The sequence below is a fragment of the Nocardioides sp. Root140 genome, assembly GCF_001426745.1.
GTDB lineage: Bacteria > Actinomycetota > Actinomycetes > Propionibacteriales > Nocardioidaceae > Nocardioides.
This window is the reverse complement of the sequence record NZ_LMFI01000012.1, coordinates 57672-112992: the sequence shown is the minus strand read 5'-3', so window position 1 is coordinate 112992 and position 55321 is coordinate 57672. Positions and strand designations below refer to the sequence as shown.

General features: G+C 69.7%; 60 protein-coding genes and 1 tRNA gene (2 of these 61 only partly in view). 25 read left to right on the top strand and 36 right to left on the bottom strand.

The features are described 5' to 3' along the window. The 9 genes from ASD30_RS20615 to argS form a co-directional block, all read right to left on the bottom strand. On the bottom strand, positions 1–648 hold the 5' portion of the coding sequence (locus tag ASD30_RS20615; protein WP_056686403.1) for a glycosyltransferase family 2 protein. The gene continues 819 nt to the left of window position 1, outside the view; 648 of the gene's 1467 nt are visible here — the first part of the coding sequence; its start codon is at positions 646–648; the stop codon falls past the left edge of the window. Continuing rightward, entirely contained in the window at positions 645–1688 is a 1044-nt protein-coding gene (locus ASD30_RS20610) for a HEAT repeat domain-containing protein (RefSeq protein WP_056686400.1), read from the bottom strand. The genes ASD30_RS20615 and ASD30_RS20610 overlap by 4 nt, the downstream gene beginning before the upstream one ends. Next, on the bottom strand, positions 1685–2059 hold the full coding sequence (locus tag ASD30_RS20605) for a response regulator transcription factor (protein ID WP_056686397.1): 375 nt from the start codon (positions 2057–2059) through the stop codon (positions 1685–1687). The genes ASD30_RS20610 and ASD30_RS20605 overlap by 4 nt, the downstream gene beginning before the upstream one ends. Positions 2060–2094: 35 nt before the next feature. Continuing rightward, positions 2095–4224: a transcription termination factor Rho gene (gene rho, locus ASD30_RS20600; protein ID WP_056686395.1), complete on the bottom strand. Its 2130-nt coding sequence runs from the start codon at positions 4222–4224 to the stop codon at positions 2095–2097. Between the two features lie 250 nt (positions 4225–4474). Next, positions 4475–5404 (bottom strand): homoserine kinase, encoded by a 930-nt coding sequence (gene thrB / locus ASD30_RS20595; protein ID WP_056686393.1) that lies wholly within the window; start codon positions 5402–5404, stop codon positions 4475–4477. Between the two features lies 1 nt (position 5405). Then, positions 5406–6473 carry a threonine synthase gene (gene thrC, locus ASD30_RS20590; protein WP_056686392.1) on the bottom strand — a complete coding sequence of 356 codons (1068 nt, stop codon included), beginning with the start codon at positions 6471–6473 and terminating at the stop codon, positions 5406–5408. After that, positions 6470–7768 (bottom strand): homoserine dehydrogenase, encoded by a 1299-nt coding sequence (locus ASD30_RS20585; protein ID WP_056686389.1) that lies wholly within the window; start codon positions 7766–7768, stop codon positions 6470–6472. The genes thrC and ASD30_RS20585 overlap by 4 nt, the downstream gene beginning before the upstream one ends. Then, a complete protein-coding gene (gene lysA / locus ASD30_RS20580; RefSeq protein WP_056686386.1) occupies positions 7765–9213 on the bottom strand; it encodes a diaminopimelate decarboxylase in 1449 nt (482 codons plus the stop codon). Before lysA ends, ASD30_RS20585 begins: the two co-directional genes overlap by 4 nt. 6 nt (positions 9214–9219) lie before the next feature. Next, positions 9220–10875 (bottom strand): arginine--tRNA ligase, encoded by a 1656-nt coding sequence (gene argS, locus ASD30_RS20575; protein ID WP_056686375.1) that lies wholly within the window; start codon positions 10873–10875, stop codon positions 9220–9222. An 81-nt stretch (positions 10876–10956) separates the two neighbouring features. Here argS and ASD30_RS20570 point away from each other — a divergent pair. Next, positions 10957–11029: transfer RNA gene (locus ASD30_RS20570), tRNA-Arg, on the top strand. A 247-nt stretch (positions 11030–11276) separates the two neighbouring features. After that, positions 11277–12632 carry a choice-of-anchor P family protein gene (locus ASD30_RS20565; protein WP_156388877.1) on the top strand — a complete coding sequence of 452 codons (1356 nt, stop codon included), beginning with the start codon at positions 11277–11279 and terminating at the stop codon, positions 12630–12632. Positions 12633–12718: 86 nt separating this feature from the next. On the opposite strand, the gene ASD30_RS20560 is transcribed toward ASD30_RS20565, so the two are convergent. Both ASD30_RS20560 and ASD30_RS20555 read right to left on the bottom strand, forming a co-directional pair. Beyond that, positions 12719–13615, bottom strand: a complete 897-nt coding sequence (locus ASD30_RS20560) for an LCP family protein (protein ID WP_056686369.1) — start codon at positions 13613–13615, stop codon at positions 12719–12721. Next, complete coding sequence (locus ASD30_RS20555) at positions 13615–14238, bottom strand: hypothetical protein (protein ID WP_156388876.1); 624 nt, start codon at positions 14236–14238, stop codon at positions 13615–13617. The genes ASD30_RS20560 and ASD30_RS20555 overlap by 1 nt, the downstream gene beginning before the upstream one ends. A 145-nt stretch (positions 14239–14383) precedes the next feature. On the opposite strand from ASD30_RS20555, the gene ASD30_RS20550 reads away from it, so the two are divergent. Next, positions 14384–18151 (top strand): multifunctional oxoglutarate decarboxylase/oxoglutarate dehydrogenase thiamine pyrophosphate-binding subunit/dihydrolipoyllysine-residue succinyltransferase subunit, encoded by a 3768-nt coding sequence (locus ASD30_RS20550; RefSeq protein ID WP_056686361.1) that lies wholly within the window; start codon positions 14384–14386, stop codon positions 18149–18151. Between the two features lie 10 nt (positions 18152–18161). Beyond that, a complete protein-coding gene (locus tag ASD30_RS20545) occupies positions 18162–18338 on the top strand; it encodes a DUF6104 family protein (RefSeq protein ID WP_235530257.1) in 177 nt (58 codons plus the stop codon). A 93-nt stretch (positions 18339–18431) separates the two neighbouring features. Here ASD30_RS20545 and ASD30_RS20540 read toward each other — a convergent pair whose 3' ends face one another. The 4 genes from ASD30_RS20540 to ASD30_RS20525 form a co-directional block, all read right to left on the bottom strand. Next, complete coding sequence (locus tag ASD30_RS20540) at positions 18432–19133, bottom strand: SDR family oxidoreductase (protein WP_056686357.1); 702 nt, start codon at positions 19131–19133, stop codon at positions 18432–18434. Then, entirely contained in the window at positions 19130–20098 is a 969-nt protein-coding gene (locus ASD30_RS20535; protein ID WP_056686353.1) for a zinc-binding dehydrogenase, read from the bottom strand. The genes ASD30_RS20540 and ASD30_RS20535 overlap by 4 nt, the downstream gene beginning before the upstream one ends. A 67-nt stretch (positions 20099–20165) precedes the next feature. Further along, positions 20166–21368 carry an NAD(P)-dependent malic enzyme gene (locus ASD30_RS20530; RefSeq protein ID WP_056686349.1) on the bottom strand — a complete coding sequence of 401 codons (1203 nt, stop codon included), beginning with the start codon at positions 21366–21368 and terminating at the stop codon, positions 20166–20168. A 165-nt stretch (positions 21369–21533) separates the two neighbouring features. After that, positions 21534–21872 (bottom strand): S24 family peptidase, encoded by a 339-nt coding sequence (locus tag ASD30_RS20525; protein ID WP_056686347.1) that lies wholly within the window; start codon positions 21870–21872, stop codon positions 21534–21536. A 64-nt stretch (positions 21873–21936) separates the two neighbouring features. Between ASD30_RS20525 and sodN the strand changes: the two genes are divergently transcribed. The 3 genes from sodN to ASD30_RS20510 all read left to right on the top strand — a co-directional run bounded on the left by sodN (position 21937) and on the right by ASD30_RS20510 (position 23936). Further along, positions 21937–22338 (top strand): superoxide dismutase, Ni, encoded by a 402-nt coding sequence (gene sodN, locus ASD30_RS20520; protein ID WP_056686344.1) that lies wholly within the window; start codon positions 21937–21939, stop codon positions 22336–22338. Positions 22339–22756: 418 nt separating this feature from the next. Continuing rightward, a complete protein-coding gene (locus ASD30_RS20515) occupies positions 22757–23131 on the top strand; it encodes an anti-sigma factor (protein WP_056686341.1) in 375 nt (124 codons plus the stop codon). A 1-nt stretch (position 23132) separates the two neighbouring features. After that, entirely contained in the window at positions 23133–23936 is an 804-nt protein-coding gene (locus tag ASD30_RS20510; RefSeq protein WP_056686339.1) for an RNA polymerase sigma factor SigF, read from the top strand. A 19-nt stretch (positions 23937–23955) separates the two neighbouring features. Here ASD30_RS20510 and ASD30_RS20505 read toward each other — a convergent pair whose 3' ends face one another. After that, the gene (locus ASD30_RS20505) at positions 23956–24357 is read right to left on the bottom strand and encodes a hypothetical protein (RefSeq protein WP_056686336.1); all 402 of its coding nucleotides are present in this window, start codon (positions 24355–24357) and stop codon (positions 23956–23958) included. Between the two features lie 178 nt (positions 24358–24535). Here ASD30_RS20505 and ASD30_RS20500 point away from each other — a divergent pair, with 178 nt between their 5' ends. Continuing rightward, positions 24536–24787 carry a WhiB family transcriptional regulator gene (locus ASD30_RS20500; protein ID WP_056686333.1) on the top strand — a complete coding sequence of 84 codons (252 nt, stop codon included), beginning with the start codon at positions 24536–24538 and terminating at the stop codon, positions 24785–24787. Between the two features lie 78 nt (positions 24788–24865). Here the strand turns inward: ASD30_RS20500 and ASD30_RS20495 are convergent, their stop codons facing one another. Continuing rightward, positions 24866–26338, bottom strand: coding sequence for a sensor histidine kinase (locus ASD30_RS20495; RefSeq protein WP_056686785.1), 1473 nt, complete (start codon positions 26336–26338; stop codon positions 24866–24868). A gap of 109 nt (positions 26339–26447) precedes the next feature. Here ASD30_RS20495 and ASD30_RS20490 point away from each other — a divergent pair, with 109 nt between their 5' ends. From ASD30_RS20490 to ASD30_RS20480, 3 genes are read left to right on the top strand one after another with little or no spacing between them, the layout of a single operon-like run. Then, positions 26448–27284 (top strand): DUF2785 domain-containing protein, encoded by an 837-nt coding sequence (locus ASD30_RS20490; protein WP_056686331.1) that lies wholly within the window; start codon positions 26448–26450, stop codon positions 27282–27284. A gap of 9 nt (positions 27285–27293) precedes the next feature. Beyond that, positions 27294–28958 (top strand): acetolactate synthase, encoded by a 1665-nt coding sequence (locus ASD30_RS20485; RefSeq protein ID WP_056686328.1) that lies wholly within the window; start codon positions 27294–27296, stop codon positions 28956–28958. A gap of 2 nt (positions 28959–28960) precedes the next feature. Next, complete coding sequence (locus ASD30_RS20480; protein WP_056686325.1) at positions 28961–29446, top strand: GNAT family N-acetyltransferase; 486 nt, start codon at positions 28961–28963, stop codon at positions 29444–29446. A gap of 2 nt (positions 29447–29448) precedes the next feature. Here ASD30_RS20480 and ASD30_RS20475 read toward each other — a convergent pair whose 3' ends face one another. From ASD30_RS20475 to ASD30_RS20450, 7 genes are all read right to left on the bottom strand, one after another. Next, on the bottom strand, positions 29449–29820 hold the full coding sequence (locus ASD30_RS20475) for a thioesterase family protein (protein WP_056686783.1): 372 nt from the start codon (positions 29818–29820) through the stop codon (positions 29449–29451). A 169-nt stretch (positions 29821–29989) separates the two neighbouring features. Continuing rightward, complete coding sequence (locus ASD30_RS28015; RefSeq protein ID WP_396378553.1) at positions 29990–30064, bottom strand: 50S ribosomal protein bL37; 75 nt, start codon at positions 30062–30064, stop codon at positions 29990–29992. A gap of 87 nt (positions 30065–30151) precedes the next feature. Then, positions 30152–30415: a mycothiol system anti-sigma-R factor gene (gene rsrA, locus ASD30_RS20470; RefSeq protein ID WP_056686322.1), complete on the bottom strand. Its 264-nt coding sequence runs from the start codon at positions 30413–30415 to the stop codon at positions 30152–30154. Next, on the bottom strand, positions 30415–31053 hold the full coding sequence (locus tag ASD30_RS20465) for a sigma-70 family RNA polymerase sigma factor (protein ID WP_056686780.1): 639 nt from the start codon (positions 31051–31053) through the stop codon (positions 30415–30417). Before ASD30_RS20465 ends, rsrA begins: the two co-directional genes overlap by 1 nt. Before the next feature lie 95 nt (positions 31054–31148). Then, on the bottom strand, positions 31149–31787 hold the full coding sequence (locus ASD30_RS20460; RefSeq protein WP_056686320.1) for an alpha/beta hydrolase family protein: 639 nt from the start codon (positions 31785–31787) through the stop codon (positions 31149–31151). After that, the gene (locus ASD30_RS20455; protein ID WP_056686317.1) at positions 31787–32533 is read right to left on the bottom strand and encodes an SOS response-associated peptidase; all 747 of its coding nucleotides are present in this window, start codon (positions 32531–32533) and stop codon (positions 31787–31789) included. Before ASD30_RS20455 ends, ASD30_RS20460 begins: the two co-directional genes overlap by 1 nt. Before the next feature lie 226 nt (positions 32534–32759). Then, positions 32760–33347, bottom strand: coding sequence for a hypothetical protein (locus tag ASD30_RS20450; RefSeq protein ID WP_056686314.1), 588 nt, complete (start codon positions 33345–33347; stop codon positions 32760–32762). A 352-nt stretch (positions 33348–33699) separates the two neighbouring features. On the opposite strand from ASD30_RS20450, the gene ASD30_RS20445 reads away from it, so the two are divergent. From ASD30_RS20445 to rsgA, 3 genes are read left to right on the top strand one after another with little or no spacing between them, the layout of a single operon-like run. Then, positions 33700–35286 carry a sigma-70 family RNA polymerase sigma factor gene (locus ASD30_RS20445; protein WP_056686310.1) on the top strand — a complete coding sequence of 529 codons (1587 nt, stop codon included), beginning with the start codon at positions 33700–33702 and terminating at the stop codon, positions 35284–35286. A gap of 29 nt (positions 35287–35315) precedes the next feature. Continuing rightward, the gene (aroA, locus tag ASD30_RS20440) at positions 35316–36599 is read left to right on the top strand and encodes a 3-phosphoshikimate 1-carboxyvinyltransferase (RefSeq protein WP_056686307.1); all 1284 of its coding nucleotides are present in this window, start codon (positions 35316–35318) and stop codon (positions 36597–36599) included. Continuing rightward, positions 36596–37594, top strand: coding sequence for a ribosome small subunit-dependent GTPase A (gene rsgA / locus ASD30_RS20435; RefSeq protein WP_056686304.1), 999 nt, complete (start codon positions 36596–36598; stop codon positions 37592–37594). The genes aroA and rsgA overlap by 4 nt, the downstream gene beginning before the upstream one ends. Here the strand turns inward: rsgA and ASD30_RS20430 are convergent. Then, positions 37591–38073, bottom strand: a complete 483-nt coding sequence (locus ASD30_RS20430; protein ID WP_056686301.1) for a hypothetical protein — start codon at positions 38071–38073, stop codon at positions 37591–37593. The two genes, rsgA and ASD30_RS20430, sit on opposite strands and share 4 nt — an antisense overlap. Positions 38074–38128: 55 nt before the next feature. Here ASD30_RS20430 and hisN point away from each other — a divergent pair, with 55 nt between their 5' ends. Then, entirely contained in the window at positions 38129–39031 is a 903-nt protein-coding gene (hisN, locus tag ASD30_RS20425) for a histidinol-phosphatase (protein WP_082564041.1), read from the top strand. Here the strand turns inward: hisN and ASD30_RS20420 are convergent. Continuing rightward, a complete protein-coding gene (locus ASD30_RS20420; RefSeq protein ID WP_056686298.1) occupies positions 38964–39725 on the bottom strand; it encodes a hypothetical protein in 762 nt (253 codons plus the stop codon). The two genes, hisN and ASD30_RS20420, sit on opposite strands and share 68 nt — an antisense overlap. 68 nt (positions 39726–39793) lie before the next feature. Here ASD30_RS20420 and ASD30_RS20415 point away from each other — a divergent pair, with 68 nt between their 5' ends. Continuing rightward, entirely contained in the window at positions 39794–40225 is a 432-nt protein-coding gene (locus tag ASD30_RS20415) for a CBS domain-containing protein (protein WP_056686296.1), read from the top strand. Positions 40226–40238: 13 nt separating this feature from the next. Then, positions 40239–40613 (top strand): FKBP-type peptidyl-prolyl cis-trans isomerase, encoded by a 375-nt coding sequence (locus ASD30_RS20410; RefSeq protein WP_056686294.1) that lies wholly within the window; start codon positions 40239–40241, stop codon positions 40611–40613. Positions 40614–40697: 84 nt separating this feature from the next. On the opposite strand, the gene ASD30_RS20405 is transcribed toward ASD30_RS20410, so the two are convergent. Both ASD30_RS20405 and ASD30_RS20400 read right to left on the bottom strand, forming a co-directional pair. Then, positions 40698–40943: an RNA-binding S4 domain-containing protein gene (locus ASD30_RS20405; protein WP_056686291.1), complete on the bottom strand. Its 246-nt coding sequence runs from the start codon at positions 40941–40943 to the stop codon at positions 40698–40700. Between the two features lie 86 nt (positions 40944–41029). Then, positions 41030–42289, bottom strand: a complete 1260-nt coding sequence (locus ASD30_RS20400; protein ID WP_056686286.1) for a DUF445 domain-containing protein — start codon at positions 42287–42289, stop codon at positions 41030–41032. A 44-nt stretch (positions 42290–42333) separates the two neighbouring features. Here ASD30_RS20400 and ASD30_RS20395 point away from each other — a divergent pair, with 44 nt between their 5' ends. The 3 genes from ASD30_RS20395 to ASD30_RS20385 are packed head-to-tail and all read left to right on the top strand — an operon-like array spanning position 42334 to position 45143. After that, complete coding sequence (locus tag ASD30_RS20395) at positions 42334–42732, top strand: adenylyltransferase/cytidyltransferase family protein (RefSeq protein ID WP_056686284.1); 399 nt, start codon at positions 42334–42336, stop codon at positions 42730–42732. Positions 42733–42770: 38 nt separating this feature from the next. Beyond that, positions 42771–44324 carry an MXAN_6640 family putative metalloprotease gene (locus ASD30_RS20390; protein WP_156393734.1) on the top strand — a complete coding sequence of 518 codons (1554 nt, stop codon included), beginning with the start codon at positions 42771–42773 and terminating at the stop codon, positions 44322–44324. A 9-nt stretch (positions 44325–44333) separates the two neighbouring features. After that, positions 44334–45143: an adenylate/guanylate cyclase domain-containing protein gene (locus ASD30_RS20385; RefSeq protein ID WP_056686276.1), complete on the top strand. Its 810-nt coding sequence runs from the start codon at positions 44334–44336 to the stop codon at positions 45141–45143. Positions 45144–45336: 193 nt separating this feature from the next. On the opposite strand, the gene ASD30_RS20380 is transcribed toward ASD30_RS20385, so the two are convergent. The 4 genes from ASD30_RS20380 to ASD30_RS20365 form a co-directional block, all read right to left on the bottom strand. Next, entirely contained in the window at positions 45337–45993 is a 657-nt protein-coding gene (locus ASD30_RS20380) for a hypothetical protein (RefSeq protein ID WP_056686274.1), read from the bottom strand. A 103-nt stretch (positions 45994–46096) separates the two neighbouring features. After that, on the bottom strand, positions 46097–46813 hold the full coding sequence (locus tag ASD30_RS20375; RefSeq protein WP_056686271.1) for a TetR/AcrR family transcriptional regulator: 717 nt from the start codon (positions 46811–46813) through the stop codon (positions 46097–46099). Beyond that, entirely contained in the window at positions 46810–48498 is a 1689-nt protein-coding gene (locus ASD30_RS20370) for an FAD-dependent oxidoreductase (protein WP_056686269.1), read from the bottom strand. The genes ASD30_RS20375 and ASD30_RS20370 overlap by 4 nt, the downstream gene beginning before the upstream one ends. Positions 48499–48532: 34 nt before the next feature. Then, entirely contained in the window at positions 48533–49483 is a 951-nt protein-coding gene (locus tag ASD30_RS20365) for an AurF N-oxygenase family protein (RefSeq protein WP_082564040.1), read from the bottom strand. Between the two features lie 173 nt (positions 49484–49656). On the opposite strand from ASD30_RS20365, the gene ASD30_RS20360 reads away from it, so the two are divergent. Then, positions 49657–50466: an SDR family NAD(P)-dependent oxidoreductase gene (locus tag ASD30_RS20360; RefSeq protein ID WP_056686264.1), complete on the top strand. Its 810-nt coding sequence runs from the start codon at positions 49657–49659 to the stop codon at positions 50464–50466. Positions 50467–50501: 35 nt separating this feature from the next. Here the strand turns inward: ASD30_RS20360 and ASD30_RS27280 are convergent, their stop codons facing one another. After that, positions 50502–50693: a hypothetical protein gene (locus tag ASD30_RS27280; protein WP_200951202.1), complete on the bottom strand. Its 192-nt coding sequence runs from the start codon at positions 50691–50693 to the stop codon at positions 50502–50504. Continuing rightward, the gene (locus tag ASD30_RS27660; RefSeq protein WP_235532644.1) at positions 50693–50827 is read right to left on the bottom strand and encodes a TfoX/Sxy family protein; all 135 of its coding nucleotides are present in this window, start codon (positions 50825–50827) and stop codon (positions 50693–50695) included. The genes ASD30_RS27280 and ASD30_RS27660 overlap by 1 nt, the downstream gene beginning before the upstream one ends. Before the next feature lie 94 nt (positions 50828–50921). Here ASD30_RS27660 and ASD30_RS27860 point away from each other — a divergent pair, with 94 nt between their 5' ends. Continuing rightward, on the top strand, positions 50922–51617 hold the full coding sequence (locus ASD30_RS27860) for an acyltransferase (protein WP_056686777.1): 696 nt from the start codon (positions 50922–50924) through the stop codon (positions 51615–51617). A gap of 3 nt (positions 51618–51620) precedes the next feature. On the opposite strand, the gene ASD30_RS20345 is transcribed toward ASD30_RS27860, so the two are convergent. Next, a complete protein-coding gene (locus ASD30_RS20345; RefSeq protein WP_056686262.1) occupies positions 51621–52220 on the bottom strand; it encodes a response regulator transcription factor in 600 nt (199 codons plus the stop codon). 132 nt (positions 52221–52352) lie between these two features. Here ASD30_RS20345 and ASD30_RS20340 point away from each other — a divergent pair, with 132 nt between their 5' ends. The 3 genes from ASD30_RS20340 (at position 52353) to ASD30_RS20330 (ending at position 55119) form a co-directional block, all read left to right on the top strand. Beyond that, positions 52353–53963, top strand: a complete 1611-nt coding sequence (locus tag ASD30_RS20340; protein WP_056686260.1) for a GAF domain-containing sensor histidine kinase — start codon at positions 52353–52355, stop codon at positions 53961–53963. Further along, on the top strand, positions 53960–54631 hold the full coding sequence (locus tag ASD30_RS20335) for a response regulator (RefSeq protein WP_056686257.1): 672 nt from the start codon (positions 53960–53962) through the stop codon (positions 54629–54631). Before ASD30_RS20340 ends, ASD30_RS20335 begins: the two co-directional genes overlap by 4 nt. Positions 54632–54741: 110 nt before the next feature. Then, the gene (locus ASD30_RS20330; protein ID WP_056686254.1) at positions 54742–55119 is read left to right on the top strand and encodes a response regulator; all 378 of its coding nucleotides are present in this window, start codon (positions 54742–54744) and stop codon (positions 55117–55119) included. A gap of 21 nt (positions 55120–55140) precedes the next feature. On the opposite strand, the gene cofC is transcribed toward ASD30_RS20330, so the two are convergent. Next, on the bottom strand, positions 55141–55321 hold the end of the coding sequence (gene cofC, locus ASD30_RS20325) for a 2-phospho-L-lactate guanylyltransferase (protein ID WP_056686251.1). 512 nt of this gene lie beyond the right edge of the window; 181 of the gene's 693 nt are visible here — the last part of the coding sequence; its start codon lies off the right edge, out of view — the gene reads right to left on this strand; the stop codon is at positions 55141–55143.

Genomic DNA, 55321 nt, shown 5'->3' with positions numbered 1-55321 from the left:
CTTGCTGACCGTCGAGCCGTTGGCGATGCGGATCACTCCCCCGGCGGCCACGACCTGCTCGGGATTGTCGGCGAACGGGCGCGAGACGTGGAGCAGGGAGTCGGGGTCGAGCAAGGAGTCCGCGTCAACCATGCAGACCAGTTCCTTGCGGGCCATGTTGATGCCCACGTTGAGCGCGTCGGCCTTGCCCCCGTTGGTCTTCGTGACGAGGACCAGGTTGTTGCTGCCCTGCCTGGAGAGATAGGTGCCCAGCACCTCGCTCCCACTCGCCACCACGTCGCCGACGACCAGGGGCATCTCGATGAGGTCGAAGGCCTCGACGAGGCGTGCCACCGTGTCGTCCTTCGAACCGTCGTCGACGACGACGATCTCGAAGTCCGGGTAGCGCATCGCCTGCATGGCGCGCACCGACTCGACGATCGTGGCCTCCTCGTTGTACGCCGGCATCAGCACGGACACGCCACGCGCCAACGGCTCGCCGAACGTCTCGTCGTACGCCGCGAACTCGATGCGTCGCCGATAACCGACGAAGTCGGTCACCGCGAGGAAGGTGAGCACCAGGAAGCTGGTGTTGATCAGGAGCGAGTAGGCGATGAAGAACCAGCCCACGGCCTCGATGATCGTGGTGAAGCCGTCGACCCAGGTCATCGGGCGGCCTTCCGCAGTGCGTCGACCGCGAGGGCCTCGCGGGCGTACGGCGACGCGTGCTCCTGCAGCACCCGGCGGCCGGCCTCGCCCAGTCGCAGCAGGGCGCCGGCCAATGCTCGCGCGGTCAGCCGGGGCGACGAGGAGAGCGCGGAGCCGAGTCCGTCGGCGGCCTTGGGATCACCGATCTCACCGAGCGCACGGGCAGCCGCCCTGCGCACCCGGTCGCTGTCGGTGTCGAGCCGCGCGATCAGTGAGCTGATCGCCCGGGGCGCACCGATCAGCCCGAGCGCGATGGCGGCCTCGGCCTGCACGCCCTCGTCCACGCAGTCGAGTGCCCGGGTGAGGACGGGAACGGCGGCAGCATCACCGATCAGCCCGAGCGCGATGACCGCGAGCTCGGTTGCCCGGCCGGGTGCACTGCGCAGGCCCTCCTCGACGCAGCCGCGCAGGTCGGGTGCGGCGTCGATGCCGATGCGTTGGAGTGCGGAGACGACGTCGCGGGTCAGTGCGGGATCGTCGGAGGTCGCGAGGATGGCGGGTACGGCGGCGGGGTCGCCGATGCTGCCCAGTGCCCGCAGTGCCACCCGGCGGACCAGGAAGTGACGGTCGTGCAGGCAACCGGTGAGGGCGGCTACGTCGACCGGGTCGCGCAGGGCACCGAGACGGTGGGCCCCGCGGCAGCGCGCCACGGAGGACCTCCGCCGCAGGAGGCGACGGGCCCTGTCCGCGGCATTCCTCTGGCGGACCAGCTCGACGAGTCGCTCCCGCGTGTCGCCGGAGACCTTGGGCAGCAGGCTGAACACCTGGTGCTCGGCACGGTCCCACTCGCCTCCTTGGAGGGCGGCGAGCTCACGCCGAGCCCGGGCTGAGTCCTCCGGGTCACCGAGCACCAGCTCGAACACCAGCCCACGCGTGGCCTCGTGCTCCCGGGTGTGCCGGACCGTGCGCAGCCCCGAGGTCACGCGGAGCGCGAGAAGCAGGACGACCAGCAGGACTGCGGCGACGAGGAGCGCGACCACCAGGCCGATGAGGAGGGTCACGCACCGCTCCGGGCCAGGACTGCGGCGACCCGTGAGGCGAGCTCCCGCGGTGAGAACGGCTTCGTGATGTAGTCGTCGACCCCGACCGCGAAGCCCTGTTCGATGTCGGACTCCTGGGCCCGCGCAGTCAGGAGGATGATCGGCAGCCTGGCCGTGGCGGGCTCCGCGCGCAGTGCCCGAGCGGCGTCCAGACCGCTCATCCCCGGCATCATGATGTCGAGCAGGGCCAGGGCAGGCTTGTCGGCGCGGCACGCCTCCACGGCGGCCGCACCGTCACTGACGGCGGACACCTCGTGCCCCGCTTGCCGGAGCTTGAAGACGACGAGTTCACGAATGTCCTCGTCGTCATCTGCCACAACGATCCTCGCCATGTGGCAACCCTAGGGCTTCGGGCCCGGGAAACTGCTCAGTCAGCGGTCCCCGGGGCAGGTGTCGTCTTCTGCACCTGCATCAGGAACTCGATGTTGGTCTGCGACTTCCGCAGGCGTTCCAGGAGCAGCTCGAGGGCCTGCTGGCCGTCGAGCCCGGAGAGAACCCGACGCAACTTCCACACGATGGCGAGCTCTTCCTCGCTCATCAGCATCTCTTCCCGGCGAGTGCCGGACTGGACTGCGTCGATGGCCGGGAAGATCCGCTTGTCCGCGAGATCGCGACGCAGGCGCAGCTCCATGTTGCCGGTGCCCTTGAACTCCTCGAAGATCACCTCGTCCATCTTGGAGCCGCTCTCGATGAGCGCCGTGGCCAGGATGGTCAGCGACCCGCCGTCCTCGATGTTGCGGGCGGCACCGAAGAACTTCTTCGGCGGGTAGAGCGCAGCCGAGTCGACGCCGCCGGAGAGGATCCGGCCGCTCGGCGGGGCGGCCAGGTTGTAGGCCCGACCCAACCGGGTGATGCCGTCGAGGAGTACGACGACGTCGTGGCCGAGCTCGACGAGCCGCTTGGCCCGCTCGATCGCCAGCTCGGCGACCGTGGTGTGGTCGCTGGCCGGCCGGTCGAAGGTCGAGGAGATGACCTCGCCCTTGACCGAGCGCTCGAAGTCGGTGACCTCCTCAGGACGCTCGTCGACCAGCACCACCATCAGGTGACACTCGGGATTGTTCGTCGTGATCGAGTTCGCGATCGACTTCATGATCATCGTCTTGCCGGCCTTGGCGGGCGAGACGATGAGGCCGCGCTGGCCCTTGCCGATCGGGGCCGCGATGTCGATGACCCGGCCGATCAGGTTGGTCGGCTCGGTCTCGAGGCGAAGCCGCTCGGTCGGGTAGAGCGGGGTCAGCGTGGAGAAGTCGACCCGGCTGCGTGCCGACTCCGGGTCGGCACCGTTGACCGCGTCGATGCGGACCATCGGGTTGAACTTCTCCTTGCGCTCGCCCTCGCGGGGCTGGCGCACCTGGCCGACGATCGCGTCGCCGCGGCGCAGTCCGAACTTGCGGACCATCGACAGGGAGACGTAGACGTCCTCGGCGCCCGGCAGGTAGCCGCTGGTGCGCACGAATGCGTAGTTGTCGAGGACGTCGAGGATGCCGGCCGCCGGCACGAGTACGTCGTCCTCGAGGATCGTGGTGTCGGGCTCGTTGCGGCCGCCACGGGTGCTGCGCTCCGGACGCTCGCCGCGCTCGGAACGGTCGCGGCCCCGACGACGACGGTTGCGGCCACTGCCCTGCTCGTCACGGTCGGACTGGTTGTCCTGCTGGCCGCCCTGCTGGCGGTCCTGCTGCTTGTCCTGCTGGCCGCCCTGCCTGTCGGACTGCTGCTTCTCCTGCTGCTTGTCCTGCTGGCCGCCCTGCCTGTCGGACTGCTGCTTCTCCTGCTGCTTGTCCTGCTGGCCGGACTGGCGGTTGCCTTGTTGCCGGTCCTGTTGCCGGTCCTGTTGCCGGTCCTGCTGCTTGTCCTGGCGGCCCTGCTGCTTGTCGCCGTGCTGCTTGTCCTGCTGGCCGGCGCCACGGTCCTGCGCCTGATCGGCCTGCTTGTCCGACTGCTTGTCCGACTGCTTCTCGGGCTGGTCGCGGCGGGCGCGCTGGCCCTCCGACGCGTCCGCGCCGGAGGCCTCGCCTGCTGTCGCGCGGACCGACGACTCCTGGTTCGTGGCCTCCCGGTCGCCCTGGGCACGCTGGCGTTCACCGCGCGACTCACGCACGGTGTTCGCTTCGTCGGCCGGGCGTTCACCCTCGCCGGATCCGGCAGCGGCGCCCGGCGCCTTGGCCGCGCCGCGGACCCGGGTCCGGACCCGTGGCTGGTCCGGGGCGTTGTCGCTGGAGCCTCCGCTCGGTGCGGACGACTCCGCGGCCGGCTTGTCGGCGACCGGCTTGCCGCCCGACGGGCCGCTCGTCTTGCCGCTTGTCTGGGCCGCCTTGATGGCCTCGACCAGTTGCGCCTTCTTCATGCTGCCGGAGCCGCTGATGCCGAGGCCGCCGGCCATGGCCTTCAGGTCGGCGATCAGCATGGAGTTGAGCCCGCCGGTGCGCTTCTTGGGCGCGGCCTTGGCGGCCGGGGCCTCCGACTGCGTCGCAGCGGTGGTCTCGTTGGTTTCCGTCACGTGAGGTCCTTCCCACGTATCTGTGCCGTTCCGGCTCGAGTGCCGACGGCTTCTCGTGTATGTGCCTCGTCGCGCCCGGTCGCGAGTCACACCGAGGTGACGGTCGCCGACTGCGACATGACGAGGAGGAGGGTGCACCGCGCCGGGCGAACCCAGAGGGAGTGCGAGCGCCTGATGATCGTGGCGCCCGACCAGAGTAACACCAGGTGACCGCCCTCACTGCGCACCCGTCGTACGCGTCGGCGTGGGGTCAACTGGTGACGACAACCCCGTGCGTGTCGACCTCGAGGTGAAGCGTCGTCCAGCCCTCAGGGCACTGCGCCATCAGGGACTCGGGGCCGGTCGACCAGCCCGCCACCGGGTGCACCGGGCCGTCGGTGAACGCCAGGACGGTCGGCCCCGCCCCCGAGACGATCGCCGGGTGCTCCTGGCCGCGCAGGGCCTCGACCAGCGCCAAGGACTGCGGCATCGCGGGCGTCCGGTAGGACTGGTGCAGGTAGTCGCGGGTGGCCAGGTGCAGCAGGTCCGGACGTCGGGCCAGGGCCGCGACCAGCAGCGCCGTACGTCCGGAGTTCGCCGCAGCGTCGGCGTGCGGGACGACGTCGGGCAGCAGGCCCCGGGCGGCCTCGGTCGAGACGGGGGTGGACGGGATGAAGACCACCGCCGAGATGCGCGGGTCGACGACCGACCCGGCGGCGTAGAAGTCGTTCGCCTCACGTCCCGAAATCACGAAGCCCCCGTAGAGCGCAGGCGCCACGTTGTCGGGGTGCCCCTCGATCTCCGCCGCGAGGCGGAACATCGCGTCGTCGTCGAGCAGCAGCTGCCCGCCGGCGACGAGGCCGCGGGCCAGGGCGAGGCCCCCGACGATGGCGGCAGATGACGAGCCCAGGCCGCGCGCGTGCGGGATGCGGTTGACGCAGCTCAACGACAGGCCCGGAGGTTCGGCGTTCATCAGACCGAACGCAGCCCGCATCGCACGCACCACCAGGTGCGACTCGTCGCGGGGTACGTCGTCCGCACCGGCACCCTCGACGTCGATGCGCAGGCCGGAGCCGGTCACCGTGCCGGTGAGCTCGTCGCGCAACGAGAGGGCCAGGCCGAGCGAGTCGAAGCCCGGTCCGAGGTTGGCCGAGGTCGCCGGCACCGAGACCGTGACCGGGCCGTCGACGAATCGCGCCATGTCAGGCGAGACCGGCCGCCGCCGCCGCGGACTCGACGTCGGGGTCGACCACGTTGTCGACGAGGTCGCCGAACCCCTCGAGTGCGGTCGCGGTGTCCTTGAGCCCGTGGCCGGTCACGGTGATGACGATCGTCTTGCCGGTGAAGTCCTCGCCACCGACGTGCGCCTTCAGCAGACCAGCCACACCGGCTGCCGAGGCCGGTTCGACGAAGACGCCGTCGCTGGAGGCCAGCGCCTTCTGGGCGGCCAGGATCTCCTCGTCGGTCAGCGAGGTGAACCCGCCGCCCGACTCGGTGGCGGCGTCGACGGCCAGGGTCCACGAGGCGGGGTTGCCGACCCGGATGGCGGTGGCCTTGGTCTCGGGGTTCGGGAACGGCTCTCCGGTCACCAGGGGTGCGGCACCCTCGGCCTGGAAGCCACGCATCACGGGCAGCCGAGTGGCGTCACCGGAGGCGACGTACTCGGTGTAGCCGAGCCAGTACGCCGAGATGTTGCCGGCGTTCCCGACCGGCAGGAAGTGCAGGTCGGGGGCCTCGCCGAGGAAGTCGACGATCTCGAACGACGCGGTCTTCTGGCCCTGCAGGCGGATCGGGTTGACCGAGTTCACCAACGCGACGGGGTACTTCTCGGACAGGCCGCGGGCGATCGCCAGGCAGTCGTCGAAGTTGCCGCGCACCATGATGACCTGCGCGCCGTGCACGATCGCCTGGGCCATCTTGCCGGCCGCGATCTTGCCATCGGGCACGAGCACGAGCGGCTTGATGCCGGCCTTGGCCGCGTAGGCCGCCATCGACGCCGACGTGTTGCCGGTCGAGGCGCACACCACGGCCTTGGCGCCCTCGTGCACCGCCACGGAGATCGCCGCGGTCATGCCGCGGTCCTTGAACGAGCCGGTGGGGTTGTCACCCTCGACCTTGAGCCACACCTCGGCGCCGGTGAGGCCCGAGAGCCATCCGGAGGAGACCAGCGGGGTGCCGCCCTCACGCAGGGTGATGGCCGGGGTGCCCTCGGGGATGTCGAGGCGGTCGCGGTACTCCTCGACGACGCCGCGCCACTGGTGCGTGCTCACTCTGATTCACCTTCCACGCGCATCACCGAGGTGACCTCGCGAACCATGTCCATGCCCCGCAGGTGCTCGACGGTGGCGCTGAGTTGGGCGTCGGTCGCCCTGTGGGAAACCACGACGAGCTGTGCGTCGGCGCCGCGGCCTTCCTGGCGGACGGTCTGGATCGACACGTCGTGCTCGGCGAAGGCGAGCGCAACAGCCGCCAGCACACCCGCGCGGTCCTGGACGTCGAGCGCCACGTGGTAGCGCGTGATCGTCTCGCCCATGGGCAGCACGACACGATCGGCGTACGCCGACTCCCCCGCGCCGCGCGTTCCGCCGAGACGGTTGCGGGCCGCGGTGACGAGGTCACCGAGCACCGCCGACGCGGTCGGTGAGCCGCCGGCGCCGGGGCCGTAGAACATCAGCTGACCGGCCGCCTCGGACTCGACGAAGACCGCGTTGTAGGCCTCACGCACCGACGCCAGCGGGTGGGTGAGCGGGATCATCGCCGGGTGCACGCGCGCCGAGACAGCGTCGTCCTTGAGCTCGCAGATCGCCAGCAGCTTGACCACGCACTTCATCTCGCGGGCCGACTGCACGTCGGCGGCGGTCACCTCGGAGATGCCCTCACGGTAGACGTCGTCGGCGGTGACCCGGGTGTGGAACGCGATGCTGGCCAGGATGGCGGCCTTCGCTGCGGCGTCGAAGCCCTCGACGTCGGCGGTCGGGTCGGCCTCGGCGTACCCGAGCTCCTGGGCCTCCTCGAGCGCCTCGCCGAAGCCGGCACCCGAGGTGTCCATCTTGTCGAGGATGAAGTTGGTGGTGCCGTTGACGATGCCGAGCACGCGGGTGACCTTGTCACCGGCCAGCGACTCACGCAGCGGCCGCAGGATCGGGATCGCGCCGGCGACGGCCGCCTCGTAGTAGAGGTCGCGCCCCGCCTTGGCCGCGGCCTCGAAGAGCGTCGGCCCGTCTTCGGCGAGCAGCGCCTTGTTGGCCGTGACGACCGAGGCGCCGTTCTCGAGCGCGGTCAGGATCAGCGACCGGGCCGGCTCGATGCCACCGATCACCTCGACCACCAGGTCGAGGTCGCCCCGGGCGAGCAGCGCGTCGGCGTCGGTGGTGAGCAGTCCCTCGGGCACCTCGACCTCGCGGGTCGCGTCGAGGCGGCGTACGGCGACGCCGACCAGGTCGACCGGCGCACCGATCCGCGCGGCCAGGTCGTCGGACTGCTCGGTGAGCAACCGCACCACCTGTGAGCCGACCGAACCGCATCCCAGGACTGCGACCTTCAGCCGCTTGCCAGCCTCACTCAACTGCTTGCTCCATCACGTCGGGGTGCCACGTCGGTGGCCAGAAGATCGTCCTCAGTCTCTCGCCGAACGACGACGCGCGTGACGCCGTCCCGTACAGCGATCACCGGCGGGCGCAGCGCATGGTTGTAGTTGCTGGCCATCGAGCGGCAGTAGGCGCCGGTGCCGGGCACCGCGACGAGGTCTCCGGGGCGTACGTCGCCCGGGAGGAACTCGTCCTTGACCACGATGTCGCCGGCCTCGCAGTGCTTGCCGACCACGCGGGCCAGGACGGCGGGCGCCTCCGAGACGCGTGAGGCCAGCGTGCACGAGTAGTCGGCGTCGTAGAGGGCGGTGCGGATGTTGTCGCTCATGCCGCCGTCGACGCTGACGTAGACCCGTCGCGCGCCGCCGTCGAGGGCGACCTCCTTCACCGTTCCGACCTCATAGACCGTGCACACGCTCGGCCCGACGATGGCCCGACCGGGCTCGATCGAGAGGCGCGGCTCCTCGATGCCGAGCGCGCGGCACTCGTGCTCCACGATCTTGCTCATCTCGGTGGCCAGCTGCGCCGGGTCGGACGGGTCGTCCTGGGTGGTGTAGGCGATGCCGAAGCCCCCGCCGAGGTCCATCTCGGGCATGTCGACCGACAGCTCCTCGGAGACCCGGGCGTGCAGCGCCAGCACCCGTCGGGCGGCCACCTCGAAGCCCGAGGAGTCGAAGATCTGACTGCCGATGTGGCTGTGCAGCCCCAGGAGCTCGAGGCCCGGCGCGGCGAGCACGCGGCGTACGGCCTCGAAGGCGTCGCCCGAGGTGATCGAGAAGCCGAACTTCTGGTCCTCGTGGGCAGTGGCGATGTATTCGTGGGTGTGCGCCTCGACGCCCGCGGTCACCCGCAGCATCACCTTCACCGACCCCCCGGTCGAGGAGGCACGTCCCACCTCGAGACCAGCCGTGATCGCCTCGAGCCGCTCGATCTCGTGGAGGGAGTCGACCACGATGCGGCCCACATCGGCCTGGATCGCACGCCGCAGCTCGGCGGTGGTCTTGTTGTTGCCGTGGTAGCCGATGCGCGACGGGTCCACGCCACCACGCAGGGCGACGGTCAGCTCACTGTTGGAGCACACGTCGAGGCACAGACCCTCCTCGGCGATCCACGAGGCGATCGTCGTGCAGAGGAACGCCTTGCCGGCGTAGTAGACGTCGTACGCCGAGAACGCGTCACGGAAGGCGCGCGCCCGGCCGCGGAAGTCGTCCTCGTCGAGGACGTACGCCGGTGAGCCGTGCTCGGCGACGAGGTCACGGAGGTCCACTCCCCCGACGACCAGCGCACCGTCGTCGTTCTTGTGCGCGGTCGACGACCAGAGCTGGCCGACCAGGGCGTTGGCGTCGTCGGGCTCACGCAACCAGTGGGGTCCCCGGAGGGCACCGTCAGCGTGGGCCCAGCCGGAGGGGTGGGCGGTAGGCACTCCGGATCACATCCTCTCGGGCGCGGAGACGCCCAGGAGGGCGAGGCCGTTGGCCAGCACGGTCCGGGTCGCGTCGACGAGCAACAGCCGCGCCCGGTGCAGGTCCGTGGTCTCCTCGTCGCCGCGGGGCAGCACCCGGCAGCTGTCGTAGAACCGGTGGTAGACGCCGGCGAGGTCCTCGAGGTAGCGCGCGACCCGGTGCGGTTCGCGCAGCTCGGCGGCCGCCTTGACCACGCGCGGGAACTCCGCGAGGGAGCGCAGCAGCACGCCCTCCTTCTCGTGGACCAGGAGCTCGGGGTGCGACGCCGCCACGACGTCGAGGTCGGCCGCGTTGCGCAGCAGGCTCGCCACCCGTGCGTGGGCGTACTGCACGGTGAAGACCGGGTTGTCGTTGGTTGCCTTCGCCCACAGGTCGAGGTCGATGTCGATGGGCGAGTCCGAGTGGTAGCGGGCCAGTGCGTAGCGGCTGGCGTCGACACCGATCGCGCCGACCAGGTCGTCGATGGTGACGACCGTCCCGGCACGCTTGGACATCCGCAGCGGCTGGCCGTCGCGGAGCAGGTTGACCATCTGGCCGATCAGGATCTCGAGGTTCTTGCCCGGCTCGTCGCCGAATGCGGCACACATGGCGTTCATGCGGCCCACGTAGCCGTGGTGGTCGGCGCCGAGCATGATGAAGCAGCGGTCGAAGCCCCGCTCCCTCTTGTCGAGGTAGTAGGCCAGGTCGCCGGACAGGTAGGCGCCGTTGCCGTCGGACTTGATGATCACGCGGTCCTTGTCGTCACCGAACTTCTCGGTGGCGAGCCAGAGCGCGTTGTCCTTCTCGTAGGTGTTGCCGAGCTCGGTGAGCCGCTCGACCGCCTTCGCGACGGCACCGCTCTTGTGCAGGTTGTCCTCGTGGAAGTAGACGTCGAAGTCGACGCGGAAGTCGCGCAGCGACTTCTTGATCTCGTCGAACATCATCTCGACGCCGATCCGGCGGAAGACCTCGCGCGCCTCGTCGTCGCCGAGCTCGAGGACGTCGGGCTCCTGCGCGACGATCGCTGCGGCGATGTCCTGGATGTACTCGCCGCCGTAGCCGTCCTCGGGGGCCGGCTCCCCCTTGGCGCTGGCCAGCAACGAGTTGCTGAACCTGTCGATCTGGCCGCCGTGGTCGTTGAAGTAGTACTCCCGGGTGACCTCGGCGCCGGTCATCGTGAAGATTCGGCCGAGCGCGTCACCGACGGCAGCCCAACGCACGGCACCGATGTGCAACGGACCCGTGGGGTTGGCCGAGACGAACTCGAGGTTGATCTTCTCGCCGGCGAACGCGTCGGAGGCGCCGTACGATGACCCGGCGGCCACGACCTCGGCGGCGAGCCGGCCCTGGGCGCCCGCGTCGACCGTGATGTTGAGGAAGCCGGGACCGGCGATCTCGACCTCGGCGACACCGTCGGCGGCAGTCAGCTTCTCCGCCACCAGCTCGGCGAGGGCGCGCGGATTCGTGCCAGCCTTCTTGGCGAGCTGGAGGGCGACGTTGGTGGCGTAGTCCCCGTGGCCCTTCTGTCGCGGCCGCTCGATCGTCACCTCGGAGGGAACGCCGTCGGGCAGGGCGAGCGCGCCCTGGTCGACCAACGAGGCAAGGGCATCGACGACTGCGGTGGAGAGCTGTTCGGGAGTCACCCGGTAAGCCTATCGGCGGACCTCGGTTTCACGTCAGCGAGTATCGACCGGTAGTCTTCGGCAGCGCGCTGCGACGCGCATGCCTCCGTAGCTCAGGGGATAGAGCACTGGTTTCCGGTACCAGGTGCCGCAGGTTCGAATCCTGCCGGAGGCGCTCGACCGAATCACCACCACAACCCCGCCCGAACGTGCGGGGTTGTCGGCATTTCGTGACCCGTGTGACTGGTGTGAACCATCCGAATGCCGGGCAATCTCGCCATTCTCCAGCGGGTTTGCCCAATTTTGGGGAAGATTTCCACGTAACGAAGTGGACTGCCTCTCGTTGCATCCGGTGAGACCTTTCATCGGGAGCTGACATAGGCGGTCTCGGACCACTATTTATCGTTTTGGGGAGACAACCTGTGAAGACTTCAGTGCGGCGTATTCTCGCTGCTTCAACGGCCACGGCAGTGGCCATGGTCGGTGCGCTCGGCCTTGCCGGCAGCGCGAACGCGGCACCCGCCGCGGCCGCGACGACCATCACGAACTACGCGTTCCAGGGCTGGGCCTACGGCACCTACGCGAACGTCGGCCTCGCCGGCGTCTCGTCGTCGCCGACCGCCTACTCCTGGCTGGGCTGCACCCGCCGTACCGGCATCATCCGTGACCGCAGCGTCGCCGCCGCCAACGTGCCGAACCCGAGCCCCGTGCTCAAGGTCGGCGCCGTGGCCAGCCGCAGCCGCACCTACAAGTCCGGCAGGACCGTCGGCATGCGCAGCACCAACCGGGTCGCCTCGGTCCGTCTCGGCGCTGCCGACGGGCTGAACCTCAGCATCACCGGTCTCTCCACCACGGCCGACGCCCACGCCCGGTCCGGCAGGTTCGGCACCAGCGCGTCGTTCAGCTCGGTCGACATCGCCGCCAACACCGGCACGCCGCTCGACGACATCCTGAACCAGGTCGGCGCCGGCGTCGGCGACCTGATCAAGCAGCTGCAGAAGGCCACCGGCAACGAGCTCACGCTCCCCGGTCTCGGCGTCATCCGGCTCGGCAAGACGCGCAAGGCGGCCTACGCCCACCACGCGTTCGCCAACGCCGTGGCGTTGAACGTCACGCTCTTCGGTCTCGACGGCCACGCCGGCGGATCCGACGACGTCAACGTGACCATCGGTCGCTCCTTCGCCCAGATCAGCGACGACGTCCCGTCAGCCGTGATGGCCGGCAACGCCCGGGTCCTCGAGGCCAAGGTGCTCGGCGGTGTGGTCACCGCGGGTCCGATCTCCGAGCGCTCCATTCCCTGTGAGGGCACTCGCGGCGTGGTCCGCAAGAGCGCGACGGTCGGCGCCAACCTGCTGAACCTGAACGCCGTCGTCGCCGGTGTCGCCCAGGCCCGGGTGTACGGCGTGCAGCAGAGCCGTGGCCGCGCCAAGGCCTGGACCGAGGCCGCACTGGCCGACATCAAGCTGGGCGTCGGCGACTCCAGCCTGCAGGTCAAGGGCGTCGTGGCCCGTGCCAACGTGGCGCGCTCCGCCAAGGGCCGCATCGCCAAGAGCACAGCCGGAAGCTCGGTCGCCTCGATCACCTTCGGTGGCAAGGCCTACAAGGTTCCGGTCCCCGGCCAGACGCTCGACATCGGCGGGCTGGTCAAGATCCAGTCGATGGTGAAGTCGACCACCAAGACCGGCATCACCGTCACGGCCCTTCGGGTGACCGTGCTCGGCGACCAGACCGTCGTGGTGAACATCGGCGTGGCGAAGGCCAGCCTGCGTCGCACCTGATCCACCGCATCACCTGACAGACGCTGAAGGGGCGGCTCCGATCCGGAGCCGCCCCTTCACGCTTTCCCGAGCTCACGCCCGCCGGTTCAGCAGTGGGAGATCACGGCGTCCTTGCGGGCGTCGTTGCCGTAGCGCCGCGCCTGGTCGACGTACGGCAGGACGACGCTGGCGCCACCGATGTTCCCGATGCTGCCGTTGACCACGCAGTGGGTGATCCGGTCGCTGCGCACCGCCGCCACCGCGCGTGCGATGCGGAAGAGCTCCTTGGGCGGCACCCGGGCGTCCATGTGCTGCATGACCGCCAGGGTGCCCTTGTCGAGGAAGCCGGGCTGGTCCTGCCGGGCCTTGACCTGCCGGTGGATCGCCTGCAGTGTCTCCTGCTGGTTCGCCGACCGGTCGAAGTCACCACGCGGCAACGACTTGCGCACCCGCGAGAACGCCAACGCCCCCAACCCACCGAGGTGCTGCTTGCCCACCTTGAAGCCCTGTGGCCGAAGGTAGGGGTCGCTGAAGGCGTGCCGCGAGTTGACCGTGATGCCGCCGATCGCGGTGACCATGTTGCGCAGCCCCATGAAGCTGGCCACCATCACGTAGTCGGGTTCCACGCCGGTGAGGCCCTTCACGGTCTCGGCCATCAGCTGCGGACCGCCGAAGTAGAGGGCCGCGTTGATCCGGTTCGACCCGTGTCCCGGGATCGAGACCCAGGAGTCGCGCGGCATGCCGATCGCCGTGGCCGCGCCAGTGCGGCTGTTGATGCCGACCAGCTGGATGGCGTCGGCACGGCTGCGCAGCACGTTCTGGCCGGGCCGGGCATCGGAGCCGAGAGCCAGGATCCACACCACGTCCGGCGACAGGTCGACCCCCTGCGCGCGCTGCACCTTCACGAGGGTCGCGTCGGTCTGGCTCACCGAGCTGTTCGGCACGAGCAAGAGCGTCGCGGAGAGTACGGCGGCCAACGCCGTCCTGCTCAGTAGTCGTCGCATCAGTTGTCCTTCCTCGACGCCGGCACGGCCCTGGCCGAGCGCGCCACGTCGTACTCGAAGATCCGCCAGGTGCCCTTGACCGGGCTCAGGGTCAGCCGACCTGTCACCGTCACGCGGCGCCGGGCGTCACCGTCGGTGTCGAAGACGAGCCGGAAGCGCGCGGTGGCACCCACCGCTCGCTTCGACGCGCCGAGCAGGTCGACCTTCACGGTGCGGCGTACGACGGTCACCTCGTCGATGCGGCCCGCCAGCTGGGCGTTCGAGGTGAGCGTCCTGTCGTGCCGGGCCTGCGCTGCCAGGTCGCGGGTGAAGCCGGGCCACGAGCCCTTCATGCTGCGCCGGGGGAAGTCGCCGCCGACCCAGGCCGCCTCGAACCACGTGTCGACGGTGCGTCCGACCGTCGTCACTGCCTGCGTGCGCCGCTTCGGCGGGAGCTTGCCGGTGACCTTGCCGACCGTGGCCACCAGGGGCACCTGGGCCACCCGGGGCTCGTCGAGCCCCGGCGCACGCCCCTTCTCGGTCGGGTCGTCGCCCTCGTCGTCGGAGCTGCATCCGCTCGCGAACAGGGCCAGGACGAGCACCAGTGCGGCTCCTCGTGCTCGCCGATTTCTCTTCGTCGACATCAGTCGTGCACCTCCTCAATGGTGATACCGGCAACACCTTGCCCGAGAAGGGAGACCAGCCTCTGCATTTGTTGCCGGGTGGGTCTAGCCTTGACGCTTGTATCGACACCCCGCAAATGCCGCACCGGAAGAGGCGAACCAAGCCGTGGCTGAGTCTTCTCAGAACAACCGACTTATCGACTTCGGAGCCAACGAGTGGCTCGTTGACGAAATGTTCGAGCAGTACCAGAAGGATCCGGCCAGCGTGGGCCCGGAATGGACCGCATACTTCAAGGATCAGGGCGGCTCCAACGGGGCCGCTCCCGCATCCGGAGACGCCTCCGCGCCGGCCTCACGGACGACCGCACCGACCGCGTCCGCCCCGGCCGCGGCACCCTCCCAGCCCGCGCAGCAGGCTGCGGCGGCTCCCGCCGCGGCAGCGCCTGCGGCAGAGACACCCGCGGCCGACTCCGCGACGCCGGCTCCGGTGGCCAAGCCCCGCCCGGTGAGCAAGCCGGTCGAGCCCGCCAAGGGCACCGCGAACCCCGAGCCGCGTGACCCCAAGCCCAGCGAGCCGAGCGAGCCGACCGACGAGCCGAAGCACACCGTGCTGCGCGGCATCGCGGCCGCCACGGCGAAGAACATGGACGTCTCCCTCCACGTCCCGACGGCAACCTCGGTGCGCAACGTCCCGGTGAAGCTGCTGTGGGACAACCGCGTGGTCATCAACAACCACCTCAAGCGCGCCCGTGGTGGCAAGGTCTCGTTCACCCACCTCATCGGCTACGCGATCGTCAAGGCGATCCGCTCGATGCCGGAGATGAACAACTCCTACACCGAGACCAACGGCAAGCCCACCATGGTCACGCCGGCGCACATCAACCTCGGGCTGGCCATCGACCAGCAGAAGCCCGACGGCACCCGCCAGCTCGTCGCCCCCTCCATCAAGGCGACCGAGTCGATGGACTTCGCCGGCTTCTGGACGGCGTACGAAGCGATCATCCGCAAGGCCCGCGACAACAAGCTGTCGATGGACGACTACACCGGCACCACGATCAGCCTGACCAACGTCGGTGGCCTCGGCACCAACAACTCGGTCCCCCGCCTGATGGCCGGCCAGGCCGCGATCATCGGCGTCGGCTCGATGGACTACCCGCCGGAGTTCCAGGGCGCGTCCGAGGAGACGTTGACCCGCAACGCGGTCAGCCGCATCCTCACCATCACCTCGACCTACGACCACCGGGTCATCCAGGGTGCCCAGTCGGGTGAGTTCCTGCGCCGGCTGCACCAGCTGCTGCTGGGCGAGGAGGGGTTCTACGACGAGATCTTCCGCTCGCTGCGCATCCCCTACGAGCCGATCCGTTGGGGCAACGACATCGCCACCAACCACGATGACGAGATCAGCAAGCAGGCCCGCATCCTCGAGCTGATCCACGCCTACCGGGTGCGCGGTCACATGATGGCCGACACCGACCCGCTCGAGTACCGCCAGCGCAGCCACCCCGACCTCGAGATCGAGTCGCACGGGCTGACCCTGTGGGACCTCGACCGCGAGTTCGCCACCGGCTCGTTCGGTGGCGAGGGCCGCCGCTTCATGCGCCTGCGCCAGATCCTCGGCATCCTGCGTGACTCCTACTGCCGCACCATCGGCATCGAGTACATGCACATCCAGGACCCCGAGCAGCGTCGCTGGATCCAGGAGCGCGTCGAGCAGCCGCACGTGAAGACGCCCCGCGAGGAGCAGTTGCGGATCCTGCTGAAGCTCAACCAGGCCGAGGCCTTCGAGACCTTCCTGCAGACCAAGTTCGTCGGCCAGAAGCGGTTCAGCCTCGAGGGCGCGGAGACCACCGTGCCGGTGATCGACGAGATCTGTGAGGCAGCGGCCGAGTCGGCCCTCGACGAGGTCTGCATCGGCATGGCCCACCGTGGGCGCCTCAACGTGCTGGCCAACATCGTCGGCAAGAAGTACTCCCAGATCTTCCGCGAGTTCGAGGGCAACATCGACCCGCGCACCGTCCAGGGATCCGGCGACGTGAAGTACCACCTCGGCGCCGAGGGTGAGTTCCTCTCGGGCCTCGGCGACAGGATCAAGGTCTCCGTGGCCGCGAACCCGTCGCACCTCGAGGCCGTCGACCCGGTGCTCGAGGGCATCGCCCGCGCCAAGCAGGACGTCCTCGACCGGGGCGCCGAATACCCCGTGCTCCCGCTGCTCGTGCACGGTGACGCGGCGTTCGCCGGTCAGGGTGTCGTCGCCGAGACGCTCAACCTGTCGCAGCTGCGCGGCTACCGCACGGGCGGCACGATCCACCTGGTGGTCAACAACCAGGTCGGCTTCACCACCTCCCCCGGTTCGTCGCGCTCCTCGCTCTACTGCACCGACGTCGCCCGCATGGTGCAGGCGCCGATCTTCCACGTGAACGGCGACGACCCCGAGGCCTGCATCCGCGTGGCTCGTCTGGCCTTCGAGTACCGCCAGGCGTTCCGCAAGGACGTCGTCATCGACCTGGTCTGCTACCGCCGTCGCGGTCACAACGAGGGTGACGACCCGTCGTACACCCAGCCGTTGATGTACGACCTGATCGAGCAGAAGCGGTCGATCCGCAAGCTCTACACCGAGTCCCTGATCGGTCGTGGCGACATCACGATCGAGGAGGCCGAGACCGTGCTGCGCGACTACCAGCAGCAGCTCGAGCGGGTCTTCACCGAGGTGCGTGAGGCCAAGAGCTCGCCCGACGAGTGGACCACCGTTCCGGACTACCCGGAGAAGCCCGCGGGCGAGGCGGTCACCAAGATCAGCCAGGACGTCCTCAAGCGCATCTCCGACGCCTACGTCACGCCGCCGGAGGGCTTCACCGTCCACCCGAAGGTGATGCCGCAGCTCCAGCGTCGCGCCACGGCGATCACCGAGGGCCCGATCGACTGGGGCACCGGCGAGATCCTGGCATTCGGCTCGTTGCTGATGGAGGGTCGTCCGGTGCGTCTGGCCGGCCAGGACTCACGTCGCGGCACGTTCGTGCAGCGGTTCGCCACCATCATCGACCGCACCAACGCCGACGAGTGGACCCCGCTGAGCACGCTCACCGAGGACCAGGCCCGCTTCCACGTCTACGACTCGCTGCTCTCCGAGTACGCCGCCCTCGGCTTCGAGTACGGCTACTCCGTGGCCCGTCCCGACGCCCTGGTGCTGTGGGAGGCCCAGTTCGGTGACTTCGTCAACGGCGCACAGACCGTCATCGACGAGTTCATCACCGCCGGTGAGGCCAAGTGGCGCCAGCAGTCGGGCGTCGTACTCCTCCTGCCGCACGGCTACGAGGGCCAGGGCCCCGACCACTCGTCGGCCCGCATCGAGCGGTTCCTGGCGATGTGTGCCGAGGACGCCATGGTCGTGGCACAGCCGTCGACGCCCGCGTCGTACTTCCACCTGCTGCGCCGGCACTCGCTGGGTGAGGAGCACCGCCCGCTGGTGGTCTTCACGCCCAAGTCGATGCTCAAGCGCAAGGAGGCGGCCTCGCAGCCGGCCGACTTCACGCAGGGGTCGTTCCAGGGCCTGATCGGCGACGACCAGGCCGACCCGAACACCGTCGACACGCTGCTGCTGTGCTCGGGCCGGGTCACCTGGGACCTCATGGTCGACCGCGGCAAGCGCGAGAACGGCAACCGTTTCGCGATCGCCCGCGTCGAGCGCCTCTACCCGTCGCCCGACGAGCAGATCGCCGACGAGATCAAGAAGTTCCCGAACCTCAAGACGGTCCGCTGGGTGCAGGACGAGCCGCAGAACATGGGCCCGTGGCCGCACTACGCGCTCAACGTCTGGAACAAGCTCGGCATCGAGGTCCAGCCGATCACCCGGGCCGCCTCGTCGGCGCCCTCGGTGGGCGTGGCCAAGCGGCACCAGGAAGAGCAGCGCAACCTGCTCGACCGTGCCTTCGAGTGAGCTGAACCAGATGTACTTCACCGACCGCGGCATCGAAGAGCTCGAGAAGCGTCGGGGTGACGAGGAAGTCACCCTGGCGTGGGTCGCCGACCGGTTGCAGGAGTTCACCGACACGTTCCCGGAGTTCGAGACCCCCGTCGAGCGGCTGGCCACCTGGCTGGCCCGCCTCGACGATCCGGAGGACTAGGACACGCCCTGGTTCCAGACGCAGAGCGGCCCCGCGACTCGATGAGTCGCGGGGCCGCCTTGCTTGTCTGCCGATCAAGCCGTGCTCAGCAGGTCAGCCCTGTCGTGGAGCCGGCCGGATCGTCACCTCGGGGATCGTCGCGTCCCCCGGCAGGTCGAGCACGTGGACGATCGTCCCGGCCGCGGTCTGCGGATCGATCCAGTTGCTCGCGTCGTACGCCGCCCCCTCCTGCTCGTGCACCTTCTGCTGCATCGCGGTCGCCGTACGTGAGGGGTAGACGGTGGTGACGCGTACGCCGTTCCCCTGCTCCTCGGCACGCAGGGCGTCGGCAAACGCGCGCACCCCGAACTTCGAGGCGGCGTAGGCCGACCAGTGTGCGTTCGCCGTGAGACCGGCGGAGGAGTTCACGACGAGCACCAGGCCACGCGCAGCACGCAGCGCCGGGAGACAGGCCTTGGTGAGCAGCATCGGGGCCACCAGGTTCACGTCGAGCTGCGCGCGAAGGTCGTCCACCTCGAGCTCCGCCACAGGACCCAGCTCGACGACACCCGCGATGTGCAGCACGCTGTCGAGGGCATCGGGCAGGCCGGTCAGGGACTGCTCCAGCGAAGCCGGGTCGGCGAGGTCGGCCACGAACACGTGCGCCTGGGGGAACTCGCGTGACAGGTCGTCGGCGCGCTGCGCCGAGCGGGCGGGCAGCCACAACTCGTCGCCGCGACCGGCGAGGATGCGGGCGACCGCCGCACCGATCCCCGAGCCGGCGCCGGTGACCAGGTGCCGGCCCGGTGCCGTCATCGGGTGAGGACGATCTTGCCGAACACGTCACCCTTCGCCATTGCCGCGAAGCCCTCACGTGCGTCGGCCATGGGGATCTCACGGTCGATCAGGGGGCGGGTGCCGGTGGCGTCCAGCATCTGGGTCAGGGCGGCCAGCTCACGGCTGGTGCCCATCGTCGAGCCGACCACGCTCAGCTGGAGGAAGAAGATGCGGGTCAGCTCGGCGTCGTCGAGCTGTGGGCCGGACGTCGTACCGCTGATCACGATCCTGCCGCCGGGGCGCAGGGCCCGGATCGAGTGGGACCAGGTGGCGCGGCCGACGGTCTCCATGACCGCGTCGACCTTCATCGGCAGCCGGGCGTTGGACTCGAAGACCTCGTGGGCACCGATCTCGAGGGCGCGGGTCCGCTTGGTCTTGTCGCGGCTGGTGGCCAGCACCTTCAGGCCGCCGGCACGAGCCAGCGTGATCAGCGCGGTGGCCACGCCGCCGCCGGCGCCCTGCACCAGCACGCTGTCGCCGGCCTTGAGCCCGCCCTGGGTGAAGAGCATGCGGTACGCGGTGAGCCAGGCGGTCGGCAGGCAGGCCGCCTCGGCGAACGACATCGAGGCGGGCTTGGCGATCACGTTGCGCCTCGGCACGATCACCTTGTCGGCAAAGGTGCCCTGGTGGCGCTCGGAGAGCAGGGAGCGCTTCGGGTCGAAGGTCTCGTCGCCGGACCAGTCCGGGTCGCTGACGACGGCGTGCACGAGCACCTCGTTGCCGTCCTCGTCGAGACCCGCGGCGTCGCAGCCGAGGATCATCGGCAGCGACTCCTCGCGGAGCCCGACCCCGCGCAACGACCAGAGGTCGTGGTGGTTGAGCGAGGCTGCCTTGACGGTGACCGTCGTCCAGCCATCAGGGGCGACCGGGTCGGGACGCTCCCCGACCACCAGGCCGCTCAGCGGATCTTCGGACGAGAACTTCTCTGCATAGACCGCAAACATGACCCGAGCCTAGCGACGTGTGGAGCCTTGCCGGCTGGGTGGTCAGTCGCTGGTCAGTCGGTGGTGGTCAGTCACCCGTGATGCGGGCGACTCCGTCGCGACGAGCCGCCTCGGCCACCGCGGCCGCGACCGCCGGGCCGACCCGCGGGTCGAACGGCGAGGGAATGATGCAGTCCTCGGTGAGCGCGTCGCCGACGAGATCGGCCAGCGCCTCGGCGGCGGCCAGCTTCATGCCCTCGGTGATCGCCCGGGCGTGCACGTCGAACGCACCCCGGAAGATGCCCGGGAAGGCCAGCACGTTGTTGATCTGGTTGGGGTAGTCGGACCGGCCGGTGGCAACCACGCGGGCGTGCCGGTGGGCGACGTCGGGGTGCACCTCGGGCGTGGGGTTGGCCAGGCCGAAGATGATCGCGTCGGCCGCCATGGTCGCCACGATCTCCTCGGGAACGTTGCCACCGGAGACACCGATGTAGACGTCGGCGCCCTTCATGACGTCGGCCAGGCTGCCCGTGCGACCGAAGTTGTCGGCGGTGTCTCGGGCGAGGTCCTGCTTGACCTGGGTGAGGTCGGAACGCTCGGAGTTGAGCACGCCCTGCCGGTCGATGACGGCGATGTCCTTGATGCCCGCCTCGAGCATGATCCGGGTGACCGCCACGCCCGCGGCGCCGGCACCGGAGATCACGACGCGGGTCGTCTCGGCGAGGCGCCCGGTGAGCTTCAGCGCGTTCTTCAGGGCGGCCAGGGCGACCACGGCGGTGCCGTGCTGGTCGTCGTGGAAGACGGGGATGTCGAGGCGGTCCTTGAGCCGTTGCTCGATCTCGAAGCAGCGCGGCGCAGAGATGTCCTCGAGGTTGATGCCGCCGAAGGACGGCGCCATGCGGGCCACGGTCTCGACGATCTCGTCGACGTCGGTGGTGGCCAGGCAGATCGGGATCGCGTCGACGCCGCCGAACTGCTTGAACAGCACCGCCTTGCCCTCCATCACGGGCATGGCTGCGGCCGGTCCGATGTCGCCCAGGCCAAGAACGGCCGTTCCGTCGGTGACCACGGCCACCGTGTTGGGCACCCACGTGAAGTGGCGGGTCATCTCGGGGTCTTCGGCGATCGCTTCGCAGACGCGGGCCACACCCGGCGTGTAGGCGAGCGACAACTCGTCGGCCCCGGCCAGCTCGACCCGGGAGCGGATCTCCATCTTCCCGCCGACGTGCAGGTCGAAGACGGGGTCGCCCGCGAACGGGTGCTCCGCGTTGTCGTTCACAGAGGAAGGCATGACGGACTTTCGTAAGAGAGTGCGGTGTGGGCGGGCCCAGCTCGACGCGTCAGAGGTGGTTCGCGGAACTTGTCGGACCAGGGGGTCTCCCTGCCGGTCATCTTGTCATAACCCGGGCGCGCACAGAATGGCGATTCCTTCCGTGCCGAAGAAGTGAGACGCGCGTCACCGCCGCAGGATCGGCCACACCCGGCGCCGTACGACGCCCAGCACCGCCTCGGCCGGCACGACCCCGCGGTGCCGGGAGTCGATCCCCTCCCCCGGGTTGTCGCTGAGCAGCCACCAACCCGGATCGCCCGAACGGGTCTGGCGGGCCCCGTCGACCCGCTTGACCACGAGGGTGCCGTCGACGAACCGGGCCACCACGACGTCGCCGGGCCCCACGGGTACGTCGTAGCGCACGAGGACCCGATCTCCGTCGCGCAGGCCCGGCTCCATCGACCTGCCGCGGACGACGGCGATGCCGAACCGGCCAGTGACACCCGCCTGCCGTCCTCTGCCCATGCGGAGTAGTGTCGCAGTCAGCTCAACCGTCAACGTTCATCTGTCGAAGGAGAGGACGCCAAGCATGCTTGCGCGACTGTTCGCCCCCACCGTCGAGGTCCAGGCCCACTGCGACTTGCCGTGTGGTGTCTACGACCCCGCCCAGGCCCGTATCGAGGCCGAGTCCATCAAGGCCGTCATCGGCAAGCTCGCCGACAACGACGACCCGGACTTCCGCACCCGCGCGGTCCTGATCAAGGAGCAGCGCTCCGAGTTGGTCAAGCACCACCTCTGGGTGCTGTGGACCGACTACTTCAAGCCCCCGCACTTCGAGAAGTACCCGCAGCTGCACACGCTGGTGAACGAGGCGACCAAGCTTGCCGGCGCGACCGGCACCAAGGGCTCCATGGACGCCGAGGTGGCCGACCAGCTGCTCGCCAAGATCGACGAGATCGCCGAGATCTTCTGGGAGACCAAGAAGGCCTGAACGATCTCGACGGAGTCGAGCCGTTCAGGCCTTCGCCGTCCAAAGGAAGGGTGTCGCGCCCCAGCGCGGCACCCTTCACCGTTTACCTGCACCACGGGCGGGTCGGCCGTTCAGGCCTTCGCCGTCCAAAGGAAGGGTGTCGCGCGCCAGCGCGGCGCCCTTCTCCGTTTACCGGCACCACGGCCGGGTCGGCCGTTCAGGCCTTCGCGTTCACTTGAACATACAGTTCAGACCCGGGGACCATCGTCTGAGCGTGCGTTGCCCCCGTCGTACGGCGAACTGTGTGTTCAGGTGAACGCATTGCTCCGTGCCCGACGCCTTGGCGACAAGTGAAGGCCCGGCGATCGTGACCATCCGGTGAAGAGGTCGTTGAGCCGGGCTCCGCCCGCACGAGCGGAGCAGGCGATATGTTGTCCGCATGCGACCCGATGTCGAGCTCCGACTTCCCGTAGACAGCGCCTACGTGTCCGTGCTGCGGGCCACCACGGTGAGCCTGGCCGCCCGGCTCGACTTCACCCTCGATGACATCGAGGACCTCCGCATGGCCGTCGGCGAGGCCTGCGCCATGGTGCTGCCCTCCGCGACCGAGGGCACGGACCTGACCTGCCAGTTCTTCATGAAGTCCGGCGAGGTCACCATCACGATCACGGTGCCCAGCACCACGGCAGAGCTGCCGGAGGAGGACGGCTTCGCGTGGCAGGTGCTCAGCGCCCTGACCACGCACGCCGATCTGTCGACCGGTGACGGCACGCTCGCGGTGACGATGACGATGAACTCGACGGTCGACGCCTGACATGAGTGCCGAAACCGGGGGACCCCCACAGCGCATGCCGCTGGCGGAGATCAAGGCAGCCAGCGCCGCGCTCTTCGACAGGGTGGCTGACGACGGCCTGAGCGAGGCCATGCGGTCCGGAGCCCGCGACGACCTGGTGCGCCTGCACCTGCCGTTGGTGGAGCACTGCGCACGCCGTTTCCGCAACCGTGGCGAGCCGTTCGAGGATCTCGTCCAGGTCGGCACCATCGGGCTGATCAAGGCCGTCGACCGTTTCGACACCGACCGCGGGGTGGAGTTCTCGACGTACGCCACCCCGACGATCATCGGCGAGATCAAGCGGCACTTCCGCGACAAGGGCTGGGCGATCCGGGTTCCCCGGCGCCTCCAGGAGCTCCGCATGCAGATCAGTGCGTGCACCGCCGAGCTCAACCAGTCGCTGGGCCGCTCCCCCACGCCGTCCGAGCTGGCCGGGGCGATCGGCTGCTCGGTCGAGGAGGTCATCGAGGGCATCGAGTCGAGCAACGCCTACTCGACGCTGTCCTTGGACGCCGGCAGCGACAGCAGCGAGGAGGGTTCGCTGAGCATGCTCGACACGATGGGCATCGACGACGAGGGCCTCGAGCACGTGGAGCTCCGCGAGTCGCTGAAGCCGTTGCTCGAGCAGCTGCCACCCCGCGAGAAGAACATCCTGATGCTGCGGTTCTTCAAGAACATGACGCAGTCCCAGATCGCCACGGAGGTCGGGGTCAGCCAGATGCACGTCTCACGACTGCTCAGCAAGACCCTCGACCACCTGCGTGAGGCACTGGCCGACTCGAACTGAGCCCTCGGCCAGGTGACGTTCAGTCGACCTCGGCGCCGTCGTCGTCCGCGAGGAAGTCGATGCTGGCCGGGTGCAGGGCTCCGACCAGCACGATCAGCGCCACCACGAGCAGGCCGATGGCCACGCCGGTCGTCTCACCGCCGCGGAAGCTCCAGGCCATGCCGAGCAGGAGCAGCTGGGTGAGCACGATCGGGCTGCGCGCCCAGGACCCGCCCCGGTTCATGGACCACGCGGCCCAGAGCAGGAAGACGCCGTACCCGCCGAAGAACAGCGCGGTGGTCAGACCCATGGTCAGGCGCTCCGTGGAGACGTTGAAGAGCTCCAGGACGCCGTACCCGAGCATTGCCACGCCCTCGACCCCGGTCAGGCTGGCTGCGACGGTCAGGGGCGCCGGAGTTGCGCTGTCGGGGAGGGTGCTCACGGGTAAAAACCATACTTGTGACCAAAGTGACCCCGGTAAGGGGTTGTCACGGGGTCCAGTTCTTGCGAATCTATTGCGTGCGCCTTGAACAGGTTCGCGAGAGCCTGCGCGCACACCGAACTTTTACGCAACGATCCACAGGTCGTTGACGCCGCTAGTGAAAAGGAAGTCCCCCGCCATGGATTGGCGCCATCGCTCCGCATGCCTCGATGAGGACCCGGAGTTGTTCTTCCCGATCGGCAACACCGGTCCCGCGATCCTTCAGATCGAGGAGGCCAAGCAGGTGTGCCGACGCTGCGAGGTGCGCGAACAATGCCTCGCCTGGGCCCTCGAGGCGGGACAGGACCACGGCGTCTGGGGTGGACTCGGTGAGGACGAGCGTCGCGCGCTGAAGCGCCGCAACGCCCGGGCTCGCGTCCGCACTGCGTAGTCGCGGCCTCAGGTCTGCTTTCGGTCACCGGGCCTCGGCACGTTTCGAATGCGCCGAAAGCACGCCCGAGACCAGGGTTCACTCAATCGGAAGATCGATCTGGACCCGCGTGCCGTGCTGCAACGGCGCGTGCGCGGCTCCCATGTCGAGCACTCCGGCCAGCTCCGACTCGACCAGGGTGCGCACGATCGACAGGCCCAGGTTGACGGTTCCGTCGAGGTCGAAGCCGTCGGGCAGCCCCTGCCCGTCGTCCTCGATCGTGACGTGCAGTCGACCCACGATGCGCCTGGCGTCGAGGGTGATGCGGCCCGAGTCGCCGGTGGAGTAGCCGTGCTCGACCGCGTTCTGCAGCAGTTCGGTGATCACCATGGCCAGTGCCGTGGCGGCCTCTGAGGCGAGCACTCCGAAGGTGCCGGTCCGTACGACGCGCACCGACTCCCCCACCGCACTGACATCGGTGACCATGCGTCCCAGGCGGTCGGCGATCTCGTCGAACTCGACGTGCTCCTCGACGGCCTGGCTCAGGGTCTCGTGGACGATGGCGATCGACCCGACCCGGCGTACGGCCTCTTCGAGCGCGGCCTTGGCGTCTGGAGTGTCCATGCGTCGGGCCTGCAGTCGCAGCAGCGCGGCCACGGTCTGCAGGTTGTTCTTCACCCGGTGGTGGATCTCGCGGATCGTGGCGTCCTTGGTGACCAGCTCACGGTCGCGCCGCCGCAGGTCGGTGACGTCACGCAGCAGGATCAGCGCTCCGATGTGCTCGCCTGCCGGTCGCAGCGGAATGCTGCGAGCGATCACGGCGGCGCCGCTGCCGGTGATCTCGGCATCCTTGTGGAGGTGGCCGCCGAGCACGGAGCTGAGCGTCTCCTCATCGGGTCGCTTGCGAGGCGGCACGAGCTGCCGGGTCAGATCGGTCAGCACGTGTCCGACCAGGTCACCCGTGTGGCCGAGCTTCCGGTAGACGCTGAGGGCGTTGGGTGAGGCGTAGGTGACGATGCCGGTGAGTCCCACGCGGATGAAGCCGTCGCCGACCCGGGGTGTGTCGGCGTGGTCGCTGCGCTCGCCGGCCGAGGGAAACAGGCCCTGGCTGATCATCTGGGTCAGGTCGGCCGCGGTCTGCAAGTAGGAGAGCTCGAGCCGGCTCGGCGTCCGCACGCCCAGGAGGTTGGTGTTGCGGGCGACCACCGCGATCACCCGGTCGCCACGACGGACCGGGATCGTCTCGACCCGCACCGGCACGTCGTCACGCCACTCCGGGTCGCCCTCGCGGATCACCCGACCCTGTGCGAAGGCCATGTCGAGCATCGGTCTGCGGTTGACCGGCACGAACGTGCCCATGACGTCGTCGAGGAGCGCGGTCGGACCCGTGGTCGGGCGCATCTGGCCGCCGGCCCAGAATCCCTTGCCCTCGTGGTCAGGCAGCCACAGGACCAGGTCGGCGAAGGAGAGGTCGGCGATGATCTGCCAGTCGGCCATCAACCGCTGCAGCCAGGCCAGGTCGCCGGAGTCGAGGTCCGTGTGCGCCTTGGCCAGTTCATCGAGAGTGGGCACTGCGCCAGAGTAGTGGTCATCGCCGGACGAGCCACGGATGCTGTCCAGCATCGTTCATGCCCGGAGGCTCGTCACGGCGACCGGTCGACCTACTGGCAGACTGGCGCGCATGGCGTCAACGATCTGGGAACACGTGCTCACCCACGATCTGGCCGTGCCGACCGATCGCCCCCTCGCCGAGCTGACCACAGAGCTCACCACCATGCTCGGCAGCACCGATCCGGTGCAGCGCGACACGACCGCCTACCAGGTCCTGGCCACCTGGATCGAGCGCGGTGTGTACGACGACCTGCTGGTCGGACTCGGCGACGGAATGGCCGCCGGACTCGACGTCGGGATCGGCGAGAGCGGCACCGACACCGTGTTCCGCCGAAGCTTCTCCGCGCTGGTCCTCGCCGAGTGCCTCGACCGGGGCAACAACATCGGGTTGTCCTCGTCGAAGGTGCTGGAGTGGGGTGACCGCATCGCCAGCTGGTACGTCCGCGAGCAGGACCTGCGCGGTTTCGTCGAGGGCAAGGGCTGGGCCCATGCCGCGGCGCACGGCGCCGACGCGATCGGCATCCTCGCCGGCTCGCCGCACTTCACGTCCAACGAGCTCACCGTGCTGCTCGACGTGCTGGCGGACCGACTGCTCCTGCCCAACGCCGAGCTGCTGGTCTGCGGCGAGCCGGACCGGATGGCCGAGGCCACCGCGATCGTCCTGCGCCGCAACCTGGTCCCGATCGGGGTGCTCGAGGCCTGGATCGCGCGGCTGGCGAACGCCGCAACGGCCAGCGGAGGCGAGGGAAACCCGTTCCTGACGACGTTCAACGCGCAGTCGTTCCTGCGTGCCCTCTATCTCAAGATCGCCTTCTCGACCCCGGCGCCCGAGCTGCGGGCCGATCTGTTGCTCGTCCTCATCGACCGGCTGCGCGAGTCGAACCCACACCACCTGGGTGATGGCTAACCTCTGGTTATGAGTGACGAGAGCGGATCGTTGACCGGCCACGGCGGCGAGCTCGCCGTGCATGTGGCCCGCGCCCACGGCGTCGAGACCATGTTCACCCTCTCCGGGGCCCATGTGTTCCCGATGTACGACGGCGCGGTGAAGGCCGACCCGCCGATGCGGCTGGTCGACGTACGCCACGAACAGACGGCGGCGTTCGCGGCCGAGGCGACCGGCAAGCTCACTCGCGTTCCCGGCCTGGCCGTGCTGACCGCCGGCCCCGGTGTCACCAACGGGGTCAGCGCGATCGCACAGGCCCAGTTCGCCGGCTCCCCCATGGTCGTGGTGGGCGGTCGCGCGCCGGGCAACCGCTGGGGCACCGGCAGCCTGCAGGAGCTCGACCAGCCGCCGATCATCGCACCGGTGGCCAAGCACGCGCGCACCCTGCCGACCGTCGGAGACATCGCGGGCGGCATCGACGACGCGTTCGCCGCCGCCCGTTCCCCGCATCGGGGCCCGGCCTTCGTCGACGTGCCGATGGATGAGTTCTTCAACTCGGCGACGAGCGACTTCACCGGCGTGCGGCGTACCGACCCGGCGGTCGCGGACCCTGAGTCGGTCACCGGCATCGCCGAGCTGATCGGTCGTGCGCAACGGCCGGTGCTGGTCCTGGGCACCGACGTGTGGGCCGACGGGGCCGACGTGGCCGCCCGCAGCTTCGTCGAGGCCATCGGCATCCCGACGATCACCAACGGCATGGGTCGCGGCGTGGTCCCCGGCGGACATCCCCTGCTGGTGACCAAGGCCCGCGGCCAGGCACTGGGCACCAGCGACCTCGTGGTCGTGGTGGGCACGCCCCTCGACTTCCGGCTCGGCTACGGCGTCTTCGGCGGCAAGGACGGTGCGCCGGTCGCAGAGGTCGTGCACATCGCCGACTCGGAGGCGCAGGTCTCCGGACACGCCACGCTCGCCGGGTCGGCGTACGGCGACCTGTCGTTGCTCTTCGAAGCCCTGGTCGATGCCATGCACCAGGTGGTGCGCAAGCCCGACTGGTCACCGTGGGTCTCGGCGCTGCAGCAGGGCGTGGCAGCGGCCGTCGAGCGCGACAGCGCGCTGCTCTCCGCCGAGGCCGACCCGATCCACCCGGCGCGGATCTACGGCGAGCTGGTGCCGCGACTGGCCGACGACGCGGTCGTGATCGGCGACGGTGGCGACTTCGTCAGCTTCGCCGGCAAGTTCGTCGAGCCCAAGCGGGCCGGGTGCTGGCTCGATCCCGGGCCCTACGGCTGCCTGGGCGCGGGACTCGGCTCCGCGATGGCGGCCCGCATCGCCCGGCCCTCGTCCCAGGTGGTGCTCCTGCTCGGCGACGGCGCGGCGGGCTTCTCGCTGATGGACGTCGACTCGCTCGTGCGCCAGGACCTCCCGGTCGTGATGGTCTGCGGCAACAACTCCGCATGGGGCCTCGAGAAGGGCCCGATGCAGATGCTCTACGGCTACGACGTGGCCGCCGACCTCGCACCGCGCACGCCGTACGACGAGGTGGTCAAGGCCTTGGGCGGCGCCGGCGAGACGGTGAGTGATCCCCGTCAGATCGGTGCCGCGATCGACCGCGCCTTCGCCTCCGGTGTGCCCTACCTGGTCAACGTGATCACCGACGTCGAGGCGGCCTACCCCCGCGCCACGTTCGGCATCTGAGCATGGAGGTCAGGGAGGCGCACGCCGCCGAGCTCAGTCGCATCGGCGAGCTGACCGCGGCGGTGTACGTCGACGAGGGGTACATCCATGCCACTGCCGAATACGTGGCCGAGCTGAAGGACGCGCAGGCGCGAGCCACCGGAGCCGAGCTGCTGGTCGCGGTCGACGAGGGCGAGCTCCTGGGGGCTGTGACGTACTGCCCCACCGGGTCGAAGTGGCGCGAGACGGCCGAGGACGACGAGGGTGAGTTCCGGATGCTCGTGGTCGCTCCCACCGCACGAGGTCGCGGTGTCGGCCGTGCCCTGGTGGCTGCCTGCCTCGACCGGGCTCGTGCCGGCGGGTTGTCCGGCGTACGCCTCTCGTCGCTGCCGACCATGAAGTCGGCGCACCGGCTCTACGCCGCCCTCGGCTTCACCCGGCTCCCGGAGGCGGACTGGTCGCCGGTCGAGGGCATCGACCTGCTGGCGTTCGGCCTGCGCTTCAACTGAGGTCAGAGCCGGGACAGGAACTTCTCGGCGTCGACGACGACCCGGGTGACCTCGCCGTTGCCGACCAGCTTGCCGCCGTCGCGCGCGGAGACCGCGAAGCGCACCAGCCGCCCGTCGGCGTACGACGACGAGGCGGTGACCACCACCTCGGCGCCGACCTTGCTGGCGGCCAGGTGCTCCAGGGAGACACGCGTGCCGACCGAGGTACTGCCCTCGGCCAGCGTGGGCTCGATCGCCGCGCAGGTGACCGCCTCACACCAGGCCAGCAGCCGCGGTGTGCCGAGGACGGCAAGGGAGCCGCTGCCGACCGCGAGCGCGGTGTCGTCGTCGGTGACGGTGAAGGTCAGGGCGGCGGTGAGGTCAGCGGTCGACATGCAGTGAGTCTCGCGCACCATGCGCGCCGACCGCCAACGGCGTACTCAAGAATTGCCGGTTCGAGGCGCAAGAGTTGCAGGCTCGCGCACCAAAAACCCACGGTTCGCGACAAATGAACGAACCCCCTCGCCAAAGGGATTGGCTCGGGGGTTCAGCAGGCCTGACGAATCAGGCGTTGGGGCGCTTGCCGTGGTTCGCGCCCTTCTTCTTGCGCGAGCGGCGCTTGCGTCCGGTCTTGCCCATGGTTTCCTCCTGGAGATCTGCGGCGGCCATTGTCGCAGCAAAGCCACCCGGGCCGCGAATCGGCCCGGACACTTCACTCGTCGTGGGTCACTGTTCGGTGATCCGGACCTGCACCTGGCGCAACTGCACGAGCACCCGCTCACGCAGGCCCTGCGGCGCCGACTCGGAGCACGAGCGGGCCACGACGGCCTTGACGGTGCGCTCGAGGTCGTACTTCGCGAGGCACGGTCCACACTCGTCGAGGTGCTGGCGGACGACCGAGCAGTCGGCCTCGTCGAGCTCGTTGTCGATGAGGTAGACGATGCGCTCGAGGAAGTCCGAACAGTCTTCGGTCTCGTTCTGCCCGGTCATCACTCGTCACCTTCCGGGGCGGACTTCAGCAGGTAGTTGTCGCGGACGTAGCCCGACAACATGTCGCGCAACTGGCGCCGGCCGCGGTGCAGCCTGGACATCACGGTGCCGATGGGTGTCTCCATGATCTCGGCGATCTCCTTGTAGGGGAACCCCTCGACGTCGGCGAGGTAGACCGCGAGGCGGAACTCCTCGGGGAGACGCTGCAGCGCGTCCTTCACCTGGGAGTCGGGGAGATGCTCGAGGGCTTCCATCTCCGCCGACTTGAGCCCGGTCGAGGAGTGTGACTCCGCGCGGGCGAGCTGCCAGTCCTCCACGTCTTCGGCCATCGACTGCTGCGGCTGGCGCTGCTTCTTGCGATAGGTGTTGATGAACGTGTTGGTGAGGATGCGGTAGAGCCAGGCCTTGAGGTTCGTGCCGGGCTTGTACTGGTGGAAGGCGGAGTACGCCTTCGCGAAGGTCTCCTGGACCAGGTCCTCGGCGTCGGCCGGGTTGCGGGTCATCCGCATCGCGGCCGAGTAGAGCTGGTCGAGGAAGGGCATGGCGTCGCGCTCGAACCGCATCGAGCGCTGCGCGTCGGTCTCGTTGGCGATGTCGACCTCGGTCATGTCGACATCGGTCGTCAGGGATTCAGTCATCGCCTCCCAGACTACCGGGGCGGCGGGACGTTCGAGTACGGCGATCACATAGTCCAGAACAGAACCGGACCGTGGTTGATTCCCGGAGGGCCGGATCAGCGCCCGGTGACCTCCCGGACGATCCACTCCAGGGTGGCCTCCACGATCATCGCGGTGACGTCGTCACCGCTCAGGGGTGCGGCCTTGCCGACCCGCAACGAGTGGTCGGCGTAGGGCACCTCGAGCAGCTCGGTGCCCGCCGGGAACTCCTCGGGCCGGCCCATCGGGTCACGGGCGCCCTGTACGACCAGCAGCGGCACCTTCACGCCGAGCAGCTCGTCGACCCGGCTCTTCTCCGGCCGCCCCGGTGGGTGCAACGGGAACGACAGGGCCAGTACGCCGGACGCCCCCAGGGCGCGCGACGAACGGGCCGCCGAGCGTGCCCCGGCGGAGCGGCCGCCGAGGATCAACGGTGTTCGCGGCCGCAGGTGGTCCGCGGCGAGCTTCAGGGCCACGTCGAGGGTGGGCGGGGCGGTCGCGACCTTCTTTCCGGCCACCTTCCACGGCTGCTCGAGGCGGTGCACCGTGATGCCCTGGCCGGGCAGGGCCTTGGCCAGTGCCTCCAGGTCGGGAGTGTCGATCCCGGCACCGGCGCCGTGGCTGAGCAGCAGTGTGGCGACCGGGCGACGGGAGCGTGAGGACACCAGCCGTGCGTCGCCGTACGGCGTGGGCAGCATCTTCTCGACGTTGACCATCACTCCACCCCTTCGACGGGCAGCGGCTCGATGAGCTCAGGGCCGTTGTTGCGCACGTTGCTGACCAGGGTCGAGACCGGGAACGCCTCGAGTCGCCCGGGGGCTGCGGGTTCGAGCAACGACAGCAGGTCATCGGTCGACTTGCTGGTCGGGTCGAGCCAGTCGCTCCAGCGGTCGGCGGGCACCATCAACGGCATGCGGTCGTGGATCCGGCCGAGCGAGTCCTCCGCGTCGGTGGTGATCACCGTGCACGTCCAGCGGAACGGCGCCGGATCGTCGTCCGGCCGCGACGGGTCACGCCAGATCTCGTAGAGCCCCGCCATGGCCAGCACCCCGCCGTCCTGCGGGCGGATGAAGTAGGGCTGCTTCTTCGGCTTGCCGGACTTGGTCTGCTCCTCGGTCTTGTACCACTCGAAGTAGCCGTCGGCGGGCAGCAGGCAACGCCGCGAGGCGAAGGCACGGCGGTACGCCGGCTTCTCGGCGACGGTCTCCATGCGCGCGTTGATCATGCGGTTGCCGATCGAGGCCTCCTTGGCCCACGACGGGATCAGGCCCCAGGTCAGCACGCGCAACTGGCGCTGCTGCGGGCGCTCTTCCTTGGCGGGCCGTTCGAGCACGGCGTACACGTCCTTGGTCGGGGCCACGTTGTAGTCGGCCTCCAGCGGCTCAGGGACCAACGACTCCTGGACCTCGAACTCCTCGATGAGGTCCTCGGGCTGGCGCGACGAGGCATAGCGTCCACACATGCGCCGAGACTATCCGTGCACGACGAAGGAGTGCACGGATAGTAGCGAGGCGGGTCGAGCAAGCCCCGCGACCGAGCTTGCGAGGTCGCGACGGGCGGGTCGAGACACTCAGTGAGGTGCGCAGGGCAGCGAGCCAAGTCGAGACGCCCGAGGAGCCGACCACCCGCACACGGTGGTCGGCGCCTCCCCGAGCCGAGTTCCCCCGGCAGGTTCAGGTACGGCAGGTTCAGGTGCGGCAGAGCTCGTCGAGCAGTGCGGCTGCCGCGCGGTCGGTCGAGGGCAGTCCCTCGATCCAGATCCTGGTCGGGTGGTCGGCCATCCCCAGCAAAGTGCGCACGAGCGCCACACGGCGACCCAGTTGCGCGTCCCTATCCACGACCACCACGACCCGGTTCGTGCCGGAGCGACCGATGGTCTCGGTGCCGCTGAAGACAGTTCGCGCAGCGTCCCCGAGGCGGGAAAGCCTCATTGCTCGCGTGAACTGGTCGGCACCGTGACCCGGCCGCTCCTCCGGGATCTCCATCACCACGAGGGCGTGGGTCTCCTCGATTCCCGCAGCGTCCCGTCCGAGCTGTCCCCGGTACAGCTCCGACAGGCGGCTGCGGATGTGCGCCAGACTGGCCAGACCCGTGAGCGGGTCCTCGCAGGACAGCTGGTGCAGGTAGGCCAGTGTCGACTCGCTCCATGCCATGGACAGCGCACGGATGTCGTCAAAGGCCGGTTCCCCTCCCGTGACGGCACGACTGGTCTGGCCCAGTTGGTCGAGAGCCTCGTCGAGCGAGGCTCCGTCCCTGGCCAGAGCCCGTCCTGCCACTTCACAGGCTTCAGCGGAGCCTGATCCCGAGGCGAGAGCCTCTCCCACTGCTTCGAACGGCGCCGGCAACCCCAGCCGTACGCGTTCGTCCAGTGAGCCCATCGCCTCGGGACCATCCGTGTTGCTTCGTCGCACCAACGTGTCGAAGAAACCCACGGCCCTGCTCCCCTCGGTTCGTCATGCTCGACGTTCTCGTGACCTTGAAACGGGGCGGGGCGGGCTTCATGACGCGGTTTCGCAAAACTTTCTCCCGGGCACGTCTGCCCCGGCAGCTCCGGGGCCCGCGCGGCCGGGTCCGCAGAGGACTACGCTGAACAGCGTCATCAATTGCGAACTGGATCGTTGGACAACCGTGAGCACCACACTTCCCGAACTCGAGGAACTGGGCGATGCCGAGCTGATCTCGGCCGTCCGGGGTGGCGACACGTCCGCATACGGCCAGTTGTTCGAGCGCCACGTGGGCGCGGCCCGCCGCCTGGCCCGCCAGCTGATGAGCCCCTCCGACGCCGACGACCTCGTCTCCGACGCGTTCACCAAGGTGCTCAAGGTGCTCCAGGGCGGAGGCGGCCCCGACGTCGCGTTCCGCGCCTACCTGCTCACCGCCGTACGCCGACTCCACGTCGACCGGATCCGTGCCGGGTCGCGGCTGCACACCACCGACGACCTGGAGCCGTTCGACCCCGGGGTGCCGTTCCGCGACACCGCCGTCGAGGGGTTCGAGAACGCCGCGGCCGCCAAGGCGTTCGCCTCGTTGCCCGAGCGGTGGCAGCTGGTCCTGTGGCACACCGAGGTCGAGGGCCAGAAGCCCGCCGAGGTGGCCGCCCTGCTGGGCATGAGCCCCAACTCCGTGTCGGCACTTGCCTACCGGGCCCGCGAGGGCCTGCGGCAGGCCTTCCTCAACTCCCACGCCGAAGAGCTCGAGGCGCCCGAGTGCCGCTGGACCCACGACCACCTCGGCGCCTACGTGCGCCAGGGCGTGGCCAAGCGCGACGCCACCCGCATCGAGAAGCACCTCGACGAGTGTCGTGGCTGCATGGCGATCTACCTCGAGCTGACCGAGGTCAACTCGAACCTGGGCGCCCTGCTGGCGCCGCTCCTCCTGGGCAGCTCCGCCGGCATGGCCTACCTCGCCGGCGCCGGATCGCTGGCCACCAAGGGCTTCCTGCTTCTCTTCGTCGACCGGATCAAGGACTTCGTCGCCGCCAACACCCAGGTGGCGGCCGTCAGCGGGGTCGTCGCGGTGACCGCCGTCGCCGGGGTCTCGTTCGCGGTCATGTCCGGTGGCGACGACCCGGCCCCCGCCGCGCGGGACCGGGCCGAGGCACCAGCCACCACCGACAGTCCTTCACCGACGGCCACCCAGCCGGCGCCAGCACAGTCCAAGGCCCCGCCGAAGGCCAAGGTGCCAGTTCCTGCGCCCGTGACGTCGGCGCCACCGGTGACCTCAACGGCCCCGACGACCGAGCCGTCCGTCGTCCCACCGACCAATGCCGCGCCGCCCGTCGACTCCCCCGCCCCGCCGCCGAAGGACGAGCCGAAGCCAACGGACAAACCCACGGAGCAGCCCCCGCCACCGCCGCCACCGCCGCCACCACCACCACCGCCACCGGTGGCCGACCTGACGATCACCGCCTCCGCTGAGCGGCTCGCCGCCTCGACGATCTGGAAGGTCACCTCCACGGTCAGCCACGGTCCGGCCACCCTCCAGATCACCAGCGACAACCCGGTGCTGGTCCTCGACCTCCTCGACGGACGGTGCAGCCGCATCGGCGTGGGCAACTTCAGCTGCAGCGTCGGCGCGGACGGCCCGGAGACCTTCGACCTGACCGCGATGAAGGTGTTCACCACCAGCACCCTCACCTTCACGGTGACCCCCGACGACGGCACCGAGGACGCCGACCCCGGCAACAACACCCAGACCGTCCTGCTGGCTCCGTGACGCCAGCGCCGGGTCGATACCCTTCCCCCGTGACGACACCTGATCCCTGGCCCGCACCACGCGCCCTCGAACCTATCGAGGCCACCGTCTCCCTGCCCGGGTCCAAGTCGCTGACCAACCGCGCTCTGGTGCTGGCCGCCCTGGCCGACGGCCCGTCCGTCGTACGCCGGGCGCTGCGCTCGCGCGACACCGAGCTGATGGCGACCGCCCTCACCTCGCTCGGCGCCGACATCGACACCACCGGCGACGACTGGAGCGTCTCCCCCGGCGCGTTCGACCGTGACGCCGCCGTCGACTGCGGCCTGGCCGGCACCGTCATGCGCTTCGTGCCTCCGGTGGCCGGACTGTCCAGCGGCACGATCGCGTTCGACGGCGACGCCCACATGCGCAACCGCCCCATCGGCGAGGTCCTGACCGCCCTGCGTGGGCTCGGCGTCGACATCTCCGACGGAGACCGGCTCCCGTTCACCGTCTCCGGTCACGGCAGCGTCCGCGGCGGGACGGTCGTGGTCGATGCCTCAGCGTCCTCCCAGTTCATCTCCGCACTGCTGCTCGCGGGCGCCCGTTACGACGAGGGGCTCGACGTCCGCCACGACGGCAAGCCGGTCCCGTCCCTCCCCCACATCGACATGACGGTCGCCATGCTGCGCCAGCACGGTGTCGAGGTCGACGACTCCGACGCCAACCGCTGGGCCGTGGCACCCGGCCCGATCCGTGCGGTCGACCACGAGATCGAGCCCGACCTCTCCAACGCCGCACCGTTCCTCGCGCTCGCCGCGGTCTCCGGTGGCTCCGTGACGGTGCGCGACTGGCCGGAGAGCACGACACAGGCCGGAGACGCCCTGCGCGACATCCTGGAAGCCATGGGTTGCGAGGTCACCCGCTCCGAACACGGTCTGACCGTCACCGGAACCGGCACGCTGCACGGCGTCGACCTCGACCTGCACGACGTCGGCGAGCTGGCACCGGCGATCGCGGCCCTGTGCGCATTGGCCGACTCGCCCTCGCACCTGCGCGGCATAGCCCACATTCGCGGCCACGAGACCGACCGGCTGGCTGCCCTCGCCGCCGAGCTCGGCAACCTGGGCGCGGATGTCACCGAGCACCCCGACGGGTTGTCGCTGCGCCCCGCTGCCCTGCACGGCGGCGTGTTCCGCACGTACGCCGACCACCGCATGGCGCACGCCGGTGTCATCCTGGCCGCCGCCGTCGACGGCGTGCTCGTGGAGGACATCGCCACCACCTCGAAGACCTTCCCCGACTTCGCTGCGTTCTGGGCCGGCCTGCTGCCGGCAGGGGCTGGTCGCCCGTGAGTGGCCGCTACTCCGACCAGGACATCGAGCACTACGACCGACCGCGTCGCCGTACCCGGCCGCGGACCAAGGACCGCCCGTCGTACGACGACGCGGTCGAGGCCGTCGTGATCACGGTCGACCGGGGCCGCTTCACCCTCAACTACGAGGGCCGACGGGTGATGGCGATGAAGTCGCGCCCACTGGGTCGCAAGGGCGTGGTCGTCGGCGACCGGGTCCGGGTCGTGGGCGACATGTCGGGCAACGACGGCTCACTGGCCCGCATCGTCGAGGTCTGCGAACGCTCCACCACCCTGCGCCGCACCGCCGACGACGACGACCCCGTCGAGCGGGTCATCGTGGCCAATGCCGCGCAGCTCGTCGTGGTGGCCGCGCTGGCCGACCCGGAGCCGCGCCCGCGCCTGATCGACCGGGCCCTCGTGGCAGCGTACGTCTCGGGCATGCAGCCGATCCTGTGCCTGACCAAGTCCGACCTGGCCGACCCCGAGACGCTGCTGTCGACGTACCGCTCCCTCGGCGTCCCGTACGTCGTCACTCAGCGCGGCGGCGACGTCGGACCAGTGCGCGACGTGCTCAGCGGCACCACCAGCGTGCTCGTCGGACACAGCGGCGTCGGCAAGTCGACCCTGGTCAACGCCCTGGTGCCCGACGCGATGCGCGAGGTCGGCGTGGTCAACGCGGTCACCGGCCGGGGGCGGCACACGTCGACGTCGGCGTACATGCTGGCCCTGCCCGATGACGACGGGTGGATCATCGACACGCCCGGCATCCGCTCGTTCGGCCTGGCCCACGTGCAGCCCGAGGACCTGATCGGCGCCTTCCCGGACCTCGAGGAGATGATCGACGAGTGCCCGCGCGGCTGCACGCACGGCAGCGGTGAGCCGGAGTGCGGGCTCGACACCGCCATGGAAGCAGGCGACCTCGACCCCGAGCGGGTGGAGTCGTTCCGGCGGCTGCTGGCCTCGCGTGAGGGCAGCCCGGACCAGGAGCGCTAGCCGCCCCAGACCAGGCGGGCGCCCTGCTCACCGGTCTGGAAGGTCGTGGCGATCGCCGCGATCGCGAAGATGACCAGCATCGACACCATGGTCCACTCGATGATCGGGGCGTGCTTGCCGCGCGCCCCACGTCCGGAGACCAGGGCCGAGGGGCCACCCAGTGCCCACGCGCCCAGCAGGACCACGAAGAAGAACACGATGGTCACCCAGAACAGGATGTTGGCCTGCTCCTGGTGGAAGCGGAACCGGTCGGCGTTGGCACCGGCGTCGACCATGCTCGCCTTGAGGTTGCGGCCGGAGAACCAGGCGGCCAGGACCGCGATCAGTGCGGCGGTCTGCGCGCCGACCATCGGCCAGCGGGTCGACCAGCGCCAGCGGGGCACCACGGCGTAGGTCGCGGCCAGCACAGCGGCCACGGGAACGAGCACGACCGCCGCGTGAATGATCAGGGGGTGTGCAGGCAGGCCGTTGATCTCCATGCCCTGAACCCTAGGGCACGACCAAGCCAAACCTGCAGAGGAATAGCCTGTGTCCATGGCCACCGACTACACCGACGACCTTCGCCTGGCGCACGTCCTGGCCGATGACGCCGACTCCCTGACCCAGGCGCGATTCAAGGCGCTCGACCTGCACGTGATGAGCAAGCCCGACCTCACGCCGGTCACCGACGCCGACCAGGCTGTCGAGGAGGGCATTCGCCGTACGCTCTCTCGGGTGCGTTCCCGCGACGCGGTCGTCGGCGAGGAACAGGGCACCACCGGGCACAGCCAGCGTCGCTGGGTGATCGACCCGATCGACGGCACCAAGAACTTCGTCCGCGGCGTGCCGGTCTGGGCGACGTTGATCTCGCTGGTCGTCGACGACGAGGTCGTGCTGGGCGTGGTCTCCGCACCGCAGCTGCAGCGCCGGTGGTGGGCCTCCCGGGACAACGGCGCCTGGACCGGCCGCTCCCTGTTGAAGGCGACCCAGATCCACACCTCCGACGTACGCCGCCTCGAGGACGCCTCACTGGCCTACTCCTCGCTCTCCGGGTGGGAGGAGCGCGGCCGGCTCGAGGACTTCCTGTCGCTGACCCGTCGCTGCTGGCGCACCCGTGCGTACGGCGACTTCTGGTCCTACATGCTGGTGGCCGAGGGCGCCGTCGACATCGCCGCCGAGCCCGAGCTGGAGCTCTACGACATGGCCGCGCTCGACATCATCGTGCGCGAGGCCGGTGGCCAGTTCACCTCGCTGGCCGGCACTCCCGGTCCCTTCGGCGGCAACGCGGTGGCCAGCAACGGGCATCTCCACGAGGCCGCACTGGCGTTCCTGGGGTCGTCCGACACGACCGACGAGGGCCGGCCCCCGCAGGGCGGCTCGGTGCACGACCTCAGGTCACGCCGTCGGACACCCGCGGACCAGGACGTGCGTCCGGAGGACGAACCCCCGCTGGGCTGACGACCGTCCTCGCCCCGCGCCATCGTGTGAACCGTGCCAGCAGCCACGGCGCGACGAGCAGCGCGACCAGGTCGAACCAGCCGTAGCCGCCCGCGGCTCCCGAGGGCGGGTTGCCGATCCCGATCCCGAGGATCGGGTCGTGCGCCTGCCACGCCCAGTTGCCCAGCCCGGTGCCGAGCAGCTCGAGGTGGCTGACCACGACGAACGCACCGACGTACACCTCGCGCGAAGGCCCCCAGAGCAGGAACCCGGCCAGGCAGAGGAACCAGAAGAACCCGAGCGAGTCGCCCTCGGCCAGGCCCGCCCCGGCCCACACTCCGCCGACCAGCACCACGGCGTACGACGCATGCGTGAGGTGGCGACGCACGAACGGCGTGTGGCCCAGCGCCCAGGCCGAGAGATAGACGAGGCCGTGCCCCGGTGGCACGTAGGCCGGCACGTTCTCGAACCGGTAGAGGTAGACCTCCAGCGTCGGCGAGAAGACGAACTCGATCACCGTCGCGAACGCGACCACCACCAGTGCCTGCGTGCGGACCAACGGCGTGAACCAGCGCAGTGCCAGCACGAGCACCAGCCAGGTGCCGAGGCCCAGTCCGCGTTGCAGCCACAGGCCTCCCCCACCGTCGGCCCGGTCGAGCAGGAGCACGACGGAGAGCCACCCCATCAGGAGCACCGGCGTCCGCACTGTGTTCACGGGCCTACCCAACCACCTCGTCGGACCACTAGCGTGACTGGTGTCACACCAAGAGACCGGGAGGTCCCATGCGCATCAATGACGTGCTCCACGGCAAGTCACGACAAGACGTCGTCACCATTCGCCCCGACGCCACCGTGCGGGAGCTGGTCGGTCTGCTGGCCAAGCACAACGTAGGGGCCCTGATCGTCAGCAACGACGGCACCTCGGTCGACGGGATCGTCTCGGAGCGCGACGTCGTACGACGCCTGCACAGCGACCCCGCCGTGCTGGAGGCCACCGTCGACACGATCATGAGCACCCAGGTGCAGACCTGTGAGGGCACCACGCCCGTCGACCACCTCATGCAGGTGATGACCGAACACCGGATCCGCCACGTGCCCGTGCTCACCGACGGAGCCCTGACTGGCATCATCTCCATCGGCGATGTGGTGAAGAGCCGCATCGGCGAGCTCGAGTTCGAGCGCGACCAGCTCGACAACTACCTGCACCAGACCTGAGAGGCAACACGCTGTGAGCACTGAGAAGCCCGAGATCGATTTCGTCGACCCCGAGCCGCCGACCGACCTGGTCATCACCGACCTGACGGAGGGCGACGGCGACGAGGCGACCGCCGGCTCGACCGTGTCGGTGCACTACGTGGGTGTGGCCCACTCCACCGGCGAGGAGTTCGACGCGTCCTACAACCGCGGCGCGCCGCTGCAGTTCCGCCTCGGCGTCGGCCAGGTCATCTCCGGCTGGGACACCGGCGTTCAGGGCATGAAGGTCGGCGGCCGCCGCCAGCTCGTCATCCCGCCGCACCTGGGGTACGGCGACCGCGGTGCCGGCGGCGTGATCAAGCCCGGCGAGACGCTGGTCTTCGTCGTCGACCTGATCGGCGTCTCCTGAACTGACAGCTCAACGACGGCTCGCTCCCCACCAGGGGGCGGGCCGTCGTCGCTTGTCCGAGCACGACGTCCTGCGAACCGGTCGCTACCAGGGCAGGCCGTCGTCGGCGTCCGGGTCGTGCACGGCCACGCGCGCACCGAGGGTGCCGAGGGTGACCACGTCGCCCACCACCAGCTGGCGGCCGCGGCGCAGGTCGACCTCGCCGTTGACGGTGACCAGCCCGTCGGCGATCACGGTCTTGGCCTCGGCGCCGTTCTCGACGAGGTTGGCCAGCTTGAGGAACTGCCCGAGCCGGATCGAGTCGTCGCGGATGCCTACGTCGGTCGTCATGCGCCCATTCTCCCCTCGCCCACCCGGTAGTCCCTAAAGAGGGCTCACCGCCCGGTCGTGAGGGCCGGTCCGAATGCCGGGACCGGTCAGGGGATCAGGATCGTGGCGGCGTGGATGATCACGCCGACCAGGCCACCGACGATCGTGCCGTTGATGCGGATGAACTGGAGGTCGCGGCCGACGTGCAGCTCGATGCGGTCGGCGGCCTCCTTGCCGTCCCACTGCTCGATCGTGTGGGTGATCACCGTGGTCAGCTCGGCGCCGTAGCGAGAGATCCCGAACACCACGGCGTCTGCCAGCAGGTCGTCGAGTCGGCGCTGGAGGCCCTCGTCGGTCTCGAAGCGCTGGGCGACGCGCACCAGCTCGCCCTCGAGCCGCGCCTTCAGTGGCCCGGTGGGGTCACGCAGCGCGGCCAGCAACGCATTGCGCAGGGCCTTCCACAGCGAGATGCCGGTGGCGGAGAACTGCGGGTGCTCGAGCAGTCGCAGCTTGAGGTTCTCCGCGCGCTTCTGCGTGTCCTCGTTGAAGAGCAGGTCCTGGCCGAGCTGGGCGAGCATCGAGTCGAGGGCCGCCCGGGCACGGTGCTGCGGGTCGTCACGGATGTCGGAGAGCCAGCGCACCGCCTCGGTGTGGATGCGCGTGGTGACCGCGTCGTTCAGCTTCGGTGGCGCCCACCAAGGGGCACGCTCACCGAGCACCTCGACGAAGGTGTCGTGGTTGTGCACCAGCCAGGCGTGCAGCTCCTCGAGGGCCAGGTCGACCACACCGTGGTGCAGGTCGTCGCGGACCGCCTCGACGAGGAACGTCCCGAGGATCGGCGCGATCGGTTCCTCGCGGAACCGGGGCACCAGCACGGCGTCGACCAGCTCGACGATGTGCTGGTCCTTGACCCGACCGAGGCCGATGACGGAGATGTCGGTGACCTCGGAGACCACCCGGGAGGCGTTGACCGGGTTCGCCGCCCAGTGGCCGATGCGCCGTGTCACCTGGGCGGAGTTGACCCGCTCGCGGACGATGCCCTCCTGCAGGAAGTTCTCCCCCACGAACTCCTCGAGGCCCCTGCCCAGGTCGTCCTTGCGCTTCGGGATCAGCGCGGTGTGCGGGATGGGGAGGCCCAGCGGGTGGCGGAACAGCGCGGTCACGGCGAACCAGTCCGCCATCGCACCGACCATGCTGGCCTCCGCCCCGGCGTTGACGAAGCCGAGCCATCCGTCCTGGCCACGCGTGGCGACGTACACGACGGCGGCGAAGACGAGCAGGCCGAGAGCCACGGCGCGCATGCGGCGCAGGCCCCTTCGTCGTTGCTCGTCCGCCTCGGGCGCGGGGGTGATCAGTGGAATGCTCATCGCGGGTCGATTGTGTCAGGTGGGGCCCCGGTAGCATTCCCGCCATGCCTCGCACCGTCATCACCTTCGGCACCTTCGACGTGTTCCACGTCGGCCACCTCCGCGTCATCGAACGCGCCGCCGAGTTGGGTGACCGCCTCGTCGTCGGGGTTTCTGCCGATGCGCTGAACGAGCGCAAGAAGGGCCGCTCCCCCGTGTTCAGCCAGGGCGAGCGCCTGGCCATCGTCGCCGCACTCAAGCCGGTCGACGAGGTGTTCGTCGAGGAGAGCCTCGAGCTCAAGCGCGACTACATCCAGCGGTTCGGTGCCGACGTACTCGTCATGGGCGACGACTGGAAGGGCCGCTTCGACGAGTTCTCCGACATCTGCGAGGTGGTCTACCTGCCCCGCACGCCCGCCATCTCCACGACCGCCCTGATCGAGAAGATCTCAGGGACCGCCTGAGCCTGCGGCCTCCCCACCGGCTGGGATACCTTCGCTCCATGCCTTCTCCGCGCATGACGCCCCGTGCTGCCCTGGCGGTGACCCTTGCGGTCGTCGTCGCAGCCCTCAGCGCCCCGGCGTACGCCGACAGCGACCACGCCTCGCGCGTGACGCAGAGCCACGCCAAGGACGACCACGGATCCAAGGAGGAGAAGGCCCTCCAGGCCCTCGCGTCCGCCACGGACGCGCTCAGCGGAGAAGGATCCCAGGACGCCAGCATGGCGTTGCTCGAGGTGCAGCAGACCAAGGCCGACCTGCCCGCGGCCGAGCAGGACCGGGCCGAGCAGCTGATGCTGCGGCCCAGCGACTCCGGCACGGCACCCGCGCCGGAGATCAGCTACGGAACCCAGACCGACGAGATCGACTGCACGGCACACTTCTGCGTCCACTGGGTCAGGACCGGCAAGCACATGCCCGACCTGACCGACTCCGACAACGACGAGGTCCCTGACTACGTCGAGCTCGTCGAGTCGGTGATGGAGAACGTGTGGGCCCGCGAGGTGGGCGACCTGCGCTACCGCCGACCGCTCAGCGACGGGGCGAAGGACAACCCCGTGGGCGAGGGCCGCACCGGGCTCCTCGACGTCTACCTCGGCGACACCGGCGCCAGCCAGGTCTACGGCTACGCCAACATCGACGAGTTCACCACGCGTGCCGCCGGATTCCTGGTGCTCGACAACGACTTCGCCGACTTCTCCGGTGATCCGACCGAGTCCTTGAAGGTGACCGCGGCCCACGAGTTCTTCCACACCGTGCAGTTCGCCTACGCCACGAACGAGGACCCGTGGTTCATGGAGTCCACGGCCACGTTCATGGAGGAGCGCGTCTACGACGAGATCAACGACAACCGCCAGTACCTCCGCTACAGCTCCCTGGCCAGGCCTGCCCAGTCCCTCGACGCCGACGGCGGCGCCTGGTACGGCAACTGGATCTTCTTCGAGCACCTCGGCAACAGGTTCGGCACCGACGTGGTCCGGCAGGTCTGGTACCGCGCCCGTACGGCGTCCGTCACGTCCACCGGCGCCCTCGACGCGGAGCTGCGCGCGCGCAGCACCAGCCTCGCCGCCGCGTTCGTCCGGTTCTCCGCCGACAACACCATGCCCGACAAGGCGTACGAGGAGGGCGCGGCGTACCCGAACACAGCGATCGCCGGAACCTGGCACCTCGACACGGCCACCCGTACCACCAGGTGGCGGACCTTCTGGCTCAAGCACCTAGCGTCGCGCAGCTACAACATCACGCCCGGCACGGGAATGGGCGCCAACTGGCAGGTGCGCATCGAGATCACCGCGCCGTCGTACGCCGCCCGCGCCCACGTGGTGCTGCACCTCACCAACGGTTCTGTCGTCCAGCGGCCGGTGGCGCTCAACTCAGAGGGACAGGCGACCCGCCGCTTCGTCTTCGACAAGAACATCGTGTCGAGGGTGACCCTGACCCTGGCCAACGGATCCGCACGCTACCGCTGCTGGTCCGGCACCCAGTTCAGCTGCGAGGGCACCCCGCTCGACGAGGGGCGCGGCTTCAAGTACCGCGCCACCTCTCAGCGGGGCTGAGGCGGTCAGGTGGTCGTCACGATCGTCGTCATCGCCCTGGTCGTGGCGCTGATCGTCTCCTCGGTCGCGCTCGGCCGGGTCCTGTCGCACAACAGGCAGTTGCGCGAGGAGCGCGACGAGCTGCTGCGTCGACTCGAGAGGCCCGCGCCGAGCCTGCCGCGACAGGCCGCCACGTTCGCGTTCCGCACGGCGGTCGGCACGGCTGTGCGCGTCCGCGAACAAGGTGTCGGCGGCTTCCTGACCTCCTCGATCGAGGAATGGACCGGCATCGCGCTGGCCGACCGCACCGAGATCGAGAAGGTCGCCGCACCCGACGGCACGGTGACGATCTTCTTCTCCGACATCGTCGACTCAACCGCACTCAACGAGCAGCTCGGCGACCAGCGCTGGATGGCGCTGCTCGAGGCCCACGACAAGGTCATCCGCAAGCGGGTCACCGCGCACGGCGGCCACGTCGTGAAGTCCCAGGGCGACGGTTTCATGGTGGCCTTCGGCGACCCGGGCGAGGCGTTGCGTGCCGCGATCTCCATGCAGACCGGGCTGGCCGAGGCCCGCGGACGCGTGCTGCGGCGTACGCCGGTGGAGGTGCGCATGGGACTGCACACGGGCCGCGCGATCGAGAAGGACGGCGACTACTTCGGCCGCAACGTCGCCATGGCCGCCCGCGTGGCCTCGCACGCCGTCGGCGGCGAGATCCTGGTCAGCGACGCCGTGCACGAGGGCCTGGTCGCGGACTTCGACTTCGGTGAGCCGCGGCGGGTCGAGCTGAAGGGGTTCCCCGGCGAGCACGACCTGTGGCCGGTGGGCCTGCTGGACTAGACCGGGGGCCGGACCAACCAGAACCACACGGTCGGTGCGATCGCCGTACGCGCCAGGGGTCGGGCCGTCCAACATGCAGTTCGCGGTACGGCGGACGTCGCTGAGCGTGCGACGTACGTCGGCAGGGCCGAAGTGCATGTCGCACGGTCCGCTCGACGGAAGGGCGGGTCCACGGCCGGAGGCGCCTGACCCGTCAGACGGTCGAGGCCTGGTTCCGGAAGCGGAGCTCGAGCTGCGGCGCCGCGTCACCGAGGCGTCCGCGCTTCCACATCGCGTGGATGACGAGCGCTGCGCCGACCGCACCCAGCATGCCCAGGGACAGGTCGCCGAGGGTGTCGGTGTAGGCGCCGTGGCGTTCCCAGGACTTGCTGAGGAACGCGGCGTACTCGGCCAGCTCCCACACGACCGACCCCGTGACCCCGATCGCGAGTGCGCGTTCGATGGTCGCGAGCAGCGTGGAGCTGCGATGCATGGTGAGCAGGATGACGGCTCCGGTGATCACGCCGGTGTTGAAGAAGTGCATGAAGTCGTCGAACCACACGACCTGGTCGTAGAGGTCCATCCGGTTGCCGAAGATGTCGGAGAAGCAGGACAGCGTGATCATCAGGTCGGCCAGCCAGGGGAACGACGCGCGCTCCTTCCAGAAGACCGACCAGATCACCGGAACGGTGAAGGCCAGCATCGGGTAGGCGACGGCCCGGGCACCGGCCCCCTTGTCGCGCATGTTGCCGAGGTTGGGGTCGACGAACGCGATCACCAGGAGCAGCAGCAGTGCGCCCTTGGCCGCCACGTCGAGTCCGCGGACCAGCGCCGGTGTGGCGTGCCGGGTTTGCAGGTGCGTGTCAGTCATCAGAGGACGAGCCTATGTGGAGCCTCCACCTCCCGCGGCATCACCGGAGATTCCACCGGGCACGGTGTCTCGCCGGTCACATCGGCCGCCACACGCAGGCCCGTCAGCGGGCAGCGGTCCAGCTGGCCTCGATGAGGTCCTCGAGAGGCAGGTGCGGGTCGAGAGTGACACCGCGGGCGCGGGTGTGGCCGTCGATCGCATACCAGATCGTGTCGGTGAGCAGCCGCGACAACACCTCGGCCGTGGGCTGTCGCTCGGGCCTGGCCAACCAGAGCTGGACGGCGCTGATGGCCAGGCTGACCAGACCGAGCGCCAGCGGGTCGAGGGCGGCGCGGTCGTCGTCGTCCAGCTCGACCACGAGCACGTCCGCGGCCAGCGAGATCAGCCCCGACAGCTCGGCGGCGATCTGTTGTACGGCGGTCTGCAGCGGGCTCGTCGTCGCCACACCGGCGAAGTCCTGGGCAGCGACCCGGTGCAGGTTCGGGTGCTCGGCCGCCCAGTCGACGTACGTCGAGACGATCCGCAGGATGATCTCGTCGACGCTCCCGCTCAGCACCACCTGCGGAGTCAGTCGGCCCCGCAGCGAGTCGAGGATGTGTGTCTGGACAGCTTGGTCGAGGTCGGCCCGGTCGGCGAAGTGGCGGTAGATCACCGGGCGGCTCAGGCCCGCGCGCGCCGCGATCTGGGAGACGTGTATCTCGGCGCCGTGCGGAGAGTCCTCGATGACGGCCAGCGCAGCGTCGAGGATCTGGCCGCGTCGCTCGAGCTTGTGCTCGAGCCAGCGCGACTGGCGACCGTCGGTGGACCCTGCGTCACTCACGTGGGTGTTCGACTCCTGGAGGTCTGGCGGATCATGGACTGGCGGATCGGGAGACGTCGATGCTCCCGACCGGTCTGCGTCATCGGCGGCCGAGCGACCGCCACGAGGTCGGGAAGGTCCACGATCTTAACGCGTGGGCGCGCTCGCTCCTCGCCGCGACCGCGCTCCGTGTCGTCGATGCGACGCCATCCGGACCGGTCGACGACCTTGCCCTCCAGGGACATCAGGAGTCGTTCGACGGGCACAGTCGGTTCGGTCAGGTGCCCGTGCTCGAGATCGTCCAGCAACCCGGTGACGGTCTCCTCCGCGCAGGCCTTGTTGGTGCCGATGTAGCCGGTGGGACCACGCTTGATCCAGCCGGCGACGTACACCCCGGGGCGCACCCTGCCACCGTCGTTGGGGACGGTTCCGGTCGCCTCGTCGAAGGGCAGTCCGTCCACCGGTCGCCCCCGGTAGCCGACGGAGCGGAGCACCATGGCGCACGGGATCACCTCGGTCTCCCCCGTCGGCACGGCACGCGGAACCCCGTCGGCGTCCGGGCGAAGCTCGGTGCGCACCACCTCGATCGCCTGGACGCTGCCGTCGCCGACGACGGCGACCGGTGCGGTCCGGAAGCGGAGCACGATGCGCCGACGCCCCGGGGTGGGCCGACGCCGTGAGAGCTCCGCGATCAGGGCGGTCTTGGGCGAGTCCACGACGATCTCCTCGCCGCCGTTGTCGACCAGCACGTCGACGTCGTCGCGTGCGGCCAGGCCGATCAGCTCGGGCATCGTGAACGCAGCCTCGGCGGGGCCTCGACGTCCGAGCACCAGCACCTCCTGGACGGCACTGCCGCGCAGGGTCGCCAGGGGCAGGTCGGCGATGTCGGTGCCCGACAGGGTCTCGGGATCAGCGGTGAGGATGCGGGCGACGTCGAGCGCCACGTTGCCGTTGCCCACCACCACGATGCGCCGTTCGCCGAGATCGACGTACGTGTCGCCATGGTCGGGATGCCCGTTGTACCAACCGACCACGTCCGTCGCGGAGACGCTGCCGGCCAGGTCCTCGCCGGGGACGCCGAGTGCGCGGTCGGCGGAGGCGCCCACGGCGTACACGACACCGTGGTAGCTCCGGGCCAGGTCGTCATGGCTGAGGTCGCGACCGATCTCGACGTTGAGGACGTAGCGGAACCCGGGCTGCTCCTCGATCGCCCGGAACAGCTTCGTCACGAGCTTGGTGTCCTGGTGGTCGGGTGCGACCCCCGCGCGCACCAGGCCGTACGGCGTGGGCAGCCGGTCGAACACGTCGACCTTCACCCCCGGGTTCTTCAGCAGCTCGTCCGCGGCGTACATCGCTGCCGGGCCGGCCCCGACCACCGCGATGCGCACGTCATCGGCCTGCACGACCCGGCGGGTGGGCACCAGCGCCAATGGCGTGCGGTCCGCGTGCGGTTCGTCCATGAAGTACGACGAGTTCAGTGCGATGAACGGCAGCTGGCGCTCGGTCAGCTTCGTGTGCGGAACGATCGCGCCGACCGGGCACGCCGTCACACAGGCGCCGCAGTCCACGCACGACTCCGGGTCGACGTACACCATCTCGGCCTCGGCGAAGCCGGGCTCACCGGGGGCCGGGTGGATGCAGTTGACCGGGCAGGCCACGACGCACGAGGCGTCGCTGCAGCAGGACTGGGTGACGACGTGGGGCATGGCGGAACTCCGTTCGGTCGCGGGACGGGCGGACTCAGGCGGCGGGTTCGCTGCGGAACCGGGCCGGTCGACCGTCGATGCGCATCAGCTTCCAGATGCGCCGGGACACCGGGTTCATCAGGTCGGCCTCCTCGGCGAGCATCCGCACGTCGGCGAAGAGGTCCTTGAGCAGCTTGCGGGACTCGGCGTCGCGCCAGTAGATGTCCTTGATGACCTCGCGCGGGATGCCGACCGCGTCGGTCACCTCCTTGCTCGGGACCATGATCACGTCGCACAGGGTGCGCATGATCAACGGGTACATCACCGACAGGAAGGCGCGCCGCGGCCGGCTCAGTCTCGCGGTGCGGTGGGTGATGAACTGGTGCGCGAAGCCGATGTGACGGGCCTCCTCGGCCACGTGGATCTGCATGATCCGCTGCAGCAGCGGGTGCATGTCGTTGCCGGCGCGCAGCACCGACTTCTGCAGGTGGTCGATCGGCTCCTCACCCGCGAGGATGCCGGCGAAGAAGATCTCCGGCAGCACCGGAGCAGCCAGGGGAAGCAGCGGCGCCACCGCGCGGAACCACTTCGGGCCGCCGGGAACGTCGAGGCCGGTGCGATTCACGAACTCCTGGAACATCTGGGTGTGGTGGCACTCCTCGGTCGCCTCGTGCGTCGAGTAGCGGAACTCGGGGTTGCCGTTCTTCAGGAAGAAGACGTGCCACATGATGCCGCCGATGAGGACCTGCTCGAACTGGAGCCCGACCTTGGTGATGTTGGCCTGACGCCAGAGGCCGATCTCGATCTGGCGCTCCCTGGGCAGCGACTTGTACCACTCATGGCGGCCGAGCGGGTCGACCTCGGGAAGGATCCACCGCGGGTCGTCGTGATGGATCGCGTAGTCGGGGTTGTCCCAGTCGATGTCGACGAAGGCATCGAAGTGCCGGTTCACCGACGCCTCCGAAAGGGTCGCCAAGGTCTCTTCGTAGCTCTGGGTCACGGCCATCTCGCACCTCATCCTGGAACGGCATTGCGGTCAACCACGACTTTAATGTGACGTGGAGTCACATGTAAATAGATATCTGTGACGCGATGTCTCAGATACCTGCCGACCCGTCGCCAGTTCTGATCGACCCGTCGCCAGTTCTCGGCCTCGATCCGAGCCACTACGGTTCCCCTATGACCCTTCCTGCACCCGCGTCCGACCGGACCGCGGTCGTCACCGGAGCCTCGTCCGGAATCGGCGAACAGATCGCCCGACAGCTCTCCGCCCGGGGCCACCACGTCACCCTCGTCGCGCGTTCGACGAGCCGGCTGGAGGCGCTCGCCGAGGAGCTGCGGTCCGCCGGCGGCGAGGCATCGGTGCTGACTCTCGACCTGGCGGACCGGGACGGCCGCGCCGGCCTGGCCGGACGGATCGACGCGGAGGGGCTCGTTCCCGAGATCCTGGTCAACAACGCCGGGCTCTCCACCCTCGGTCCGGTCAGCGCCTCCGACCCCGAGGCCGAGCTGAACCTGGTCGAGGTCGACGTGGCCAGCGTGGTCGACCTGTGCAGCCGCTTCCTCCCCGGCATGGTCGCCCGCGGCCGCGGCGCCGTACTCAACGTGGCCTCGACCGCGGCCTTCCAGCCGCTCCCGGGGCAGGCGGCGTACGGCGCCAGCAAGGCGTTCGTGCTGTCCTACACCCAGAGCCTGGCCGGTGAGCTGCGCGGCAGTGGCGTGACCGCGACCGCACTGTGCCCGGGCCCGGTGCACACCGGCTTCGGCGAGCGCGCCGGCTTCGTCCGCGAGGACGCCGAGGCGGCCCTTCCCGCGGTGATGTGGGTCGACGCCGAAGAGGTCGCCCGGGTCGCGGTGGAGGCCATGGACCGTGGCCGCCTGGTCGCGATCCCCGGCAAGGTCAACCGGGTGGCGTCGGTGTTCGCACAGATGGCACCGCGCTCCCTGCTGCTCCCCGTGCTGGCCAGGAACCACCCCGGCCTGCGCTGAGCCATGATGCCGAGACGCGCCTGCGCGTCGGGCCCTCAGCCCTTCGGAGGGAGAGTGCGGGCGTAGCCGACGCCGTGCTCGAGCCAGCCATCGAGGGCGTCTGCGGAGTCGAGGACCGAGGGGTCGACGGTGATCCACCCGTTCATGGGGCGGCCCTTCATCTCCATGCGATCCGCCCCCTGCTCCGTCACGAGTGCATCGGTCTCGGAGGGGTCGACCCGCAGCATCAGCGCGCCCTGGCGGCGGCCATGTTGCCGTGGACCAGGAACGCCAGGCCGCCGAACATGCGCTTCTCCGTCAGCCCGACCTCGCCCTCGAGTGCCTGCCTGATGCGCTCGGCCATCTCCTCGTCGTAGGCCATGGCCTTCCCTCCGTCGGCGTCACGCCGAAGATAGCGCTGGGCACGGACAGATGACCAGAGCCGCAGGGCAGCCGCTAGCCTGCGGTGCGTGTCGATGCTGAGGAACGTGCTGAGTCCCGCCCTCCACGCGCTGCACCGCGCCGTCGAGTGGGTCGGCGAGATCACGCCGGGCACACGGGCCGCGTCCCGGTTCGCACACTTCGGGGAGAAGAGCCTGATCGCCTTCCCGCACGCGACGATCCTCGGCGAGCGGGGCATCCATGTCGGCAGCGAGGTCCTGATCGGGCGGCACTGCACGCTCGCCCTCGGCTACGGTCCCGGCGACCATCCTCTTCCCGAGCGCGGCCTGGTGATCGGCGACCGTTGCGTCATCGGCGCGAGCAGCACCCTCACCGCCCACGAGAGCATCGTGCTGGGTGACGACGTGTGGTTCGGCCAGTCGGTCTTCGTCTCCGACGCCAGCCACGGCTACCAGGACCCCGAGGCGCCGATCGGACACCAGCTCGGCCAGCACCAGCCGGTCTCGATCGGCTCCGGCTCCTGGATCGGCCACGGCGCCGTGATCCTGCCGGGCACGACGATCGGACGCAACGTCGTGGTCGGCGCGGGCTCCGTGGTGCGTGGCGACGTTCCCGATCACTGCGTCGTGGCCGGTGTGCCCGCCCGCGTCGTACGCCGTCTCGAGCCGGGTGTCGGGTGGGTCGGGAGCCGGCCGGACGACGTGCGCCCGATCTGGTCGACCGAGGAGATCGCCCGGTTGCTGGGCGGCGGTTCGGACACCGGCAGCTGACGCTCAGTGCGTCGTGAGGCGGCCGATGACCCGAGCCACCTCCTCGCGCACCAAGGTCAGGGGCTCGTCTCGCTGCACGGCGATCTCCTGGTCCGTGTGTCCCTCGAGCACGAGCACGAGGCTCTCGTTCTCTCGTGGAGTGAGCGGCGGGTCGAGGCGTTCCGCACGAGCACGCAGGCGATCGGCGACGCGCTCCGTGTCGGCGTGATCGCGCAGCGACCTCCCTGCGCCGACCCGGCGCACCGCGTCGATGATGTCGCCGCTGCCGGCCAGCTTGACGAGTGCCCCGGCCGCGCCCGCGAGGACTGAGAGCGTCAGCGCCTCCTCATCACCGGCCGACGTCAGCAGCATTGCCTTGATCGACGGATCGTGGGCGCGGACGTCGCGACACACCTGGACGCCGGTGCCGTCGGGCAGTTGTACGTCGAGCAGCACCACGTCCGGCCGCAGCTCGAGGATCCTGAGGGTTGCCTGCTCGGCCGACCCCGAGTCGCCGACGACGGTGATGTCACGCTTTGTCAGCAGGTCGCGGAGGCCGCGACGCACGATGTCGTGATCGTCCACGACGAAGACCCGTAGGTCCCGGGGCACGTACCCGCTCATGTCTACGGTTCTACACCGCTTGTGCGTCACGGCGCATCCACCACGACCCACGTCCGTCGGCATGCGGCTCCCGCGAGACATTCCAGTCCCGTCTGCGCGGCCCTAGAGTGGGAGCATCCCCGTGGAGGCGCGATGGACCCGTTGGCAGCGACCCAGACCAAAGGCGCGGGCGACCGCGGCCCGAGAAGCGCCGAGGCACCGGGGGCTGCGGTCCTGGCCGCCCTCGTCCGCGCCTCGGCGCTCGGGATCGGCCTTCTCGATGCCGACCGGCGATGGCTGTACGTCAACCCGGCAGGTTGCCGGATCCTCGGCGCCGGTGCCGATGAGCTGACCGGCCACCGCTCCCCCTTCGTTCCCGTGGACCAGACCGACCGCACCGCGGCGGCGAACGGGACCGCGAGCAGGTTCGTCGACGGTGTCGGCGACGGCGAGCTGACCTTGGAGTACGTCGAGAACGGGTTCATCGACGGCCGCGGGCTGCGGATCGCGGTGATGTTCCGGGATGTCTCCGAGGCACGGCGACAGGAACGGAGGTTGGCCGCGTTCGCCCGGACCGCCTCCAGCTTGGCGTACGCCGAGTCCCTGCAGCAGGTGCTGGACCGGATCGCGGGTGAGGTGCTCCCACCGACGGGCTCGGTGGCCTGCGCGATCGTGCTGATCGATCCACGGACGCGTGCCTTCCGAAGTGCCGGGACGGCCGGGCACCGCGCCGACTACCTGGCCAACATCGAGAAGTGCCGCCGGTTGGGTGCCCCTCTGGGAACCCTCGAGGCGTTCGAGGAGCGTCGCCCCGCGGTTCGGCGTGACCTGCAGCTGCTGCTCCACGACCCCCGCTACGCGCCGATGCACGAGACGATCGCGGAGGCTGAATGGGGCTCGGTCGTGGTGGTTCCACTGGTCGCCCGCAACGAGGAGGTCGGAGTGCTCAGTGCTTTCTACCCCACTGCGCATGAGCCCACGGACGCCGACACGAGCTTCCTGGCCGCGATGGCCGACAAGGTCGCGATCGCGGTCGACAACGTGCAGCTGCTCGGCGACGTCGAAGGCAAGGCCGCACTGGAGGAGCGACACCGGCTGGCTCGCGAGCTGCACGACTCGGTGTCGCAGGCACTGTTCTCGATGAGCCTGACCGCCCGCGCCGTCCAGCTGGCGGCGCAGGAGTCCGGCGCCGACCCGGACGGACCCGTGTCGCGAGGCGTGGGGCAACTCCTCGAGCTCACCCAGGGCGCGCTGGCCGAGATGCGCGCGCTGATCTTCCAGCTCCGCCCGGAGGCGTTGCACGAGGAAGGGCTGACCGCTGCGGTGCGCAAGCATGCTGCTGCGGTCGCGGCCCGGGAGGGACTCGACGTGCGCGTGCACGCCGAGGAGGACCGATTGCCCCTGGAGGAGGTGGCGGAGGAGGAGCTCCTGCGGGTCGTCCAGGAGGCGGTCCACAACTGCGTCAAGCACGCCCACCCCCACCACGTCGACATTCGGCTGGCCGAGGTCCCAGACGACCCGGGCAGCCTGATGGTGGAGATCGAGGACGACGGCGACGGGTTCGTGCCCGATGCCCCGCATCCGGGGCACCTCGGCCTCGACACCATGCGGGAACGGGCCGAGCGCCTCGGCGGCCGCCTCGAGGTCGAGAGCTCGACCGCCGGGTCCCGGGTCCGGGCGGTGCTGCCGGGCGTCCTGCACCCGGTCCGTTCCTCCGAAGCGACGGACAGCACGGATGAGGCCTCCACACGGATGCGGCCATGACCGACGAGTCCGACCGGGCGGCCATCAGGGTGTTCCTGGTCGACGACCACAGCGTCGTACGCCGCGGCATGCGCGCCTTCCTGGACATGCTCCCCGACATGGAGGTGATCGGCGAGGCCGCGGACGGACAGGCGGCGCTTGACGAGCTGGCAGCCCTCGACAAGGCCGAGAAGCTGCCCGATGTCGTGCTCATGGACCTGCTCATGCCCCGGCTCGACGGAGTCGCCGCCACGTCGGCCATCACGCAGCGACACCCCGCCGTACAGGTCGTGGCGCTCACCAGCTTCAGCGAGACCGAGCGCGTCCACGCAGCCCTGGAGGCCGGCGCCGCCGGCTACCTGCTCAAGGACGCCGAGCCGGACGAGCTGGCTGCCGCGATCCGGGCTGCCCGGGACGGCGAGGTGCACCTCGACCCTTTGGTGGCCCGCAAGCTCACCCAGCTCCTGGTCGCCCCCGGTCCCACCTCGAGCGCCCTCACCGCAAGGGAACGAGACGTCCTCGTGCTGGTTGCCCGCGGCAGCTCCAACCGGGAGATCGCGGACGCCCTGGTGATCAGTGAACGCACGGCGCGCACCCACGTCAGCAACGTGCTCGTCAAGCTCGGTCTTGCCTCGCGCACGCAGGCCGCCCTGTGGGCGATCAGGGAGGGGCTTGTCCCTGCGCCCTGACGATCGCCCAGGACAATTGTCGCGCGCGAACCGCGTCGAATGCCTCTCGCCCATCGGGTGCGCCCCAGCTTGACTTGGACCAGGAACCCGCACCTGGAAGGGAGCCCGAGGTGGTCCGACGTCGAGGCGAGCCCATCCGCGTGCTGATCGCCGACGACGACCACCGTGTCCGCACCGCGCTGTCGGCACTCCTCGGCGGTGCAGCTGGTTTCGACATCGTCGACGCGTCCGCGACTACCGAAGCCGCACTGGCCGCGGCCAGGCAGCACCGACCGTCGGTCGCGCTCATCGACATCCTTCTCCCGGAGTTGAGCGACGGTCTCGGACTCCTCCGCGCGATCACCGACGATCTCCACATCCCAACCGTCGCCATGAGCATCGACGGCGGGCTGAGAGGCGGCGCGCTCGCCGCCGGCGCCACCCAGTTCTTCGACAAGGACGGCACGCCAGACCTGCTCCTCGCCGCACTGCGCGCCGTCGCTTCGTAGCCTGCCCGGGCCGGCGTCCGACTACGCGAGAGTGCCCTGGACGGACCCGTCTCCACGGGAAGGGCGCACCCGACCCGGGTTCCTCTCGGTTCGCGCTGGCAACACCGACCGAGTGCGGGCGTTGAGCGACGCATCGACGGTGAGATCGCCGGCATGGTCGACGTCGCGACGCAGGCCGGACCAGGCCGGGAGACCGATCTCC

Excerpts from the sequence above, each read along its gene's own strand:
- ASD30_RS20605 (WP_056686397.1), bottom strand. The coding sequence starts at position 2,059 with ATGGCGAGGATCGTTGTGGCAGATGACGACGAGGACATTCGTGAACTC.
- thrB (WP_056686393.1), bottom strand. The coding sequence starts at position 5,404 with ATGGCGCGATTCGTCGACGGCCCGGTCACGGTCTCGGTGCCGGCGACC.
- ASD30_RS20560 (WP_056686369.1), bottom strand. The coding sequence starts at position 13,615 with ATGCGACGACTACTGAGCAGGACGGCGTTGGCCGCCGTACTCTCCGCG.
- ASD30_RS20555 (WP_156388876.1), bottom strand. The coding sequence starts at position 14,238 with ATGTCGACGAAGAGAAATCGGCGAGCACGAGGAGCCGCACTGGTGCTC.
- ASD30_RS20545 (WP_235530257.1), top strand. The coding sequence starts at position 18,162 with ATGTACTTCACCGACCGCGGCATCGAAGAGCTCGAGAAGCGTCGGGGT.
- ASD30_RS20540 (WP_056686357.1), bottom strand. The coding sequence starts at position 19,133 with ATGACGGCACCGGGCCGGCACCTGGTCACCGGCGCCGGCTCGGGGATC.
- ASD30_RS20535 (WP_056686353.1), bottom strand. The coding sequence starts at position 20,098 with ATGTTTGCGGTCTATGCAGAGAAGTTCTCGTCCGAAGATCCGCTGAGC.
- ASD30_RS20530 (WP_056686349.1), bottom strand. The coding sequence starts at position 21,368 with ATGCCTTCCTCTGTGAACGACAACGCGGAGCACCCGTTCGCGGGCGAC.
- ASD30_RS20525 (WP_056686347.1), bottom strand. The coding sequence starts at position 21,872 with ATGGGCAGAGGACGGCAGGCGGGTGTCACTGGCCGGTTCGGCATCGCC.
- sodN (WP_056686344.1), top strand. The coding sequence starts at position 21,937 with ATGCTTGCGCGACTGTTCGCCCCCACCGTCGAGGTCCAGGCCCACTGC.
- ASD30_RS20515 (WP_056686341.1), top strand. The coding sequence starts at position 22,757 with ATGCGACCCGATGTCGAGCTCCGACTTCCCGTAGACAGCGCCTACGTG.
- ASD30_RS20510 (WP_056686339.1), top strand. The coding sequence starts at position 23,133 with ATGAGTGCCGAAACCGGGGGACCCCCACAGCGCATGCCGCTGGCGGAG.
- ASD30_RS20500 (WP_056686333.1), top strand. The coding sequence starts at position 24,536 with ATGGATTGGCGCCATCGCTCCGCATGCCTCGATGAGGACCCGGAGTTG.
- ASD30_RS20490 (WP_056686331.1), top strand. The coding sequence starts at position 26,448 with ATGGCGTCAACGATCTGGGAACACGTGCTCACCCACGATCTGGCCGTG.
- ASD30_RS20485 (WP_056686328.1), top strand. The coding sequence starts at position 27,294 with ATGAGTGACGAGAGCGGATCGTTGACCGGCCACGGCGGCGAGCTCGCC.
- ASD30_RS20480 (WP_056686325.1), top strand. The coding sequence starts at position 28,961 with ATGGAGGTCAGGGAGGCGCACGCCGCCGAGCTCAGTCGCATCGGCGAG.
- ASD30_RS20475 (WP_056686783.1), bottom strand. The coding sequence starts at position 29,820 with ATGTCGACCGCTGACCTCACCGCCGCCCTGACCTTCACCGTCACCGAC.
- rsrA (WP_056686322.1), bottom strand. The coding sequence starts at position 30,415 with ATGACCGGGCAGAACGAGACCGAAGACTGTTCGGACTTCCTCGAGCGC.
- ASD30_RS20465 (WP_056686780.1), bottom strand. The coding sequence starts at position 31,053 with ATGACTGAATCCCTGACGACCGATGTCGACATGACCGAGGTCGACATC.
- ASD30_RS20460 (WP_056686320.1), bottom strand. The coding sequence starts at position 31,787 with ATGGTCAACGTCGAGAAGATGCTGCCCACGCCGTACGGCGACGCACGG.
- ASD30_RS20455 (WP_056686317.1), bottom strand. The coding sequence starts at position 32,533 with ATGTGTGGACGCTATGCCTCGTCGCGCCAGCCCGAGGACCTCATCGAG.
- ASD30_RS20430 (WP_056686301.1), bottom strand. The coding sequence starts at position 38,073 with ATGGAGATCAACGGCCTGCCTGCACACCCCCTGATCATTCACGCGGCG.
- hisN (WP_082564041.1), top strand. The coding sequence starts at position 38,129 with ATGGCCACCGACTACACCGACGACCTTCGCCTGGCGCACGTCCTGGCC.
- ASD30_RS20415 (WP_056686296.1), top strand. The coding sequence starts at position 39,794 with ATGCGCATCAATGACGTGCTCCACGGCAAGTCACGACAAGACGTCGTC.
- ASD30_RS20405 (WP_056686291.1), bottom strand. The coding sequence starts at position 40,943 with ATGACGACCGACGTAGGCATCCGCGACGACTCGATCCGGCTCGGGCAG.
- ASD30_RS20400 (WP_056686286.1), bottom strand. The coding sequence starts at position 42,289 with ATGAGCATTCCACTGATCACCCCCGCGCCCGAGGCGGACGAGCAACGA.
- ASD30_RS20395 (WP_056686284.1), top strand. The coding sequence starts at position 42,334 with ATGCCTCGCACCGTCATCACCTTCGGCACCTTCGACGTGTTCCACGTC.
- ASD30_RS20390 (WP_156393734.1), top strand. The coding sequence starts at position 42,771 with ATGCCTTCTCCGCGCATGACGCCCCGTGCTGCCCTGGCGGTGACCCTT.
- ASD30_RS20380 (WP_056686274.1), bottom strand. The coding sequence starts at position 45,993 with ATGACTGACACGCACCTGCAAACCCGGCACGCCACACCGGCGCTGGTC.
- ASD30_RS20370 (WP_056686269.1), bottom strand. The coding sequence starts at position 48,498 with ATGCCCCACGTCGTCACCCAGTCCTGCTGCAGCGACGCCTCGTGCGTC.
- ASD30_RS20365 (WP_082564040.1), bottom strand. The coding sequence starts at position 49,483 with ATGGCCGTGACCCAGAGCTACGAAGAGACCTTGGCGACCCTTTCGGAG.
- ASD30_RS20360 (WP_056686264.1), top strand. The coding sequence starts at position 49,657 with ATGACCCTTCCTGCACCCGCGTCCGACCGGACCGCGGTCGTCACCGGA.
- ASD30_RS27280 (WP_200951202.1), bottom strand. The coding sequence starts at position 50,693 with ATGCTGCGGGTCGACCCCTCCGAGACCGATGCACTCGTGACGGAGCAG.
- ASD30_RS27660 (WP_235532644.1), bottom strand. The coding sequence starts at position 50,827 with ATGGCCTACGACGAGGAGATGGCCGAGCGCATCAGGCAGGCACTCGAG.
- ASD30_RS27860 (WP_056686777.1), top strand. The coding sequence starts at position 50,922 with ATGCTGAGGAACGTGCTGAGTCCCGCCCTCCACGCGCTGCACCGCGCC.
- ASD30_RS20345 (WP_056686262.1), bottom strand. The coding sequence starts at position 52,220 with ATGAGCGGGTACGTGCCCCGGGACCTACGGGTCTTCGTCGTGGACGAT.
- ASD30_RS20340 (WP_056686260.1), top strand. The coding sequence starts at position 52,353 with ATGGACCCGTTGGCAGCGACCCAGACCAAAGGCGCGGGCGACCGCGGC.
- ASD30_RS20335 (WP_056686257.1), top strand. The coding sequence starts at position 53,960 with ATGACCGACGAGTCCGACCGGGCGGCCATCAGGGTGTTCCTGGTCGAC.